This is a genomic window from Cellvibrio mixtus subsp. mixtus J3-8 (assembly GCF_000766945.1).
In the GTDB taxonomy this organism is placed as follows: Bacteria; Pseudomonadota; Gammaproteobacteria; order Pseudomonadales; family Cellvibrionaceae; genus Cellvibrio; species Cellvibrio mixtus_A.
This window is the reverse complement of the sequence record NZ_ALBT01000058.1, coordinates 1-57,671: the sequence shown is the minus strand read 5'-3', so window position 1 is coordinate 57,671 and position 57,671 is coordinate 1. Positions and strand designations below refer to the sequence as shown.

The following is a 57,671-nucleotide window of genomic DNA, read 5'->3' as shown; positions in this document are numbered from 1 at the left end:
TTGAACAAGATTTTGGAAAAAGTCGGTGAGGAGTGCACCGAAACCATACTGGCCGCCAAGGATGCCCAGGCCAGTGGCGACAATTCCGATTTGATCTACGAAACAGCAGACTTGTGGTTTCACAGCCTGGTAATGCTGTCTCACCTCGGCGAAAACGCCGATGCAGTATTGAATGAACTGGCGCGGCGCTTTAACGTATCGGGACACGATGAAAAAGCATCGCGCCCCTCATCAACATAACCACCTTAACTATTCTCCTGCGAGGGTAACATTATGGGACTTACCGGCATCAGTATTTGGCAACTGCTGATTATATTGGCCATCGTCATAGTGCTGTTTGGCACCAAGCGCCTGAAAACGTTGGGCAGCGATCTGGGCGGCATGATCAAAGGCTTCAAAAATTCAATGAACAGCCATGATGATCCTCCCAAAACAGATGAACAAAAGGCCCAGGAGCCACCGCCCCAGCAACCACAACCTATTGCGGCGCAACAAACTGCAGCACCGCAGCCAGCGACCGAAAAAGCTGACCAGAACAATAAGGTTTAAGCCGTGTTCGATATCGGATTTACCGAGTTGCTCCTGTGCCTGATAGTGGGTCTGATTGTTATTGGACCCGAACAACTACCGGGCACGGTGCGCACTGTTGCGTTATGGATAGGCCGCCTCAAGCGTAGCCTCGCCGAAACTCGCAGTGAGATTGAGCGCCAGATCGGCGCTGACGATATTCGTCGCCAGCTCCACAACGAAGAGATTTTGCGCAATATCGAAGAGACCCGCTTGCAGATTGAAGCGTCCATACGCGAGCATGGGTTACTTGAACACACACAAACTGATAATAACGATGCAAAGCCGGTCGCAGCTGATTACGGACCACCGGAAGAATTGCCGGACCATGCCCATGGCAACGATGATTCTCACCAGGCGGTAGTAAAACCAGCCGCGGCAACGCCCGTCGCCGCTACCCCTGCGCCTGTGGCTACAACGCCGCCAGCTCAAGCGAGCCCGGCGACGTCTGCCAATCAGGCAACCGCAGTGACGCCAACAGCCCCGACTGAGCCAGCAAAAGCATCGATTCCGCCCGCAACTGGCACCAGCCATTAATTTAGATTTATTGCATGAATCAGGCATCCGAAGATAAAGAACAACCCTTGGTGCAGCATTTAATCGAGCTGCGTAACCGGGTTCTGCATACCGTTTATTTCCTGTTTGGCGTGTTCGTGTGCCTGTTCCCGTTTGCAAACGAGATTTACGGATTCATCTCTGCACCGCTCCTTGCAGTGCTGCCGGAAGGCACAAGCATGATTGCGACCGATGTGGTATCACCATTTTTCACACCGATGAAGCTGACGTTTTATCTCGCTGTTTACATTTGTATTCCGTTTATCTTCTATCAAATATGGGCATTTGTATCGCCTGGTTTGTATAAGCATGAACGAGATCTGGCGGGGCCGCTGATGCTATCTACGATCCTGCTGTTTTTTGCCGGGATGGCATTTGCGTATTTCTTTGTATTGCCAATGCTGTTCAGCTTCACCATGGGCATACAGCTGGAAGGCGTAGCCGCCATGACCGACATCACCAAGTATCTGGATCTGGTGTTGCAAATGTTCCTCGCCTTTGGCCTGGCGTTTGAGATTCCGATTGCAACGGTATTACTGATATTGTCCGGCGTCGTATCACCGGAAGCCCTGGCAGAAAAGCGCCGCTACATTATTGTGGGCTGTTTTATTGTGGGGATGATCCTGACCCCGCCCGATGTATTCTCCCAAACCATGTTGGCCGTTCCGATGTGGATGCTGTTTGAAGCGGGATTATTCTTTGGCCGGTTACTGAGAAAACGTGGTGAAGATCGCCGTACGGCAGAAGAAGAAAAAGCAAACGAACATTAATTACTGTATCCAAACATTGTTCATCCAAGACAAAGGCCAGCAATTGCTGGCCTTTGTTATTTCCAGGCAGCGATACCGCTGTTAAACCCTGTTAGCAAAGGCCTCCTGTAAGGTGCCTTTATGGGCCTCAAATTTCTTCCAGCCCAATTCATGGAAGTAGAAAGCCACAGTATTGATTGCGGGTTCGATCAACGCTAACGCGCTTCCCACTACCACACTGCCTGTTAATGCATAGCCAACACTGAAGGCCACACTGAAATGGATAACCGCAAAGGTTGCTGTTTTGGCCATGATAAAATCCTCTTGTATCCAATGGGGCGGCTGATCATTTGTCAGCCCATGGATGCATCTTAGGCATGGCCATTCGATTATAAAAGAAAATTAAAATAACAACATTGATAGAAAATTACTATTTAAAGCCTATCGCTAAAAACTACCAGCGAGAGAAAGGGTGAGCAGCCAGACTGGAGTTGTAATAACGGGTATCGCTGGTAACCTCTACACCCACCCACACAGGTTTGTTAAATACCGCGTCTTCCGCCGTCAGTTCGATTTCTGCGATGACCAACCCTGTGTTCTCTCCTAAAAATTCATCCACTTCCCAAATGAAACCTTCATAAGGAATTTTGCGGCGATACTTTTCAATCAATGGTTGCTCGCACATCGCTAGCAACTCACGTGCATCCCACACAGGAATGGGATATTCAAATTCCGCGCGCGTAGCACCAGTAGAAATTCCCTTAATGGTAAGGAACGCTGCTTCACCCGCAATACGCACACGCACCGTGCGCTCTTTCGCGCGGCTCAAATACCCCTGTGAATAATAAACTGCCGGGGCATCACGCCAGGCATCGCCGTGCACTAAAAATTTGCGTTCGATTTCAATCGCCATAACTCATTTTCCTTCAGCAACACTAACAGTCGGGAAGCCAAACAATAACAGTTACAATTTTTTGTTTGGTTAGCAGCCTTTGAGACTAGCGCATAGATGGCAATTCAAGCAAATGATGATGAAAATACAGGATGAGAGAAAAGGAGAAAAAAGCGCAGCCGAAACTGCGCAATATTTATCAACAGCGACGATAAATGTAACAAAGAGGCTCGAGAGCTACATGGAGCAAAAAATTTGTCCCAGTAAACTGGGTGCATATTAGGTGTTTTGATCGAACAGCAACAAGCAACTACATACGTATTCATTTGCGATTTTTTTTGCAAAAAAAACCGCACGATTTTTTGTGCGGTAAGTGGGCATTAAAAAATGGCATTCGTCCAAAATAATAATTTATTCAATCTATGATTTTGGACGCATCAATGACACAGTTAGAAAGTGTAATTCGCACCTACGTAGAAAGTGCGACCAAACCACTGCAATGTCCGTGTCAGTTCTTCATCAAACATATAACTTCTATTTGGTTCATTGGTCAGGTTGGTAACAGAGAAAATAACATCAATACCGTTATCAAATTTGTAGGACGCCTGATAATCCAACAATGTTTCAGGCGCATAAACAATGGGTTGTAAATTCACGTTGCGCGTTTCACCCACAAACGAATCCTGATAGGTCGTTGAGAGCCGTGTTTCAAACGCGCCGTAGCTATAGAACAACGTGAAGTTCGCCGATTTTTCTACCAGACCAGGGAACGGCAAATTGTTGCTGCCCTGAACGCTTTCCACCGGATTCACAACACTGATTTTACTGTCAGTCAGTGAGTAACTGGTACTTACCCCCAAGCCGGCCCAGGGATCAGGCAGGAAGTTAAAGGTTTGGGTGTAGGAAATTTCCAGGCCGCGAATGTATCCACCTTCGCTGTTGTTAATCGATGTTGAATAGTCTCCGTTTTGAACATCTTCCTCAACAATCACTCCACCAGTATTGTTGTTTACGACTTCCCATGTATCCGGCACATCAAACCCTGCTGCACGAAAATCGAAATTTTCGTACGTAATATCCTGGATAAACGATTTGATTTCACGATGATAAACAGCCACAACAAATGCACCGTTGGTATCCGGCATGTAGTGCTCGAAAGAAATATCAACCTGGTCAGCAATAAACGGGGTAAGGAAGGGCGAAGTATTGCTACCATAATTGAAATAAGGGGTGGTTCCTTCAATAGAAATCGTACCTTCCGAATCGGGTGCCGCGAGACGATTGATTGGTGGTCGCGATAACACCCGTGCTAATGCGAGACGCAAACTGTTATCTTCCGACAACGCATAATTGAGGTTGAGCGACGGTAAGTTGTGATCGTATTTAGCACCCAATGTTTGATACGCAAAATCAGCTTTGCATTCACCTACTTCGTCGCAAATTTCGATCGCACCTTTGGATTCATCACCATTGACATTCACAATGGAGACACTTGATTGGTCGGTACGTACATGGCGTAAACCGATATTACCTATTAAATCGCGATCAAATAATGTGGTCGCCAGATTCGCTTGCAAATAAAACGACGTGATATTTTCATCGATGTCTGAACGCTGTTTCATCGACCAATCGCGGCCTTCGCCCCAACGCGCAGCCGGTTCAATTGAACGTGCGCTGGCAACCGGTTTAGGGTTAGCAGCCGTTGGCTCAGGTACTGGCCCCAACACTAAACCTTTGTCGTAAGCCTCTTTCATAATCGCATCACCATCAATGGCGATAAATGAAGGGAAATGCGAGAACTCGCCTTTCCAATTCACCACATCAGAATTTTCGGTAGTGATCGGCAACGACCAATCCGTAAAAATCGTTGTTGCAGCACCATCGCCATACACAAACACCTGGCGACGATCTTTGTGGTTGCGCTCCGAGTAGCGCACACCGGCTTCAACAGAACTGATCAGCGGCACTTCCAATTCATATTTCACATCGAATCGCGCTGCGCTAATCACATCGTCGTTAATGCGCGGATAGCGTTCGTAATTGGCGAGGCGAACATTGCTGACACCGTTGCTATCGTAACTGGTGTAATCGCGACTCATACTCACGCTGGGTACATTAATGCCGTCCAGTAAATATGTAACGGATTGATCCGGATCGCGCTCAAACGGATCAGCATTTGGAGTTGCCGCTGATTTGGGACGATACAAATACGCACGTACAACACCATCCGCTTGTTCACCGGACGCATCGGAGTGCGATAAATCCAGCGATGCCGTCAGTGCATCCTGTTGCCATTGCAAATTCAAACCGCCCGATAACAATTCATTGGTCTGGGTGACATCGTTGCTATTAATTTGCAAATTAAGTGCAGTAGGTGTTTTGTCATTGCTTTTGAATTCGCCTCCGACAACGGCTGTGTTATTCCACAACACCATGCTGGCAATTTCAGCATTGCGCAATGGCTGCACACGGAAGCCGCGCGAGTAACTATCGGATTCAAATTTGGAATAAAAAACATCGGACTGGATGGACAGGTTTTCCGTCGGTTCAAATTGGACCGCCGCCACATAACCATCGCGGGTTTCTTCACCGCCGGTCTGGAATACTTCGAAACCCTCCGCCATAAATACTGATGCAGGGCGATTTGCGGTGGACACGGCATTGAAGTCCCTATCGACAATCGCCGTCGATAAACGCTCGTCCGGTTTAACCAGCGAATAAGGCGTGGTTTCGTAATTATATTGTTCAAAACGCGTGGCAGAACGCGGTTGTACTAACCGTGCATATCCCAACGCAAGGCCGAGTTTGTCATCGAATAATTTTTTCTGGAAGGAAACAGAGAAGCGTTTGCCGTAGGGATCTGCACCGTAAATATCATCGGCTTGATCGTTAAAACTGCCGCGCACGCCGAGTACAACTTTTTGGTCATCTTCCATTTCCAGCGGGTTGGCAGTTTTCAATTCCACGGTGCCCGCCACACCACCTTCAATCAGCGATGCCTTGGGCGACATATACACTTCTACCGATTGGATCAGTTCGGATGGAAACTGGCTGAACTCCATCGCACGGGTACCGTTAGGTGATACCTGCTCGCGGCCATTCAGGGTGGAGAACACAAAGCCTTCACCCATGCCGCGCACCTGGATGGTTCCCGCCTGACCGCCGGAGCGGGTAATGGTGATGCCGGGAACGCGGCCGAGCGCATCGGCGATGGAGGCGTCGGGCAATGCGCCCAGGTCATCGGCAGAAATTGCCTGTACAACGGTGTCTGCGTTGCGCTTGATATCAATGCTGTTCTGGATCGATAAGGCGTAGCCGGTGACCACAACTTCTTCCACGCCTTCTTTCTTGTCGTCGTCTGACGCCTGGGCCAACACACTGTTTGACCAGGGCGCTACCGCCAGGGCAGCAACCATCAGGGCCAGTGGTTTTACGGGGAATTTTTTCATTTTTCGTATTCTCTTTTTCCGTTAGCTATCGCATCGGCTCCCCACCATTGACGGGGGAGCCAGCCGGTTTTAGTTGCCTGTCGCCACTACAGTGATGGTAGGTGCATTGGGGCTAGAGGTATCCACCGTGAAGCGATAGTCCCCAGTACTGGGAATAGTGATCGCCAAATTACTATTGGAACCCTGAATTAATTCAGCCGGCTCACCCAGTAAAATTGCGCCGCCACCAAGATTAGGATTGGTCCAAGTGGCTTCGGCCACTTTGAATTCATATGTGCCAGCCGCCAGTGGTAATATCAGGGAATAGAGCCCCTTCGTTTGGTACACAAGCTTGTTAGTGGCATTAGTTTCATCCCAACCGGAGGAAGACACCTGTCCGCGCAGGTAAATCGGCGTTGCGGCAAATACATCCTCGCGATACACCTTGATCACCGGCGCATCCGGATTGCGTGCATCCACTACAAAGCGATAATTGGCCTCTGCGTCGACATTGAGCCTGAGGTTATCGCCGCCTTGCGCCAGTACCAGGCTCTCACCCAATACCACCGCGCTGGCAGAACCAAGGTTAATGGTGGACCAATCGCTGGAAGCAACTTTGAACTCGTAGGAACCGGGCGCCAGATGCAAACTGGAGGCATAAATACTATTGCCCTCGTAAGCCAATTGGTTACTGGCACTGAAATTCCATCCATTAGCCGTTATCTGACCCGGTAGATAAACAGGCGTACCTTTCCAGGTTTCCGGATCGATTACCCGCAGGGTTGGTGCAGTAGTGCTGCTGGAAGCATCCAGTTCGAAGCGATACTGACCGGCAGTAGCCACGGTAATGGCGATATTGTCATTGCTGCCTTGTGTCAGCGTGATCGAGCCACCAATGCTGATTGGTTGGTTCGAGCCAAGGTTCGGGCTGCTCCAGTTAGCTTCTGCAACTTTGAAGTTATGGGTTCCGGCACTCACGTTCAGCAACACCGAATAAATACCATCGCCGTCATAGGTCATGCGATTTGCTGCGGTTGCATCCCAACCGGCAGCCGATACATCACCACGCACATAAACCGCCGTATCGCCATAAGGCACTACGGTGCTGGAGCCGATGCTGGCAGTTGCCGATAAGCCTTCCCCCTGCGCTCCCATCTGCGCTTTCACAAAAACAGCAGTGGTATAAGCGGGAACACTGAAAGTGCCGCCACCGTCTGCCGCTGTAAAGCTGGCAGTACGCACTACGGAATCGGCCGAGTTTTTCTGGATGCTATGCAGCGTAAAACCGCTCGCGGTTTTTACCGTTGGCGTTTGCGTGGACGCAGTACCGTTAATCACGACAACGATGGCATCGACAGCCGGGTCGAGATCTGCACGGGCAATACCACTATCGCCAACAGTGCCGACACCATCATCGATGCTGTACACAATCAGCCCCGCTACCTGGCTCTTGCCTCCATCGTGGAAACCGACACGATCCAACACCTCATCGGCGGTCTGCAGGCTGAATAACGGGCTGCCAGATGCGATAGACAGGAACTCGTCAAACACGGAGGAAGCTTGCGCGATATGGTTAGCCATTGGCTTGGTATTCGGATTGGCAAACAGGGTTTGCACATAAGGATCCGTCACACCATCGCGCAATTCCGGTGGCAAACCGACTGCCCAGTTATTGGTTTGTTTGGTGAAATCCACCGCATTAAACCAATCGCCCGCGTTGTAGCTGTTAGGCGACATGGATTTGGAGCGCAGCAAGTCGTTGCCCATATGGATAAACGGCACGCCCTGGCTCAGCAAGGGAATAGAACTGGTCAGGCTACTAATACGTACACGGTCAGCAATTCCCAATGACGCTGGTACCGCATCGGGGCGATGGATCCAGTCCCACAGGGTTTCGTTATCGTGCTTATCCACATAGTTAACGGCCTCTTGCGGATCGAGGTTATAGGCACCTACAGTTTCCGCATTAACAACCGCACCGGATCGGGTTTTGAGCTTGAAGTTTCTGAGGTTACCCGCAAGGCCGGCGCGCACCGCATCTACATTTTCACCACGGATCAACGCCAAACGTTGCAAGGGATTGCGGATACGATCATTGAACGTACCAATACCGGTACCTGCCAACGCATCCTGCACGGCGCGCTCGACGATACGATCCCCCGAGGTGCCGCCCGCCGGTGTCCAGGCTTCGGCGTAGAAGTAATTATCGGCATCCACCGCTTGCACGGCTTCATAAGCATCGACCAAAACGGATTTGGGCATAAAGCCGGATTGGTCAAAACGGAAGCCATCCACTTTATATTGCTGCGCCCACTGCACCACAGAGTCAGCAACGAATTTGCCCATCATGCGATGTTCCGTTGCGGTATCCGGTCCGGCAGCCGTACCTCTTTCCGGCTCGGCGGTGGCGGGATTGGTGCGATAGTAATACCCGGGAACCACTTTATCGAACACGGAATTAGCCGCCTCAAAACCGGATGAAACGGTGTGCGGATACACCACATCCATCACCACACGCAAACCCAGTTGATGCAACGCCATGTTCATTTCACGCATTTCTTTTACACGCACCGCGCCCTGCGGATTGGTGGCGTAGCTACCTTCCGGCGCATTGAAATGTTGCGGGTCATAACCCCAGTTGAAACCATCAAGATCCGCCATAGCCGCAGCCAGCGAACGCGCTTTGGCGGATTGTGGATCAAACCCTTGCAACACACTGCGAATAGTGGCGCCGTTACTCACAGAACCATCGCATACCTCCACGGAGGCCTTGTCCGCGACTTTTTGACACAACTCAAAAATATAACTGTCGAGGTTTATTTGCGCCGTGACATCTTCGTTGACGGAAGAAATATCATTACTCGGTAGCAAATGAATATGAGTAAGGCCTGATGCAACCAGTTTGCGCAAGTGCTCAACCGGTGCCGTATTGGTTTGGGCAAATGCAAGATATTTACCGCGGAACGCCGCCGGCGTGCTTTGATCACTAACACTGAAATCGCGCACATGGCCTTCATAAATTGTTGCCGCTTCCGGTGAAACAACCGTAGGCACGGCGTGATTATCCCAGCCTGCCGGTTTCAAATCCGCATCATTCAAGTTCACAAATTGTGAATGGCGACTGTTAGTCGACAGCGAGACCGAATAAGGATCAGTCACCTCCAGGCGCTGCACTTTTTTCGCCAATGGATTATAAGCAGTCACGCGGAAACGGTAATACTTGCGGTCCAGTTCCGCGGCCGAACCTTTGTAACTCCAGATACCGGTATGCGCATCCCACTGCATGGTTTTTGTATCGGCAACACGCAAAGGTTCACCGGAATAAATACGCAGTTCAACATTTTGTGCGGTGGGAGCCCACACAGAAACGCCTACACCATCGCTGTAATTCACACCGAGTTTTGCTTCATCCGCATCGGCATTTGCACCTGCGGTGTAGAGCGCATCCAACACATGGGGCAATTGGATTCGCGTAGCGCGGCCGCGTTCGATAGTGACCGTTTCATCCTTATCATTTTTTTCAACAGAATCGTAACGCCCGAGAATAATCAGTTCGTCTTTCAACGCGGATTTAATCGTGTCAATAGAAATACTGGACGGTAAGTCGTAAGCGAGGTAACTCTCCAGGTGCGGCACCAGCGCCTGCTCTTCTTCAGTCATCGGACGACCAGGATTTAGCGTTGCCAATAATTGGCCGCCTTGCACACTGCCATCTTGCGCTGCACTGATACCACCGGTAGTTGAACGATAAAGTTCAACTTTTTTATTCGCCGCAAATTCGCGATTCCACAAAATAGTACGCGGGCTAATCCAATGCGCCTCCACATCGCTAATATTTACCAACGGACGTTCAAGCGTACATTTTTCAGTAAGGCAAACCGGAATATCACTCAACCGGCTATTGCGCATGTTGCTGGTATTTATCACCACCCAGGCCATGCGATCAAAATCGCCACCGCCGCGTTTAATACTGATTTGCATGTTTTCAGTTTGCGCAGCGCCGCCGGGAGTTTTGATAATGAAATTACCGCAAGTGCCTAATTCGCTGGCAGGAATTACAAAGAACGCACCGTAGTAAGGGTCATGGCGTTCGCCGGCTGCACCGGTATTTTTGCTGCTGATACCCGGGCCAACTGGCCAGGTAGTAGGAATGGTGTAGGACTTGCCGGTACTGTCCGTTGCGGAACTTCCCCAGCCACCGCCGCAATCCTGCCACAAATGCAGGTTGTAACCGGCAAACGCACTGAAGCGCTCATCATCTGTGCCTTCCACATTTACATAAATCACAACTTCATTGGGTCCCGGTTTTCTTTCCGGTGCCGGGAAATCCGGCACGATACAATTTTCACCATCGCGCACTTGCCCTTCAGGACAAGCAGGTAATTCATAAGGAGGACGAGGATCACCACAAGTGCCGTTATCCAGCACCACTTGCGGATCACGACAGGTCGGCAAATCAACTTTTTTATTATCAGTACCACTACCGCCGCCACAACCGGTCAACGTAAAAACGACTAATAACAGGGGGAGAACTCCCTGCATTAGCCGCCTGATTTTATTTCGAGCGTTAAGGTTCATTTGCTATCTCCCACAATATTATTTTTACATTGGTATCAAACACGAACAGGTAGCCGGCAACATTGCATTAACAAGTTGCGCTCATATATTTCTGATCTTAATGAGCATTTTTTTAGTTATCGCTCGCAAATATTTGCATCCGGGCCACAAAAAAACATGCATTAAAAAATGCTGCATGGCAGACAGGATTTTTTACAAAATCAATCAATTGAATTAATAAATTAATGCTCAAAGCTTAGTCTAAGTTTGCAAATTTCCATTCGCAAACTACATACGTATGCAAAAAACCGGCAGATAAAACAACGCCTTTGCATACGTATGCAAAGGCGCAAAAGGAGAATAAAAGTAACACCAGCAGAAATAAATGCAGATAAACCCTGCGCTAGCAGAGAACCACTATTCTGCTTTGATTAATTGCTAATAAAAAAATATTGGCAAAGAAATTAATATTCAATGATTACCGGCCGGCATTAAGGGGACTTAGGCTAAATCTATACAAATATTTTTAAGCGGATTAATCCTGAGCGGATGCCTTTTATCAATGATGTGGCAAAACGATACGGTGTTAGCAAATCAATATAGTAAGTTGATGACATAAAAAATCCCGGTACAGCTACCATTTTATTCACGCAGAATACCAGCCGGATTTTGTTACCAACTCACTACATAGTAATCAACTACATACTTTAAAATTATTAATTTTTTAACTGCAAAACCAACGATTCCAACGGCGCCAGCTTGATAGTAACGCTGGCACTTTTATCGTGAACGTGCAGTAGCAATGTTCTGTTTTCGCCGAGCCTCGACTGCAATTCGTATTCAGGCTTTGTAAGCTGCCATTGCTCCACCAGATCAGGCGTCAATTGCAAATTGAATTCGCGCACCTCAGTCGCACTGAAATTACTGACCACCAACCATTGTTGATGGGAATTCCACCGCGCAAAGGCAAAAACTTTTCCATCATAGCCGCCGCCCGCGTAGCGATTCAGACTGTGTAATTCGCGATATTCGCCACTAAAACCCGACTCACGAGCAGAAAGGTTTAGCAACTGGCGATAAAATTCCCGCAAGTCTTTTTCAGCAGCGGTTGATTGCCCACCATCAAATTTTCCACCGTTCATAAAACGTTGGTGTGCAGGTACACCGGCGTAATCGAAAATTGTCGTGCGCGACGGACTACCAAAACCAGATGCTAAAGCACCTGCTTCACCCACCTCCTGTCCAAAATACAGCATGGTTGGCGAACGACTGATTAATGCAGACACCACCATTGCCGGCTTGGCTTTTTGTGCATCGCCTGCAAATTCAGGGCTGACAATACGTTGCTCATCGTGATTCTCCAGGAAATGCAGCATATGGGATTCAATATCTGCCATACCGCTTTGCACTTGCGCAATCACATCCGTTGGTGCGCGATTCTGGATGATCGCTTTCAAACTATCGTACATTTCTACTTTATCGTAGAGATAATCCATTTTTCCCAAGCGCAAATAATTACGATACTCCGCCGGGTTATAAACTTCCGCCAATAAAAATGCATCAGGATTTTTTTGTTTGATTGCAGAATTCAAGTAACTCCAGAATTCAACCGGGACCATTTCTGCCATATCAAAACGGAAACCATCGACATGTTTATCCAACCAATATTCGACAATCTGGCGGAATTTAATCCATGAATCCGGTACCGATTTCCCTCGCCAGAACTCTGCATGCTCACGCACATCTTTGTATGCATACTCTGCCGGCAGCAGTGGAAAATCTTTATAGCCATCGGCACTGACACCGTAATTAATTTTTACGGTCTCATACCAATCATCAAATTTCGGTTGCGCCAACCGGGAACCATTCCCAGTCCATTTGGCAGGAACTTCATAAAATTGTCCGTCACTTAGAAAATGCGGCTCACCACCCAACGGGCGATAATGATGCTGCGGCTCTGGCACCTTGAAAGGCTGGTTCACCACATAATAAAAATTATTATCGCGCGCATATTCAACATGGGTATTATCGCGCGCACCAAAATCATCGACACCGGCCGGTTTGCTGAGTGAATGATAAGAACGCGCAACATGGTTGGGAACTATATCGATAATTACCTTCATGCCCTGTGCATGGGTGCGTGCAATTAATGCTTCAAATTCTTGCAGGCGCTGTGCGGGATCAACCGCTAAATCAGGATTCACATTGTAATAATCTTTAACCGCATACGGCGAACCGGCGCGGCCCTTCACGACATCGGGGTCGTCATTGGTAATACCGTAAGCCGTGTAATCGCGAATCACCGCGTGATGCGGCACACCGGTATACCACACATGGGTTGTGCCTAATTCTTTAATCGATTTGAGTGCAGCCTCATCAATATCATTAAATTTCCCGACACCATTTTCCTCAATAGTGCCCCAGGGTTTATTGGTGGTGTTTTTATTGCCATAAAGACGCGTGAAAATCTGGTACACGACAGGTTTACCCTGCATCACCGCCTCCTTATTGATTGATGGATTATGGGCCGATGTTGCCTGGGCTGATGGTGCTGTTTGATCTGTAGTCGAGGAGCAAGCGGACAATGCCAACACCATAGCGCTAATAAGTATTTTTGTTTTCATATATTTTTCCAGACCACCATAGCTGTCATGATGTATATCAGCGAACAGCTACGGCAATGATGTTGGACAATTAAGTAGCAATTGAATTCATTTTTCGCCACACTCCCTTAAAGAGCAGGGAAGCGAGAATAACAAAAAATATCACCCGCTATTCCAGTTCAAGCACCAATGATGATTTGGCTGGCAACACCAGTGATTCACCCAACACAATTTTCTTATTGGCCAATACGTTTTGCGCGCCGGTTTTATCTTTCAAAAAAGAATTAAAGCGCGATAACGCCAAGGTTTTTTCCTGCGTGTTTTTGTTGAGCACGACCATCACGGTTTTATTATCGAGATAACGGAAATAAACGTAGACTCCATCAACCGGAGCAAAGTGTTGTAATTTTCCTGAGTGGATCACCGTGGATTCTTTGCGCCAGTTAAATAATTGTTTTATAAATTGCTGCGCGTCTTTTTCTTTTGCAGTCAGGCCTTTTCCAGTGAATGCATTTTTACTATCCCCCTTCCAACCACCGGGCATATCGGCGCGCACGGCACCGTCATCGCGCTCTTTAGGGCTCGTTAGTAACACTTCCGAGCCGTAATAAAATTGCGGGATCCCACGCATGGTTGCTAAATAAACCATTGCCATTTTGAACAGATCCAGATCTTCATCCAGGATTGAATAAATACGCGCAGTATCGTGATTCTCAGGAAATATCACCAGATTAAACGGATCGGGATAAATAAAATCATTGGCCAGGGTTTCATACAAACGAATCACACCCATGCCCCAACTTTCTTCTTCGCTTAACGCCAGGCGCAATGCATCGTGAATTGGAAAATCCATCATGCTGGGTATATGCGGAACATGGCCGCTCGGATTTTGCTTGCCTTTTTGCCAGTGGGCAATAATCGCCGGATTACTACTCCACTCTTCGCCGACCATATTAAAATTTGGATATTCCTCCATCACTATTTTTGCCCAACGTGACAAGAACTCAGCATCCGCATAACCGTAAGTGTCTTCGCGCACACCACTTAAGCCGGCGTATTCAATCCACCACAATGTGTTTTGAATAAGATAAGTCGCCAGGTGCGGATTGTTTTGATTTAAATCTGGCATGGTGGTGACAAACCAGCCGCCGGTAAATAATGCTTTATCATCCGGCGCGGCATAAGGGTCTTGAATAGTAGTGCGACGATGTGAGGTTTCCGTATATTTATCCGGAAAATTCAACCAGTCTTTTTCCGGCATGTCCGCCATCCACCAATGTTTGGAACCGATATGATTGAGCACTATATCCTGGATAACCCCCATGCCTTTTTGTTTTGCCTTGCGCACAAATTTTTTAAAATCGTCATTAGTGCCATAGCGCGCATCGATTAAATATAAATTGGTCGCGGCGTATCCATGATAGGAATATTCAGGCTGGTTATTTTCCGTTAATGGATTTGGCCAGATTTGCGTGAACCCCATTGTCGCGATGTAATCCAGATGTTGCGTCATACCCGCAATATCACCGCCGTGGCGACCGCCTTTAAATTTACGATCAGGTTGTTCCGTAAAACCCGGCAAGGCATCGTTAGCCGAATTGCCATCGGCAAAGCGATCCGGTGTAATCAAATAAATAGCATCACGTGAACTAAAACCAATGCGTTCGGCAGATTTTTTTTCACGTGCGAACAACGTATAAGTTGCGCTACTTTTTTCTTGTCCATCCAGCAAAAAACGAATTGGAAATTTTCCCGGCCTCGCTGTTCCTGCAATATCAATAGTGACAAATAAGTAATTAGGGTTATCTGCTTTTTCACTGTGGACAATAGTTACGCCCGGATAATCAATTGCTGGCAGCGTTGATCCAATATTCTCTCCATGTACCATCAATTCAACTTGATCGTACTTCATTCCCACCCACCAGTTAGCAGGTTCCAGATGCTGGATTTTGTAGGGTTCGGCGTTCGCACACAGCGGCAATAATGCGGCAAAATTGAATACCAGCAACCATCGCAGGAGGATAATTTTTTTCATAGGAAACCTGTTGTTATCGTTGTGCAATAAAAAATTTAAGGTGGATTTATTGTAGCCAATCAACAGCGAGATAAATCTTAAAAAAAAAACCTGCCAGCATTCACTGGCAGGTTTTGATGCATCTACACCATGGCCTGACTCAGGCTTGGCATTTAATTAGAACTTGTAATTCACGCCCAACAAATAGTTAGCACCGAAATGCTGGTAACGATTAATTTGACGTGAATCAGTTTCCTGGGTAGTAATGGTTTCTTCATCGGTCAGGTTTTGCGCTTGCAATGTCAACGTCAAACCATCCAGTGACTTAATACCTGACTCACTGAAATCGTAACCGATTTGTGCATCCCACAACTCACCACCCTGATCCACTGCCGGCACCAGGCTTAAGCTAACGCCGCGCTCTTCACTCAGGTAAGCATCACGCTTGCGACCGCTAACACGGAATTCAAAACCACCTTTTTCAAAATACACCGTCAATTGGTAGGATTCTTTTGAAAGACCGGGAATACGCTGTTTTTCACCGTCATAATCAATTTCACCATCCAGGAAGGTGGCGCTGGTGAGAATACCGAAACCATCCAGCGCATCGCTAAATACATGGAACGGCAAACTGACTTGCACTTCATTACCGGCAACATAACCACTGCCCGCTTCAAACGTTCTGGTGGTTAAACCGCTGGTGGAAACCAGTTCGGGAATTCCCGCATCGTGATAACCGGGAATAATCCAGGATGTGAAATCCGTAACAACACTTTCAGACAAATGCCAGTTTTGCAGGTCTTTATAGAAATAAGTCAATGACACAAAACCATCATCAGCAAAATAATATTCGTAAGAAAGGTCTGACTGAATTGCTTCGATAGGTTTTAAATGCGTATTACCTTCCGATGCATCCCATGCACTGAATTGCGGATCGGAACTGCTGCGACGAGCGGTATCAAAACTGAAACCAATTACGCTGTTAGGACGCATTGCATCCATGCGTGCACGCGATGCGGTTTTTGATGCGGCAAAGCGCAGGATTTGTTCATCCGTCAATTGGAAATTCATATTCAAGGATGGCAACAACTTTGTGTATTTGTCGCTATCGGACACCGGAATTGCCGCTACGAAAGTATCCGCGCCGGTGTATGCATCAAAACCTGTTCCCGATTGATCAGAAGAAACCACTTGCAAACCGATATTACCGGTAAGGATGCCGGTTTCAAATTTTGCCAAACCGTATGCAGTAGTTACTTTTTCAGTTACTTCGTAAGTATCGCCTTTGCGATTCGGCTCGGTAGTAGTTGCATCAATGGAACGATACAAACCATCTTTATAAATACCAATGCCGTCATACGCCAGAATGCTGCCAAGGCCAAGGAAACTTAAATCAGCAGTTCCGACAATATATTCGTCCGGTACTGCGACATCGCCATTGGCAATGGTCACACCATCAGCCGCATAAAAACCGGGAGCGGTGAGGAATGCACCGTAGTTAACTTTGGATTTGGTGCGATCAGAATAATTAATACCGAATTCAACGCCGTTAATTATCGAAAATTCAACATCACCTTCTGCTTGCAAACGCACAGCATCCAGTTTCTCTTCGAAATACGGGTTATTTACAAAACCATCTTGCGCATTATTTTGTCCGCCAACCAACGGCGCAATTGCACCGCCCCATGCTTGTGGGCCAGCCAGGCGAATATTTGCAGGATTAGAATAATCCGGCGTTGTTAATGTTGAATGCGGGCCAAATATTGCGCCCTTGGATGTTAATACGTAAGAGCGCGCTGCCGGTGCACCTTGAGTTGCAGTGCCAGCACGACCAACACCGGAATAGCTTTCGATATTTAATAAATCTTTTGATGATTCACCGCTGGATACATCCAGTGTTAACGACCAGTCATCGTTAATTAAATATTCTGCATTGAAACCGAATGTGGTGAGTTCACCTTCTTTCACTTCACCGTCGTTGCGAATAACGCTATGGAAACCGCTCCACTCACCAGCAGTAACCAAATTATTTTCAATGACAGAATGCACGTTGGTTACACCGCCGCCCCACACGGTTCCCTCTTCCATACCGCGAAATACTTTGGAGTCAGTGAAATCGATATAGAGCGCATCCAGTGCAAAAGTCCATTGATCATTGGGTGCAAATTGCACAACACCGGCGTATGTATCGCGCTCCATTAATGCTGAGCGTACAAACGAATCATGCCCACCCAATGCAACCACCTCACCGGGACCTTCGTTATCGAGATCGGCATAACCCCATCCACGGAATTGTTCTTCCTGGCTGGGTGATTCCATGGTGGCGATAGATAACGCAACGCCTACGGTGTCATCCGCAAATTTGTCGGAATAAATAAATGCCAGGCGATGACCGGTGTCATCATAATCCGGGTTCGCTGACGATAATTCGTTAAATTCGTAGTTCGCATTCAGGGTTACGATGCGATCACGTTCGAGCGGGCGAATGGTTTGCAAATCAACAATACCACCGAGGCCCTGGTGCACTTTGCTGGCGTCCGGCGTTTTATAAACAACAGCGCCCGATAAAATTTCAGAAGGATACAAATCGTATTCAACACCGCGGTTATCGCCGATGCCTAAAATTTCACGGCCGTTTAATGTAGTCGCTACATAGTTTTCATTAAAGCCGCGCACTGAAATGCCACTGGTGCGTCCATCGCGACGTTCACCGGTCAAGCCGGGCAAACGGGCCAGAGATTCGGCAATACTGGTATCGGGTAATTTACCGATGTCTTCAGCGGTCAATGCTTCAACAACAGAAGGCGATGCCTGCTTGGTTGCAATAGAATTTTGCAAACTGGCACGAAAGCCGGTCACTGTGACTTCTTCAACTTGTTCGTCGGCACCTTGCGCGTAAACACCTTGTGAACCAGCGACCATTGCCATAGTGGTAGCCAGAGCGAGCATGTGGTTGAACGTGGGTTTTCTCATGGTTTTTCTCTCCGCGGAGTATAGCTTTTATTGTTAGCCTGTATGGTTAGCCTAATGCTTGAACGACACTCCCTCGTACGCAATATGCGCAACCCAGAACGGCTTTGTCGTTAAAACGATGGTAGGCCCTAGCACCTGATGATCACAATAGAATGCATACGTATTCAAAAGAGCGCATACGTATGCAATCACCTGTCATTACGGAACAATTAGCGCTCTTGCATTTAATTAAAAAGCCTAGTCGATTAATTTTTTCAATCCGGAAATTAAAAAAATTAACGATTAATAAATAATTTTTACACTGTGTCGAAAATAAAAAAGAGGGCGAAATCGCCCTCAAAAAGTAAAACAAACGACAGGGACACACTAAATAGTGGCGGGGCATTAACCCACACGCGCAATCAATGCAGAGTACGCCGGGATTTCAAGGTGATTTGCCGTAGTGCTTGCTGAATAGCAACCGTGACCTTCCACTGATTGGAGCGAGTAGGTATTATCCAATTCAATCGTCGTTGCAACCGCAGCGAAATTAAATGCGCACAACAAACGCTCACCTTCATACTGGCGAACAAAAACCAAATAGTCGTCTGCATCCGCAATAAATTTAATATCGCCCAAGCGTATCGCCGGTTGCGCTTTGCGCCAGCGCATAAATGTGCGATAGGCGTTTAAAATGGAGTCACTGTTGTCATCCTGTAAACTGATCGCCATTTTTTTATGTTCCGCAGGAACCGGCAACCAGGTTTTGTTACTGGAAAAACCGGCGTGTTCATCGCAGTGATTCCACGGCATTGGCGTACGGCAACCATCGCGGCCTTTAAAGCGTGGCCAAAAGGTAATACCGTAAGGATCTTGCAATTCGTGTTGTGCAATTTCCGCTTCGGTTAACCCTAACTCTTCACCTTGATAAGAACACACGCTGCCACGCAACGATAACAACATCGCATTCAATGTTTTTGCTAACTGCGGCGATTGGTCTGCGCCACCCCAGCGCGACATAAAGCGACGCACATCGTGGTTGCCAATTGCCCAGCATGGCCACCCTTCGGTTAATTTACTTTCCAGTGTTTCTACGGTTTCACGGATGTAACTGCCGGATAATTTTTCTACCAATAATTCAAAACTGTACGCCATATGCAAGCGTGAATTACCGGTAGTGTATTCCGCCATGGTTTTCAATGAATCATCAGCAGAAATTTCACCGAGTGTGACGGTGCCGGGATAACGATCCATTAATGCGCGTAACGATTCCAGGAACGCAAGATTTTCCGGGCGCGTGTTGTCGTAAATATGCTTCTGGAATGCATAGGGATTATCGACTGAAAAACCGCGGCCTTTGCGCTCTGCTTCCGGCTTAACCGGATTGGAGCGCAATTCTTTATCGTGGTAGCAAAAATTAATCGCGTCCAGGCGCAACCCATCCACACCGCGTTTTAACCAGAATTCAACTTCATCCAGAATTTGCTGGCGCACTGCGTCGCAGTGGTAATTTAAATCCGGTTGGGTTTTTAAAAAATTATGTAAAAAATATTGGCAGCGACGAGGTTCCCATTCCCAGGCAGAACCACCAAAAATCGCGAGCCAGTTATTCGGCGGGTTACCGTCAGGTAAAGGATCAGCCCACACATACCAATCGGCTTTTGGATTGTCGCGCGACTCGCGACTTTCCTGAAACCATGCGTGCATATCTGAAGTGTGACTCAGCACCTGGTCGATAATTATTTTGATGCCGCGCGCATGGGCTTTGGCAATCAGCTCATCAAAATCAGCAAGGGTTCCGAAGATAGGATCTATATCGCGATAGTCACTGATATCGTAACCAAAATCTTTCATCGGCGATTTAAAAAACGGGGATACCCAAATCGCATCCACCCCAAGGCTGGCGATGTAATCGAGTTTGCTAATGATGCCTGGAATATCACCTATGCCGTCATTGTTGGCGTCCATCATGCTGCGTGGATATACCTGATATACCACCGCGCCGCGCCACCAGGGAGTCGTTGTCATTACGGGAATCTCTACATTTTTATGGATCTTACGAATCGCACCAGCCCATCCGGATCGATTCAAACTTCATGTTTACACCATACGCGAGCCCTTTTTTTTCGCCAAGTGACTACATACGTATGCAAATCGCCCGACCGATTTTTAACGCAAAATTTCCCATAGAATACGTATTCATAAGCCACGCACTTTTCACCGCGTGCAAATTTTTTGAACTAGGCTTGTTTGCATACGTATGCAATGTGAATACGTATGCACGCACTTGAGTTGAGTCTAGCCAAGGCCTATGGTGGCGAAATAGTCATTTCTGCTATGACGGGACGAGCTTATAGCCAAACGAAAAATGCTAAAAGTGAATACCCGGACAAAAAAATCAAATAACAGTTTTTACATGAGGTCTGGTATGAAAAAAAATCTTCTGGCATTAACGCTGGGCAGCGCGGTTTTATCCGGCGCCTGTTTATTAGTGGCATGCTCCGACAAATCAACCAGCCCCCAACAACCAGCAACAGCACCAGGCGCACCCGGCAAAAGATCACTCTGGTCTTATTCTGGCAAAACCGGTATCGGCACTTCTTTCGAACAATATTCCAATGGTACCTATAGCGATGCAGGCGCAACCGGCACAGTTTCCAAAGTATGGTTTTCAATTGCACAAGGCATATTGACAGAAACCATGTACGGCTTGATTCATGAAGCACAATTGCAAGAGCTGCAATTTTTTATTAAGGGAAATGACTCGCTCGGCGAAAAATGGCTTGATGAGGAAAAGAAAGATACAGTTTCAACGATTGAATACCTGAATACTGATCCACAAGGCCGCCCGACATCGCTTGCCTACAAAATTGTGAATAAGGATAAAGAAGGAAAATATGAAATTGAAAAACATATTTTTACCGATCCTGATTCGCAAGCATTAATGATGCGGGTGAAATTCCGTGCACTGGAAGACGGTATTACTCCTTATATTTTCGTAAATCCCTCCATTGCCAATACCGGCAGCAACGACAGTGCGACCTACGCCAATAACACCTGGACCGCCAGTGAAGGCAACGTCAGCATGAGTTTAAAAACCAATGCGCCCGTTGCACAAAGCACGGTTGGTTTTGAAGGCGTTTCCGATGGTATTACGGAAATAAAACAAACAGGTTCGCTGACAAAAACCTACGCATCTACTGGCAACGATAAAGGCAATGTCGCATTTACCTTGCAATTAAATTCATTGAAGAAAGATGAAAATGCACAATGGGATTTAGTGTTGGGCTTTGGCAAATCGCCCGCAGAAAGCCAGGCTGCCGCCGAGCAAACCCTGGCAAAAGGTTACGACAAAGTACTCGCGCATTATAACGGTGACGGTGATGCCATTGGCTGGCAGGATTTTCTCGCAAGTTTACCCGCACTGGAAAAATTGTCTGCAACAGCAACAGATGGCGGCAAATTACTTTACACCAGCGCCATGGTTTTAAAAGCGCAGGAAGATAAAACCCATGCCGGTGCATTTATCGCATCGCTTTCAAATCCCTGGGGCGATATCAAACCGGCAGAAAAATCCGCAACAGGTTACAAAGCGGTATGGCCGCGCGATTTTTATCAAGTTGCCATGGCAATGCTTGCCCTTGGCGATACAGAATCACCACGCGTCGCCTTTGAATATCTGGAAAAAGTACAAGCGGGTCCGAATGTAAAAGGCTATACCGGAACACCCGGTTGGTTTTTACAAAAAACCCACGTCGATGGCGAAGTGGAATGGGTTGGTGTGCAACTGGATCAAACTGCGATGCCGATTATGCTCGGCTGGCGCTTGTGGAAGGAAGGCGTATTGAGCGATGCGGATATCGGCAACTGGTACAACAAAATGCTCAAACCCGCCGCAAACTTTTTAGTAGATGGCGGACCGGTAAAAATTTTATGGAATGACACCACGATCAAACCACCCTATACCCAGCAAGAACGCTGGGAAGAGCAACCGGGTTATTCGCCATCGACAACCGCCGCAGTAATTGCAGGATTGGTTTCAGCAGCCGATATAGCCACGCAAGCGGGTGATGCAGAAAATGCAAAGCGTTATCTTGCCGCAGCGGATAGCTATTCAAAAAATCTCGACGCATTGTTGTTTACCACCAAAGGTTCACTTACAGGTGAATTGGGCAACGGTAAATATTTTTTACGCATGAACACTCAACAAAATCCCAATGAGATTGCACCGCTGGAAGAGCGTAACGGCCAGGTAATTCCGGATCAATCGCAAGTGATTGATGGTGGTTTTCTGGAATTGGTGCGTTACGGTGTGCGCGCGGCAACGGATAACAATATCCAGGAAACACTGCCTGAATACGACAATCAAAAATTACCGGATTTGTTGCGCGTTAAATATGAATTTACCTTCCCCGGTGTTGACGGGACTTTCCCTGGCTGGCGCCGTTACGGTATTGACGGTTATGGTGAAGATACCGTCACCGGTGCCGGTTACGCTGCGGTAAATGACACCAGCACCAAAGAGCAACGCGGTCGTGTATGGCCATTCTTTACAGGCGAACGCGGCCATTATGAATTGCAATTGGCTAAAGCGAATAAAAATCTGGACACTGAAAAATTGCGCAACACTTATGTGAAAGCAATGGAACTCTTTGCCAACGAGGGCATGATGTTACCGGAACAAGTGTGGGATGGCGTGGGCAATAATTCCGTCTATAACTTTACCCTTGGCGAAGGCACTAACTCGGCAACACCACTGGCGTGGACCCATGCGGAATATGTGAAATTATTACGCAGCCTGAGCGATGAAAAAGTGTGGGATAGAAACGCAAGTACAGAAGCGCGCTACGTAAAATAAGTACGTCAACGCACTAACATTATCACCGACCCCGTTTTCAAACGTTGATTGAAAACGGGTTTTGGTTTTTAAAGAATGCGTAAAATTAAATCGCAATTTATATCAATCAACGCATAACAATTTATCAACAACAACGTATTAATAACAACAAAGGCGATACACGATGAAACAACCATCACTCCCCTTCTGGCAAGTCTGGAATGTCAGTTTCGGTTTCCTGGGAGTCCAACTCGGATTTGCATTGCAGAATGCAAACGTTAGCCGTGTGCTCTCCGATCTCGGCGCCGACCTGCATTCACTTTCATTATTCTGGCTCGCCGCACCCATTATGGGTTTATTGGTACAACCGATTGTGGGAGCAGCATCTGATCGCACCTGGAATCGCGTTGGCCGGCGCCGGCCATTTATTTTAGGTGGCGCAATTGCTGCCGCATTGGGAATGTTATTAATGCCCAATGCGCCGCTCTTTGTATCGCTAATGGCACCAATGTTATTCGGTGGTTTGATGCTGGCGTTAATGGACGGTGCGTTCAACGTCACCATGCAACCGTTTCGCGCATTGGTGGCCGATATGGTACCGAATGAGCAACGCACCCTCGGTTATTCAATCCAGGCGCTGCTAATTAATATCGGCGCAGTGATTGGCTCTATATTGCCATTCCTGCTCACCAACGTTATTGGCCTGGATAATACCGCTGCAAAAGGTGAAGTTGCACCCACCGTCACCTGGGCGTTTTATATTGGCGCAAGCGCATTGCTCGGCGCAGTGCTCTGGACCGTGATTCGTACCAAAGAATATCCACCGGAAGAATACAATCGCTACAAAGGTTTAACCGCTACAGCACCCGTTGAAAAAAAATCGCTCGCTGTTCGTTTGGGAAATTTCTGGCAATTATTTATTAATATGCCCAAGACCATGCGCCAGCTGGCGGTAGTGCAATTCTTTTCATGGTTTTCGCTCTTTATTATGTGGGTCTACACCACCCCGGCAATTACGCAATATATCTGGGGCATAGAAGCCAAATGGTTTGATGCCGATTATTTGCATTCACTCGCGGTAATTCCGCCGGAAATTGCAGCGGCCAAAGGCGCCGCGGGCGATTGGGTAGGAATTATTTTTGCTGCCTATTCATTATTCGCCGCATTATTTTCCATTGTGCTAACACGCATCGCCAATAAGCTCGGGCGCAAACTGACTTATTCGCTCTCACTGTTGGCAGGCGGTCTCGGCTATATCAGCTTTTTATTTTTTCAAAACACCGAAATTGTGCATGTATATTTATTGATTACCGAAGTGGATATCCCGCAAGGTGCGCTCGATTTAATTATCCCGATGATTGGTGTTGGCATTGCCTGGGCCGCTATTCTCGCGATGCCCTATGCAATTCTCTCAAGCACGTTACCAGCGGATAAAACTGGCGTGTACATGGGCATTTTTAATTTCACTATCGCCGCCCCACAAATTATTTCCGGTTTGGTTGCCGGTCAAATTTTAAAATATGCTTTCAATAACGAAGCGATTTACATCATCGTGCTGGCAGGTGTTTGTATGATACTTGGGGCTATTTCGGTGATGTTTGTGAGGGATTCGGAAGATTAATCCCTCCCTTGGCTACGCTCCCCGTTTCAAAGGGGAGGCCGGGAGGGGATTACCGCTTCACCGCCCCACAAGACCCCCGTACCATTAATTTCGCCGGCAGCAACATCGATTCCGGTTTTTCACCTGCAACCAGTTTTAATAAATTCTCTACCAGTAATTCGCCGGCAAGCAACGTATCCTGCTGCACAGTGGAAAGCGGTGGATGGGTGTAGGAGGCCATTGGAATATCATCAAAGCCCATCACCGCGACTTCTTGTGGTACGCGCAATTCTGCTTCTTCCAGCGCTTTCATAGCGCCGATAGCAATTAAATCACTCGCGCCAAAAATTGCATCAAAGGGAGTGCGTCGCTGCAACAATTTCAGCGTCGCTTTGTAACCTTCTTCTTCGGACGTTTCGGCAGCAACTTGTAGCAACAGATTGGGTTCTATCCCTGCTTCTTGCAACGCTTTACAGAAGCCGTGATAGCGATCCGCAAATTCGGGACTGTGCTCGGAAACATCGCCGAGAAATGCAATATTTTTTCGGCCCAGCGCCAATAAATGTTTTGCGGCCATGTAGGCGCTATTGAAATTATCGCAACCGATGGAAACGCCTGGCTGGCCTTCAAGTACCGGGCCCCAGGTAATAAAGTGCGCACCGACTTCAGTGAGATAGGTGAGTTTTTTTACGAAGCTTTCGTAATCGCCATATCCCAAAAAAATAATGCCGTCAGCGCGATTGGCATCTTCATAATCCGCATGCCAGTCTTCGCTGAATTGCTGGAAGGAAATTAATAAATCAAACCCGCGATTGGCGGTTGCACGCGTAATGCTGCCAAGCATCGAGAGAAAAAACGGGTTGATCAGGGAATTGCCTGTGCCTTGATCCTCGCACAATAACAGCGCAATAGTTTTGGTTTGCTGGGAGCGCAGGCTGCTCGCGTTTTTATCCACCTTGTAATTCAATTCGCGGGCGATTTGCTGCACTTTAAGGCGGGTTTCTTCATTCACTAACGGGCTATTGCGCAGCGCGCGCGATACGGTGGATTGGGACACGCCGGCGCGATAGGCAATATCAAAGGATGTGGGTTTATCGTCTTTCACTTGCTGACCCTCGCTGTAACAGTATTTTTTGTTGTAATTGTTGTTTTGTAATAGGATGTGATACTACATGACCCCCTTTGTCAGGTACAGCGAGGAAATAAACAGCGTTATGCCTTCAAATGGCGACGAGCAGCCAACCCCAGTAACCCTGCAAGCATCAACACCAGGGTCGAGGGTTCGGGAATATTGGCTTTCATTTTGGAATCAATCCAGTCAATAAAACTGCTAACCCGGGTAGAACCATAGGCATCTCCATAACCCCATATACCATCCTCATTAAAATCCCCACCAAATGAGTGGACACCCGCTAAATAGACTTGCCCGTCCTCTTCAATAAAAACACCGCCCCCGGAATCACCCGGCGCCGCCATTATTTCCAGGACCGTCGCGAGGTCATCAAAACTGAATTCAGGATAATCAAACAAGTTAAAGGATGGGTCGGTTGGATGATCGAAATCAGCCCAGATTATTTGGTCGCCATTGCCCTCAAGGGACCAGAGGTCATCAACGATATTGGTGCCGCCACGACGTTCATAATCCGACGTCAGCGGTCCTGTAAGACCATCACCGGTTCGGCCAAAGCCAACGCTGGCAATTGCGCTAAACCACTCACTGCCGCCGCGATACAATTGTGCCGGAGCCACATCGAAATCGGATTCAAAACGCATCAAGCCAATATCCCAACCGGCAACTAATCCAGTCTCCGAAAAATTTTCATGTGCAACCCAGGATTTGGCTTCATAAAAGCGCCAGCTGTCGCCATCGGGCAAATAAAATGACATCGCCGTAGCATCATCCACGCAGTGGCCAGCGGTTAATACCCAATTTTTATGGATTACCGTACCGCTGCAGGTGTAAGAGGCCTCTGCGGTATCAAATGCGATTAAACCTACACCGCTAAATGCTGCTTCATTGCCGAACCCGGTATACCAGGAGTCTGGTGTATCGTGGCGAATCAAACCTGCCGATGCCGGTAAAGCCAATGCAGCGATTAAAAACCCTGACATAAATTTCATAACATACTCCTTATTACTGAATTGATTATCCGTAGATCCTGATTCTTCCATGAGTGCGTCGAATCATCCTACCTGAGAAATATAACCAAGCTATTTTCGCCTGGATAGAAACATTCTGCTCATCGCATTATTTTTTATGGCCATTAAACAGTCATCTACCGATTAAAAACTTTGGGTGCCAAAAAATAAAAAACCGCTGCATTGCAGCGGTTTTTTTATAACAGAAAATCGATCAGTCAGACTTCACGTAGCGCTGTCGCCACCGGCAAGCGTGCTGCACGGATAGCAGGAAAAAATCCGCCAATAAAACCGATCACAGTCGCAAAAATGACACCTTGCACTAATAAATCCGGTGTCACTGCGAAATCAAAAACGACCTGGCTAAAACTGGCAAAGTTCAGTGTCGATACGGTGTAACCATTAAAAATGAAATACACAATAACCGAGCCAATTATTCCGCCAATAATAGCTAACACCAACGACTCCACCAGCGTAGAAATAGCAACCGGGGTTGCACCAAAACCCAATGCACGCAAGGTTGCAATTTCACGGGTGCGATTGGCTACCGACGTGTACATGGTATTAACCGCACCAAAAATTGCGCCGAGCGCCATCAATATCGCTAATGGATAACCAATGACTTTAATAAATTTGCTCAGAGGCTCGGATTGCTGAGAGAGATAATCCGTTTCGCGCTTCACATCCAGATTTAATTTTGGATCTGCCGCAACAGCCGCTTTAAATGCGTCCAGGCCGTTTTTATCATCGAGTTTCACGCGCGTAATTTGATAACTGTTGCCACGGCGATAGGCATTTTGCAAAATTTTTGCATCGCACCAGATTTCTGATTCTGCCAAACCACCACCCGCTTCAAACACCCCCACAACATTCCATTCTGTTTGACCGAGTTTTATGGTGGAGCCCACATTCAAATTCGCAAACTGGGTTTTCGCTCCACGGCCAACAATCAATTCATTTTTTCCCGGCTCAAAATTTCTGCCTTCGATTATGTTGAATTGTTTGCGCACCGAAAATGCCAACGGCTCAACACCCCGCAAGGGCGCATTCGCGCTGGCGTCTTTGTTGCGCATGGGGATATCGACAATCACAAATAATTCCGGCGAGCTCTGTGGTACGCCATCTTTTTTTGCAATGCCCGGCAGATTTGCAATGAGCTGGGTTTGATCATAACCGAGGCCGCTATTCATTTCAGTAGTGGCACCGGCACGCATCAACATCAACACATCATCGGAACCGGCATTCACCATAGTGCGCTGGAAACCGCTCGCCATAGAGAGCACACCAATAAATACGCCCACCACGCACGCCACACCAAATACCGCGACGGAAGATGTTCCCACACGCTGCGGCAAATTGCGCAAATTCATAACAGTAATGATGACGATTTGAGTAATTCCATTAAACATAATTAGCGTCTCCGTAATGCAGCGACAATGTTTAACTGCAACCCTTGCAGCGCTGGAATAATGCCGGTGAGCACACCGAATAAAAACATCAGCCCCACACCAAACAGCATCATGGTGGTGGATAAATGCAGTCCCGGTAATGTAGACGCCATGGATGCCGCCGCGCCGCCCAGAATTATTTTGGCGAGGAACAAACCGGCAAGCCCACCGATCAGCGAAATAACAATGGCTTCAACCAATACCAGTAACATCACCGCCACATCAGAAAATCCGAGGGTTTTGAGAATCGCCAATTCAGGAATACGTTCGCGAAAGGATTGCGCCATGGTATTACCCGCAACCAATAACATGGTGAAAAATACAGCGCCTAAAATTAATGTGGTGATCAATCCTATATCGCCAAATTGTTTGGCAAACGATTTGGCAAACTCTTTTTCACTGCTGGTTTTTGTTTCTGCCGGAGAATTGGCAAACATCGCGTCAACGGCGGCAGCAACCTGTGCCGCTTGCTTGGGATCTTTAACGCGAATAATTAACCAGCCCAACGTCCCTTTGGCATATTGGCGCGCCTCATCAAAATAATCGTAATGGATCAACATGGTATTTACGTCGGCACTTTTGCTTTTGGTTTCGTAAACACCTTCGATTACAAATTCCCAGGTTGTGCTGCCATTTTCTTGCGGGAACAATCCAATCAATGGAATGCGATCACCAATTTTCCATTTGAAGCGATCAATCAATCCTTTACCCACAACAACACCAACGCGATTTTTTTTCCAGGCTTGCAGCTGTTCTTCCGGCAAGCTGATCATGTCCTTATAGATTTCAAAATACTCATCGGCGATGACCGGGAATTGCGGGAACTGGTTTTTTGCATCCTGATAATAACCGCCAAACCAATTCGCCGAAGTGGCTTTATCTACACCCTCAATGCCTTGCACTTTGCCGAGATATGCCTCCGGTAGCGGCTGGATCAATGAAATTTTATTGATGCTGATAAGGCGATCTTCGCCCGCGATTTCTGCGCCCTGATCAAACGCTGCCGCTAAACTGCGCAACAATCCAAATAACAAAAACGCAATCATGATCGACAGCAACGTCAAAATTGTGCGCGCTTTTTTACGCCCCAGATTGCTTAATAAAAATTGCAGGTAATACATGATTAGTGACCTCCGGCATTGCCATTAGTCACTAACGAGCCTTTGTCCATATGCAATATATGGCGTGCATGGTCTGCCGCACGCGGGTCATGGGTTACCATGATGATGGTTTTTTTCTGCTGCTGGTTTAACGTTTGCAGCAGCGACAAAATTTCATCGGCGGTGGCGCGGTCCAGGTCACCCGTGGGTTCGTCACACAGCAGCAAATCCGGGTCACTCACTAACGCCCGCGCAATCGCTACACGCTGTTCCTGACCACCAGATAATTCGCTTGGATAATGTTTGGCGCGATTGGAAAGCCCCACCAATTCCAATGCAGCGGCAACATGATGTTTGCGCTGCTTGCTACTGAGGTTTGTCAGTAACAGCGGCAACTCCACATTTTTTTCAGCGGTAAGCACCGGCATCAAATTATAAAATTGAAAAATAAAACCGACATGGCGGGCGCGCCATTTGGTAAGTTGTGATGAGGACATTTTATCCAGGCGCTGGCCACCAATAATCAATTCACCGGAAGTAGGTGAATCCAATCCACCCAATAAATTTAATAAGGTCGTTTTTCCCGAACCCGAAGGCCCCATCAGCGCGAGGAAATCACCGCGATGGATATCCAGATCCAGCTCAGAAAGCACTTTGACTTGCTCTTTACCCTTTTTATAGGCTTTGCTGACACCTTTGAGTTGTACGAGTAATTCGTCGTTGACGACTTGGGATTCGAGCGCAGTCATAGATCCTCCAGGAAGTTAGACCAGCATGGACATTGGGAACGTACGGAATTGAAAACATAAAACATTGAAAAAAAGAAACGTTTTTATTCAACAAACAGAAACATCAAACTGTAAGACGAAAGATTTTTTATTCTTATCCAACCCCCTGCCAACGGGTGGCTGGGGGTTTCAATATTGACTGCGATACAATTTCTAATGCGTTAACTTTTTCAGCAACGCGCTGCTAATTTTTACACTTCAAACAATTAAGGCACGATTTTTTTTGCAATAACTTACTGCTCAATTCTGGCGCCGTCTTTTAATTCCGGCGTAATTTCCACCACAAAATCTTCACCTGGACGCAAACCGCTACCGATATAAATATCATTGCCATAACTGGCTTTGATGGTGACTTTGCGCAATTCCGCTACACCGTCTTTTACTACAAAAATAAATTTATCTTCGCCTTCATTGCGCACTGCGCTGATCGGCACGCGCACACCTAAGGGCTCTTTGGGTTTTTCTTCCGCAACCGGCTCAGCATTCAGGAAAGCAACTTTCACCCCCATGTCCGGCAAGATGCGTGGATCGCTAACCTGGAAGCCAATGCGCACTTTTACTGTAGCCTTCTGGCGATCTGCCGCGGGAATAATGGCTATTACTTTCGCGGGGATTTTCCAATCCGGATAAGCTTCCAACACCGCCTGTACAAATTGCTCGTCGCGTACGCGCTGGATGTAGGATTCATTCACATCCACTTCAATTTCCAGCGATGACATATCCACCAGCGTACAAATACCGGTGCGGGTAAAGCCGCCGCCTGCAGAAATCGGGGAAATCATTTCACCCGGCTGGGAATCCTTGCTGATAACCACACCAGTGAAGGGCGCGCGCAAGGTCAGGTCATCCAGGTTTTGTTGCTGTAATGCGAGACGTTTTTGGCTGACCTCGACATCCGCATTACGCGATTCCAATTGCGCGCGCAGGGATTCGAAATCCGCACGCGCTTTATCCAGCGCAGCCGCACTCACCAACTGCTGGCGCGCCAATTCAGTATTGCGCTCCAGGGTTAATTTCGCTTCGGTTAAACGCGCCTGGGTTTCTGTCACCAGGGTTTTGGCAGAGCGAAGTTCAGCCCGACTTAGCGCCACCGATTTCGCGGTATTGGAATCATCCAGGCGCGCAACAACCTGGTCTTTTTCAACGCGCTGGCCTTCTTCAACGAAAATTTCGGCCACACGGCCCGTCACCTTGGACGATACCGTGGAAATGCGACGCGCCACGACATAACCAGTGGCATCCAGCACAGTGGCGGATGATGAATCCGGCACGGCCATGCGCGCCATTTCAATCTGGACCTTTACCGGGTCCGGCTCGTACAGAAAACTGATGCCGAAGGCTATCGCCAGAATCGCAATACCACCACCGATCCAGAGGTGCGTTTTGCTTTCGCCCGCATAAGGCTGGTCGCGATCAATACGGAGTTGCGATAAAAGTTCGTCTTTATTAGTCACAGTGCACTTGCCCTTGTCTTGTGGTTTTTATCTGGAACTTTGGTCCAGGCGTGCGCATTATCACGCAAGTCCGGAGCGCGAGCCTAGCAGTTTCACAGCGGGAGAGACACTAATTTAAGGGCATTTTGCTGCTGCGGTATCGTCCCGGCCTATTGATCCTTATCCTGCAACGAAAGACAGGATAAAGACCTATAGGCACCAGGTAAAACCACGATTGTCATTCGGTTCGCATGACAATTATCAGGAAGGTTTACTAGATGGCCGGTTTAAAGCCCGCCATTTCTTTTGGCAGTATGGGATTTTCAAGGGTGATACGTGTACGCTCGGCCAGATGCAATTGGCCGAGCAGATCGCCGTAGAAACGGTTAAATATTTTATCCAACTCACCGTTCGCACCAATGGTTTGCAGGCCATGGGTTATACGATCCGCCAACGCCGGTTGCTGCGGATTCACATAAAACACCAATGGAAACGGGTAATACACCAGCAGCGAGGGTTCGATGATCAACTTGCCGGATTTCGCCGCACGCCCGGTAAATACGCTGGTCACTTCATTTGCGCCAAAGGTTACATAATCAAATTCGTTAGCTTCCAAACGCTGGAATAAATCATCAAAGCTACCCTTTTCAACTACCGGATAACCGTTGTGACGAAACAATCCGGCATCGGCCCAGGTATCGGGAATTCCCATGCGCAACTTTTTCAAATCAGCAGCCGATTTAATCGCGGCAAACTTTGCGGCGTCAGCGTTGCGGATAATCAAAATCCGGTAGCCCAAAATACCTTTCATCAACGGCAGGGGAATCAGGATTTTTTGTTCGCGGGCTAATTTTTGATTGCCCGCTACAGTGCCAAAAATATCGAAGCCCTTGCTGCGAAATACACTGGCCTCATCTTCGGCGAGCGGATAATCCTCGCGGCTCTCCACGATGGTGTATGGGCCTTTTGTGGCTTCGGTTGCGCCCAGCGTCGCATCGAGGATTTCTCGCTCGTATTGCTGGCGCGACGCGGTTTTATTGCCATTCCAGAATTTAATTGTTGTTGCCGGTTTTAATTCGGTAGAGGCAGGTTTATCCGCAGCGAAGGACATTGCGGTAAAGGTTATCGATGCAGCACAACAGCTAGCGAGGAACAATGCCTGCTGTATAACTTTTCTGCACGAATGAAAAAAAACTGTCGATGACATGAACGGACCTCTCATAGTAATTGTAATTTTATTGTCGTTATTTAACGCATTGCCCGCTGCCGGCAGCGCATCATAATCAATCATCCCCAGCCTTACACCCACGGTCACAATTAATCACGCCCGTCAACAACAGCAAACGCTTTACGAAGTTTAGCCGTTAACAAATGCAATACTGCAAAAAATCGGCTCTATACTATAAATCCCTACTTACCGCGATGTGCATTCGCCTGCCTGAACGGTACGGATACCGCAGACACCACACGACTCGATCCATGCTAAATATCTTTATCGACAACGATACTCCCGCGCTATTACTCCATGGCAGCCACAATCCGTGGCTGGTGTTTGTTTCCATTGCCGTCGCTATTATTTCCTCGATGATGGGACTGCAAATTGCCGGTATGGCCGGCTCGGCCAAAGGTCGCCTGTTGCATCAGGTAGCGCTGGTTTCCGGCTCACTCGCACTGGGTGGCGGCATCTGGTCGATGCATTTTATCGGCATGCTGGCGTTTGAACTGGGCACCCATGTGCACTACAACCCCACAATTACCGTACTATCCATGGCACCCTCGGTGTTTGCATCCTGGGTCACATTGCAGATGCTGTCTAATGAACATATCACCCGCCGCCAATTGGTTATTGGTGGTGTGCTGGTGGGATCGGGCATCGGCACCATGCATTACAGCGGCATGGCCGCTATGCATATGGACGCGATTTTGCGCTACGACCTCGCCTGGTTTATTACCTCCATTGTCGTTGCCGTTGTGCTGGCGATGCTCGCGCTCTGGATTCGTTTTGGTTTGCGCAATCGCGCCCGCTTCAGTTCGACACAAGCCACGCTGCTCGCCGGTGTCATCATGGGCCTGGCGATTGCGGGTATGCACTACACCGGTATGGCCGCCGCACGCTTTATCGGCACACCGGACAATGATTTCACCACTGACAGCAACCGCAACTTTCTCGCGATTACCATCGGTGTAACCACTGTTGCGATTAGTTTGCTGGTGCTCGCCGGCAATCTCATCCTGCGCTATCGCCAGCTATATGCGCAGATGCAGGAAAGCGAATCGCGATTGCGCGCGATTGTGGATACCGCAGTAGATGGCATCATCACTATCGATGGTAATGGCAGCATCATCGCCATGAACCATGCGGCAGAAAAATTATTCGGTTGGACCATCGGTGAACTGAAAGGCAAAAACATTAACCAGTTAATGCCTGAGCCTTACCACTCCGAACATGATCAATATTTAACAAATTATCACACCACCCACCAGGCAAAAATTATTGGCGTGGGCCGTGAAGTCACAGCGCTGCGTAAAGACGGCAAACATGTTCCCGTACGCCTGGCGGTGGGCAAAGCAGAAATTCCCGGGCAAAAATTATTTGTCGGCTTTGTAAGCGACTTGACCGAACGCATTGCGATGGAACGCGAATTGTCATCACGCGAACAGCAATACCGAACGTTGATTGACAACATTCCCGGCGTTGCATTTCGCTCGCAGGCCAATCCGCCCTGGGCCGTGATTTTTATCAGCGATGCTATAAGCGCGCTCAGCGGTTGGGAAACCGAAAAATTTTTTTCCGGTGAAATTAACCTGGGCGATATTGTCCATCCGGACGATGTAGACAGGGTTGCCCGCGAGCTTGAACCCGCCCTCGAAAATAAAAAATCCTATGTTGTTGAATACCGGGTTATCTGCCGTGATAAAACTGAACGCTGGGTTTCAGAAAGCGCCAGTGGTGTTTACGATGAGCACGGCAATCTGAACTGGATTGATGGAGTAATTATCGACATCACCGAATCCAAATTGCGCACGGCCGAATTTGAAGGCGTGGTGCATGCTATTAGCCACGCGATGGCTGTGGCCGAATTTGATATGGATGGCAACATCATCAATGCCAATGAAAATTTCCTGGCGCTCACCGGTTATGAATTAAAAGAATTGTTTGGCCAGCATCACAGCATGTTGTGTTTGCCCGAAGAACTTGACAGCGCCGAAGACGGCAGCTTTTGGGATAGCTTGCGCGAGGGAAATTTTCAAAGCGGCGAATTTTTGCGGTTGGGGAAAAATGGCAAAAGAATCTGGATTCAAGCGGCCTACAACCCCATTTTCGATGCGGATGGCAAGCCGTGGAAGGTGGTTAAGCTAGTTACGGATTTATCCGAGCGCAAAACCATGGAAACCGATTTAATGATCGCCAAGGATCGCGCTGAAAAAGCGTCGTCGGCAAAAGGCATGTTCCTCGCCAATATGAGCCACGAAATTCGCACCCCCATGAATGCAATTATTGGTTTTACTGAAGTACTTATTAATTCGCCACTGCAACCGGAACAACTAAAACATTTGCAAACAGTGCGTCGTTCGGCGGGCTCATTATTGAGTTTACTAAACGACATTCTGGATACCGCAAAACTAGAACGCGGCGCGCTGGAATTAGACCTTGAAGTGTTCTCGCTGAAAGAATTGTGCAATCAAATTTTACAGGAATTGCATATTCAGGCAGATAAAAAATCGCTCGCATTAATTTTCGATTTTTTACCGGGCACCCGCGATCATGTACTTGGTGATCCATTACGCCTGCGCCAGGTGTTAATTAATTTAGTAGGCAATGCTGTTAAATTTACCGAACAAGGTGATGTCACCTTGCGCGTTGCGGAAGATGGGCCGAATGTTGTTTTCAAAGTCATTGATACCGGCATCGGAATTGCAGAAGATCGCATCCAGCATATCTTTACACCCTTCACCCAGGCAGATGCCTCTATGGCGCGTCGCTTTGGAGGAACCGGCTTGGGCACCACCATCGCAAGGCAACTCACGGAACTGATGGGCGGCACCATCAACGCGACCAGCGTGCCCGGCAAAGGCAGTTGCTTTGAAGTCTCACTACCACTACCCGCTGCAAACGCAGAAAAAAAAGTCGCACCCACACAAAAAATTTCATTACCGATTTTAAATATATTGATCGCCGACGATGTGCCGCAAAATATTGAAGTGCTGCAATTAATGCTCACGCGCGAAGGCCATCGCACGGTGACAGCCAGCAACGGACTGGAAGCGTGCCAACGATTCCAGCAACAAGCATTTGATATTGTTTTGATGGATATCCAGATGCCTGAAGTAGACGGACTGCAAGCCTGCAAAATGATCCGCCAGTGGGAACTTGCACACGCCAAACTACCAACACCCATTATTGCACTCACAGCCAGTGTACTTGAGCAGGACCGCAAAGATGCTAAAGCCGCAGGTATGAACGGCTTTGCTTCCAAGCCAATTAATTTAATCGAGCTGCATAATGAAATCGGGCGTTGCCTCGGCTTGGGCGCCGCTATTGAAACGCACCCGTCAACATCGACCAATATCCCGATCATTATTGATTGGGACAATGCCCTGCAGCGCTGGGGTGACCATGTTGTATTAGTGAAAGCCATCAAACAATTCTGCACGGATAACAAATATTTTCTATCGCTTGCCAATAATGCAGACCACCAGAATGTAAAACAGGAAGCCCATCGGATCAAAGGCGCCGCAGCAAACCTCGGCTTATTATTTCTCGCCAGTGTTGCAAACCGTATTGAAATAGAAGAGCCCATGTCACCGAATGCATTTAGCGATATCGCAACAGCATTCTCACAAATTGACACTGAAATTAATGCGCATCCAAACAACACACAACATTCTGCCGCGCAGTTGATTGGCAACGTAGAAGTGAAATTACTGGAACAATTAGCGCAGGCTTACCAACACGGCACCTTTGACGATGACAGTTATCGCCAACTCGCAAAAATAATTCCACGCGCGATGTTAGCGCCACTGGATGAAGCTCTGGAGCAATTTGATTTTGACGCGGCTGCCGCCGTGCTACGCAAGTGGATTGAAACTGCAAACTGGGTTGCGAGGTAACTATGACTGAAACAAATTCTATTTTTGCGCAGCAAGATATCCGCCCGAAATTACTGCTCGTGGATGATGAACCCGTTAACCTGCAAGTATTGAAACAAATCTTGCAGCAGGATTATCGTTTACTCTTTGCGCGCGATGGCGAAAAAGCATTAAGCCTCGCCATCAATGAAAAACCGGATTTGATTTTGCTGGATATTATGATGCCGGGCATTACCGGGTTGGAAACCTGCAAGCAACTTAAAAGCAATTCAACTACCCAGCATATTCCAGTGATATTTGTTACCGCCCTCGCAGAAACACGTGATGAAGCCGAAGGTTTTCATGCGGGCTGTGTGGATTACATTACCAAACCCGTAAGTCCACCTATTGTGTTGGCCCGCGTTAAAACACAACTTTCGCTGGTGAGCATCGACACACTGCGTGAGACGCGTTTGCAAGTTATCCATCGTCTTGGCCGCGCCGCCGAATACAAAGATAACGAAACTGGCTTGCATGTTATTCGCATGAGCCATTACTCAAAGGAAATAGCACTCGCTGCCGGAATGAACGCCGTCGATGCGGAAGAATTATTAAATGCAGCGCCGATGCACGACATCGGAAAAATTGGAATCCCCGATGCCATTTTGCAAAAGCCCGGCAAGCTCACACCGGACGAATGGGAAATCATGAAAAGTCATACGGAAATTGGCGCAACTATTATTGGTGACGACAATTCCAATCTCTTAAAAATCGCGCGCATTATCGCGCTTAACCATCACGAAAAATGGGATGGTTCCGGTTACCCCAAAGGCCTTGTTGGTGAAACAATTCCCATCGAAGCACGCATAGTCGCCATCGCCGATGTATTTGATGCACTCACCAGTGTTCGCCCCTATAAAACGGCGTGGACGATTGAAGAGGCAACGCGTTATATCGAGCAGGAAGCCGGCAAACATTTTGACCCCGCCCTGGTAAAAGCATTTAGTGAAGCACTGCCTAAAATAATAGCGATTCGCGCAACATTATTGGATTAGCGTGATGGTTGGTGAATGTATTAACCAACCAGTGTTCGAAACCATTTATCATGCGCAAAATTCCTACCCCAAAAATGAAAAAACCACGCAATGCGTGGCTTTAAATAATTTTTCTGTTGCAAAAATCAGAACGGAATATCGTCATCAAATGAATCAAAACCACCTGCCGGGGGCGCATTGTGTTGTTGTGCCGGTGGTTGGTTATATTGCGGTTTTGGCGCCTGGTTGAAATTGCGGTTCGCTTGTGCCGGTTGTTGTGCGTAACCACCCTGGGCAGGCTGATTATATCCACCCCCCCCCTGGCCGTAACCGCCGTTGTCAGGGCCATTGTTGTATTGCGGAGTTTGGTCAAAAGCACCCATCGCAGCAGCAGCCCCCATACCCTGGCCTGCACCGGTGTTATCTCCACGACCATCAAGCATTTGCATTTCGCTGGCGACAATCTCGGTGGTGTAACGATCCGAACCATCTTGTGCTTGCCACTTGCGCGTGCGCAATGAACCTTCGATATAAACCTTGCTACCCTTACGCAAATACTCGCCGGCGATTTCGCCCAGGCGATTGAAGAACACCACGCGGTGCCATTCAGTGCGCTCTTGTGGCTGGCCGGTATTTTTGTCCTTCCATGTCTCCGAGGTTGCGACGCTAACATTGGTCACTGCGCCACCAGAGGGCATATATTTCACTTCAGGGTCCTGCCCGATATTGCCGATCAAAATTACTTTGTTAATACCGCGAGCCATAATAAATTCCTCTTGAGTTACCGTGTATCCGCCGTCTGTTTTTTGCATGCCGGCGGCATTCAGATTAATCGATGATCCCCTTGCAGGGGCTTGCACTTTACACCTGGTCGACTATCGCCGCCAGCGTTTTGCGATCCACCCGCCGCTGGTCCACCTTCAGGTAAGCAGTGTCTTCCGAGGTTACGATAACCACTTCGGCTACGCCGTCTACCGCGCGCAATTTTGCGGCGATTTGCTGGTGATCGCGCCCGCGCAATGGAATCAATACGCTGGCCAGGAAGTGCGGTGGTTTCATCGACCAGGCCACTGCCAGCCAGATCACTACCAATACACTGTTGAGCAAGAACACGGCGTTAATGCCATGATGCTGTAACAGCCAACCACCCAAAGCCCCACCGCCAAACACTCCCAGCACCTGGCAGGTTGAATAGATTCCTGTTGCAGTGCCTTTGGCACCTGCCGGTGCGATTTTGCTGACCATGGAAGGCTGGGTAGCTTCCAGCACATTGAAGGCGATAAAGAATACAAACAACACCAGCAGTGCCAATATCAAATGCGTGGATACCAGCATCAGCGCCAATTCGGAAATCAATAACAAACCAACAGCCAACAAAAATACGCTTTTAATTTTGCGGCGTTTTTCGGCGATGATGACAAACGGCAGCATCAACATAAATGCGAACGCGAGCAGCGGGAAATAAATCAAACCGTGGTATTCACGCGCGATTTTCAGTTGATCTTGCAATACTAATGGCAGCACAACAAAGCTGGACATGAGCACAAAATGCAGGACGAAAATCCCCACATTCAAACGCAATAATTGTGGATGCTTAAGCGTGCCCCACAGCAGATTGGGAACGGCGACGGCCTCCCGCTTGGGAACGGATGTTTTAGCCACGTCGGGAACCAGCTTCAGCAAAATATAAACCCCGACCAATCCCAATATGGCGGTTAACCAGAAAATCGCACCCACCCCACCCCAGCTCGCCAACAGCGGACCAACCGTCATCGCCACCGAAAAAGAAACACCAATAGACGCACCAATGGTTGCCATGGCTTTAGTGCGGTTTTCGTCAGAGGTTAGGTCGGTCAGCAATGCCATCACTACCGCAGAAATCGCACCGCCACCTTGCAAGAAGCGACCAATGATCAACCCATAAACGGAATCCGCAAGCGCGGCTACCACACTACCGAGCGTAAATATAATTAGCCCGATCAAAATTAATGGCTTACGCCCGATGCGATCCGACAAGACGCCAAAAGGGATTTGTAACAGGGCCTGGCTAAATCCATAAGCACCTAACGCAACTCCCAGTAAAAACGGGCTGTGATGGGCATATTCAGTGCCGTAAACCGCCAATACCGGCAACAGCATAAAGAGGCCAAGCATGCGAAAGGTGTAAAGCGCAGCGAGGGAATAAACGACTTTGCGCTCAAATGGCAGAGGAGCAGAAACGGAATCAGGTTGTTGCATGGCCGGGAATCTTGGGAACTTATTATCAAAAGGGCGGACAGTGTACCAATAGGGGCTATCACCTCACCAGAAATCCCGAAGAAGATTGCGAAAATTGCGGCAATTGTTTTTATCAGCAGGCATAAGAATCTGGACTACTGACATCTGCTGGCAAATGCATTCACGTATAATCGCCCCTCTTTGACCAAACAGCCTTGGTGGAACGCAGTAGATGGACAAAATTATTGTCAGGGGTGCACGCACCCACAACCTCAAAAATATTGACCTGGATATTCCGCGCGACAAACTTGTGGTAATTACCGGCCCTTCCGGTTCGGGCAAATCCTCACTCGCGTTCGACACCCTATACGCTGAAGGCCAGCGTCGCTATGTGGAATCATTATCCACCTACGCGCGCCAGTTTTTATCAATGATGGAAAAGCCGGATGTCGATCACGTGGAAGGCTTGAGCCCCGCGATTTCGATTGAGCAGAAATCTACCTCGCATAACCCTCGCTCCACAGTCGGCACCATCACCGAAATTTACGATTACTTGCGTTTGCTTTACGCCCGTGTAGGCGAGCCACGCTGCCCCGAGCATGGGGCACCACTCACTGCGCAGACTATTAGCGAGATGGTAGATACGGTATTAGCGATGCCGGAAGGCACCAAGCTGATGTTGCTCGCGCCGATCATTCGCGACCGCAAAGGCGAACATTTGCATGTATTTGAGCAACTGAAGCGCGATGGTTTTATCCGCGCACGTATCGACGGCATCCTTTGCGACCTGGACGATACACCAAAGCTCGATAAGAAAAAGAAACACACCGTTGAAGTGGTTATCGACCGCTTTAAAGTGCGCGAGGATTTAAAACTGCGCCTGGCAGAATCATTTGAAACAGCACTGAACTTATCCGAAGGTATCGCATGCATTAATTACATGGATGGCGAAGGACCAGATCGCCTTTTTTCTTCCAAACACGCCTGCCCGATTTGCGATTATAGCCTGAGCGAATTGGAGCCACGTCTCTTCTCGTTTAACAACCCTGCCGGCGCCTGTCCTACTTGCGATGGTTTGGGCGTACATCAATTTTTTGATGAAGATAAAGTTATCCAGGACCCGACGCTTAGCCTGTCCGACGGGGCTATCCGAGGCTGGGATAAACGCAATGTTTATTACTTCCACATGCTGGCATCGCTTGCCAAGCATTATGGCTTCAATGTCGATACCGCCTGGTCGAAACTAAAAGCAAAACAGCGTGAGGCCGTACTTTATGGTTCAGGCGATGAAACGATTGAATTTAATTACATCAATGATCGCGGTGATGTGTACAAACGCAGCCATACATTCGAAGGCGTTTTGCCGAACATGGAGCGACGTTATCGCGATACAGAATCCAATTCAGTGCGCGAAGACCTGATTAAATTCCTATCGACCCAACCTTGCCCGGAATGTGATGGCACTCGTTTGCGCATTGAAGCACGCAATGTGTTTATCGATGAACGCCCGCTACCCAAGATCACTGAAATGCCCGTAGCGGATGCGTATGCTTACTACATGAAACTCAGTTTCACTGGTCGCAAGGCAGGTATTGCCGATAAGATTCTTAAAGAACTGCGGGATCGCTTTCGCTTTTTGGTCGATGTTGGCCTGAATTACCTGACATTGAATCGTAGTGCTGAAACTTTATCTGGTGGTGAAGCGCAGCGAATTCGTCTTGCCAGCCAAATTGGTGCTGGCCTTGTTGGTGTTATGTATATCCTTGATGAGCCCTCTATCGGCTTGCATCAACGCGATAATGAACGATTACTGAAGACACTCACCCATTTGCGCGATATCGGCAATACGGTGATTGTGGTCGAACACGATGAGGATGCTATCCGCCTTGCCGACCATGTAATCGATATTGGTCCGGGTGCTGGCGTGCACGGCGGCCAGGTAATCGCACAAGGAAATGTAAAAGCAATTATGGCCAACAAGAATTCGATCACAGGCCAATACCTCAGTGGTACCAAAGAAATCGCAGTACCAGCCAAACGCAACCCGGTAGACCCGAAACAAATGTTGCGATTGATCGGAGCCAAAGGCAATAACTTGCAAAACGTTACGCTGGAAATTCCTGTTGGATTGATGACCTGCGTAACCGGTGTGTCTGGCTCGGGGAAATCCACGCTTATCAATGCGACCCTGCATCCATTGGCAGCCACTGAGCTCAATGGCGCAACCACACTTGATCCAGCTGAATATGAAGAAATTCAGGGACTGGATTTATTTGATAAATGTGTGGATATCGACCAAAGCCCGATCGGTCGCACGCCGCGCTCAAACCCGGCAACGTACACCGGTATATTCACACCAATCCGGGAATTATTTGCAGCCACGCAGGAATCCCGCTCACGCGGCTATCAACCTGGCCGCTTCAGCTTCAACGTAAAAGGCGGACGCTGTGAAGCCTGCCAGGGTGATGGCGTCACAAAAGTAGAAATGCACTTCTTGCCCGATGTTTATGTTCCGTGCGACGTGTGCAAAGGCAAACGTTACAATCGCGAAACACTGGATGTGAAATATAAAAATAAAAACATCAATGAGGTGTTGGATATGACAGTGGAAGACGCACGCGAATTTTTTGATCCGGTTACATCCATCGCCAATAAATTGCAAACATTGATGGACGTAGGCTTGTCCTATATTCGACTGGGGCAATCAGCAACAACACTATCTGGCGGTGAAGCGCAGAGGGTGAAACTTGCGAAAGAATTATCCAAACGCGACACTGGTAAAACACTTTATATTCTCGATGAACCCACCACCGGTTTGCACTTTTACGACATCCAGCAATTGCTAAATGTACTGCACAGGTTACGCGATCATGGAAACACTGTAGTTGTCATTGAGCACAATCTTGATGTAATTAAAACTGCGGACTGGATTGTAGACCTGGGACCGGAAGGAGGCAGCGGCGGAGGGCAGATTATTGCAACCGGAACACCGGAGGAAATCGCTCAACTTGAGCACTCGCACACCGGAAGATTCCTTAAACCAATGCTGAAAATTACCAATACCAAAAAGAAACCTGCAACAAAAACTGCAAAAGCAAAATCGTAATTTAACTCGCCAATCATCCGGCAAATTAAATCACGATTAAAATAAAAAAGGGGCATTGCATCCGCAAGCCCCGTTGCATCCTGCGGCGGGTCAACGATCATCTTGACCGCATCGGCATCCAGCCTAAATCCCATTTTCCATTTGTGACTACATCCGTAAGTCCTTATCCATTCATCAATACTTCCTGTATCGATCAACGTCCTGTGCTGACCATTCTATCAATTTCATAATCAACGGATAGCAGACAAAATCCGAATTATGTGTGAGACATTGACTACAATCATCTCAAATAAAGCGTGATGCGATACCGTAAGCAACAATAAAACTATTTAGTACCGCAAAGAAAAAGGCCAGGCATTTCTGCCTGGCCTTTTTAAAACTGAATATTTTAAAATTATTCAGCGTCTACAGCAGCCTCAAGAGCTTTTGCCGGACGATCAACCAATTCAACATAAGCCATTGGTGCTTTATCGCCAGCACGGAAACCGCATTTCAAAATTCGAACATAACCACCTGGACGAGTGTTATAACGCGGACCAAGCTGGCTGAACAATTTACCTACAGCTTCTTTGCTGTTCAAACGAGCAAACGCCAAACGACGATTCGCAACGCTATCCACTTTTGCCAAAGTAATCAAAGGCTCTGCAAAACGACGCAGCTCTTTTGCTTTTGGCAAAGTAGTTTTAATTAATTCATGCTCAACCAGAGAAATTACCATGTTACGAAACATAGCTTTACGGTGAGAAGCATTACGGCCTAATTGGCGACCAGTAAGACGATGACGCATATTCAAATTCCTTCAAAATGGATTGTTTACACAATCTCGTTAATCACCCGCACCGAAGTGAGTTACGGGCGAACTAATAATAAAACCCTGAATGACTATTGAAAAATTAATAGTCATTCAGGGTTTCGTTGCTTTTTAGTCGTTTCTCAAACTGGCTGGAGGCCAATTTTCCAAACGCATACCCAGAGACAAACCACGCGAAGCGAGAACATCTTTAATCTCGGTCAGCGATTTTTTACCCAGGTTCGGAGTTTTCAACAGCTCAACTTCAGTGCGCTGGATCAAATCACCGATGTAATAAATATTTTCTGCTTTCAAACAGTTTGCTGAACGAACAGTAAGCTCCAGATCATCAACCGGACGCAACAGAATCGGGTCAATAGCCTCTTCTTTTTGCTCTGGTGCAGATTGCTTCTCACCTTCAAGGTCAACAAACACTGCTAATTGTTGTTGCAGAATGGTAGCAGCGCGACGGATAGCTTCCTCAGGATCAATGGTACCGTTGGTTTCCAAATCCAGAATCAATTTATCCAAATCAGTACGCTGCTCAACACGTGCACTTTCAACACTGTAAGCCAAGCGCTTGACAGGGCTGAAAGAAGCATCCAATTGCAAGCGACCGATTGCGCGGCTCTCATCATCATCGCGACGACGGCTGTCAGCAGGCTGATAACCACGGCCACGAGCGATAGTTAAACGCATTTTCAATTCGGTGTTACTAGTGATATTGGCAATCACATGATCCGGATTTTTAATCTCCACATCATGATCAACCTGAATATCGGCAGCAGTTACAACACCAGGACCTTTCTTGCTCAGAGTAAGAACCGCATGATCCTTACCGTGCATAATCACAGCAACACCTTTTAGGTTCAGCAGGATCTCAATAACATCCTCACGAACACCTTCGATTGCACTGTACTCATGCAGCACGCCTTCGATTTCCGCTTCAACAATGGCACAACCGGCCATTGAAGAAAGCAGAATACGACGCAATGCATTGCCTAAAGTATGTCCGAAACCACGCTCCAATGGCTCCAATACAACGCGTGCGCGAGTTGGACCATTTTCTGTTACATCGATATGACGCGGAGTTAAAAATTCGTTTACTGCAGTCTGCATAGCCACACCTGTTAGCGGATCGTCCCTTACTTGGAGTAAAGCTCGACGATGAGGTTCTCGTTGATGTCAGCAGGTAAATCAATGCGATCAGGAACGCGCTTGAATACGCCTTCTTTCTTCTCGCTGTTTACATCAACCCACTCGACGTTGCTGCGCTGACCAGCCAAGTTCAATGCATTTTGTACACGCAATTGCTTTTTAGCTTTTTCACGTACAGCAACTACATCACCAGCACCAACTTGAAAAGACGCAACGTTTACGGTTTTACCGTTAACACTGATAGCTTTATGAGATACCAATTGACGAGATTCTGCGCGAGTAGAACCAAAACCCATGCGATAAACTACGTTATCCAGACGAGCTTCGAGCAACTTCAACAAGTTCTCACCAGTAGCACCTTTACGGCGGGCAGCTTCTTTGTAATAGCCGCGGAATTGCTTTTCAAGGATGCCGTAAATACGACGGACTTTTTGCTTTTCACGCAATTGCACACCGTAGTCAGATAAACGACCACGACGTTGGCCATGCTGGCCAGGAGCAGTTTCAATTTTGCACTTTGAATCCAGTGCACGCGCACCACTTTTCAGGAACAGGTCAGTTCCTTCGCGGCGAGACAGTTTACAAGTTGGTCCAATATAACGAGCCATTTTCTATGCTCCCCCTTATACGCGACGTTTTTTCGGCGGACGGCAGCCGTTGTGAGGAATCGGCGTAACGTCAGTGATGTTGGTAATTTTATAGCCAACATTGTTCAGTGCACGAACCGCTGATTCGCGGCCTGGGCCTGGGCCTTTAACTTCTACGTCAAGGTTTTTCAAACCATATTCTTTTGCCGCTTCACCAGCGCGCTCTGCAGCGACCTGAGCAGCAAAAGGAGTACTCTTACGTGAACCACGGAAACCCGAACCACCAGAAGTTGCCCACGCCAATGCATTGCCCTGGCGATCAGTAATGGTAACGATGGTGTTGTTAAAAGAAGCATGGATGTGCGCAACGCCATCAATTACCGTCTTTTTAACTTTTTTCTTGGCTGTGGTTTTATTACCTGGCTTAGCCATAGCAATTCTTCCTACTAATTTTTACCGTATGTGAATGAGATTCGCGATCAAGGCTTATTTCTTGATTGGTTTACGCGGGCCTTTACGAGTACGAGCGTTAGTTTTTGTACGCTGGCCACGCAATGGCAAACCACGACGATGACGCAGGCCGCGGTAGCAACCCAAGTCCATCAAGCGCTTGATGTTCATGTTAATTTCACGACGCAAATCACCTTCTACGGTGTGTTTGCCTACTTCAGCACGGATTGCATCCATCTGCTCTTCAGACAGAGTGCCAATCTTGGTCTCTTCAGCAATACCGGTAGCAGCACAGATCTGCTTGGCAGTGGTACGGCCAATACCATAGACATAAGTCAACGAGATAACGGCATGTTTGTTATCTGGTATGTTTACACCAGCTATACGAGCCATTCAATTTACTCCAATAACACCTGAATTGTAGCGTTGACAGCATATGAGCCACCCCGCCCCGAACAAAAGGCGCGCAGGATAACTTCAAATACACCTTAAATCAATAGCTGGGCAATTTCTCACCCAACGACAGTCAACGCCCCCTTGCGGCAATACTGCTAATATGAATCATAAAAATTCAGGCAGGTCGCTGATTAGCTGACCTGCCTGAATTTGCTGAAACAATTGAACAGCTATTAGCCTTGACGCTGCTTGTGGCGCGGCTCAACGTTGCAAATCACACGCAAAACACCGTTGCGACGAACCATTTTACAATTGCGACAAATCTTTTTTACGGAAGCACGAACTTTCATGATTCAACCTCTATAACTTGGATTAGCGTGCGTTTCCGCTGCCATATCCTTTTAAATTTGATTTCTTCATCAGTGACTCATACTGATGGGACATCAAGTGCGCTTGTACCTGGGACATAAAATCCATAACTACTACCACTACGATAAGTAATGAGGTTCCACCCAGATAAAAAGGTACACCAGTAGCCACTACAAGAAACTCTGGCAGCAAACAAACAGCCGACATATAGATAGCGCCAACAACAGTCAAACGAGTCAAAACACTATCAATATATTTTGCTGAATGCTCACCCGGGCGAATTCCAGGAATATATGCTCCAGACTTCTTCAGGTTATCTGCCACTTCTTTCGGGTTGAACATCAAAGCCGTATAGAAGAAGCAGAAGAAAGTAATGAGGGCAGCAAAAAGAATGATATACAAAGGCTGACCAGGGCCGATTGCCAAAGCCAGTTCTTGCAACACTTCATTTACAACACCATCACCACCCTGGCCAAACCACTGCGCGATCGATGCAGGGAATAACAAAATACTGCTGGCAAAAATAGCTGGGATTACACCGGCCATATTAATTTTCAGCGGTAAATGGCTGCTCTGTGCAGCGTATCCCTGGCGGCCTTGCTGACGCTTGGCATAATTAACTGTAATGCGACGCTGACCACGCTCAATCCGTACAACAAACCAGATAACAGCAATGGCAAGAATACTTACCACTAACAACGCCAGGATATGCAAATCGCCTTGCCTTGCACTTTCAAATGCCTGACCTATCGCACTCGGCATTCCCGCCACAATACCGGCAAATATCAGCATGGATATACCGTTACCGATACCACGTTCAGTTACCTGCTCACCCAACCACATCATAAACACTGCACCGGTCACCAACGACACAACCGCAATGAAATAGTAGGAAAAGGTTGGCTCACCACCGAACGCATAAGCAGAAAAGCTTACTGCCATGGCTAGCGCCTGAACGGTCGCCAAAACTACGGTGAAATAACGAGTGTACTGGTTGATCTTGCGACGCCCAGCATCACCTTCTTTCTTTAACTGCTCTAAAGAAGGAGTAACCGCCGTAAGCAACTGCATAATAATCGATGCAGAGATATAGGGCATGATACCCAAAGCAAGAATACTCATCCGCTCCAAGGCACCACCGGAAAACATGTTAAACATGCCCAGAATGGTTCCCTGATTTTGATTAAACAGATTTGCAATACGCTCTGGATCTAAACCTGGCACTGGTATGTGAGTACCAATACGATAAATCACTATTGCCAGAAACAAAAAGCGCAGGCGAGCCCAAAGCTCGCCCAAGCCTCTTTGATTTGCTAATGGCAGATTACCTGGAGTTGCCATTCGCGCCTCGTTACTCTTCTACTGTTCCGCCAGCGGCTTCAATCGCTGCTTTAGCACCTTTAGTTACAGCCAGGCCCTTAACAGTGACAGCTTTTTTCACTTCACCAGAAGCGAAAATTTTTGCACGCTTGATAACAGAACTGATCAAACCTGCTTGCTTCAGGGTTTCGATATCAACTACCGAACCTTCCACAGCGTTCAACTCTGACAAACGAATTTCCGCAGTTACCAAACCAATACGTGAAGTAAAACCGTATTTTGGCAAACGGATTTGCAAAGGCATTTGACCGCCTTCGAAACCGGGTCTTACGGAACCGCCTGAGCGAGATTTCAAACCTTTGTGACCACGACCTGCGGTTTTACCCAAGCCGCTACCGATACCACGACCAACACGCTTTTTAGCGTGTACACGGCCTGGTGCCGGGCTCAAAGTATTCAGACGCATCTTATTCCCCTTCTACCTTAACCAGATAGTTGACAACATTGATCATGCCGCGAACTGAAGGAGTATCTTCAACTTCCACAGAGTGACCGATGCGACGTAAACCCAAGCCGCGTACGCAAGCTTTGTGGTTCGCCAGACGATGAGCAGTACTCTTGATCTGGGTCACTTTAATCATTTTCTTAGACATGGTGAATTCCGCCATCTAATAATCGAACTAATCGATTAGTTCAGAATATCTTCAACAGTCTTACCGCGTTTTGCAGCAACTGCTTCAGGTGAAGTCATCTCTTTCAGCGCATTAAACGTTGCACGAACTACGTTTACCGGATTGGTTGAACCGTAGCACTTGGAAAGAACGTTCTGGATACCTGCGATTTCGAGTACGGCACGCATAGCACCGCCAGCGATTACGCCAGTACCTTGTGACGCTGGTTGCATGTAAACTTTTGACGCGCCATGAACACCTTTGGTTGGGTACTGAATGGTATCGCCATTCAGGTCAACAGTAATCATGTTGCGACGTGCAGCTTCCATTGCCTTTTGAATAGCAATAGGAACTTCACGAGCCTTACCGCGGCCAAAACCTACTTTTCCGTTACCATCACCAACAACAGTCAATGCGGTAAATTGGAAGATACGACCACCCTTTACAGTTTTAGCAACACGATTAACTTGAACTAATTTTTCCTGCAAGCCTTCGTTGTTGTCTTCTTCTTTCTTAGCGTATGCCATATCTCACCTTTAGAATTCCAATCCGCCTTCACGCGCTGCATCAGCAAGAGCCTTAACACGGCCGTGGTATTTGAAACCACTGCGGTCGAAAGCTACCTGGGTGATGCCTGCCGCTTTTGCACGCTCTGCTATCAGAGCACCAACAGCTTTTGCAGCTTCAGCGTTACCAGTTTTACCACTGCGCAAATCTTTATCCAGGGTTGAAGCACTCGCGAGTACGCAAGCACCATCACCTGAAATCAGTTGAGCATAGATATGGCGTGGAGAACGGTGAATAGTCAGGCGGGTTGCGCCCAATTCACGAATCTTTGCGCGAGCACGGCGTGCACGGCGAAGACGAGTTTGCTTCTTATCGCTCATATCTTAGCCCTACTTCTTCTTAGCTTCTTTACGCAGTACATTTTCGTCCGAATAACGAACACCTTTACCTTTGTAAGGCTCTGGCTCGCGGAATGAACGAAGTTCAGCAGCAACTTGACCAAGCAATTGCTTGTCACTGCCTTTCAGTACTATCTCGGTCTGACTTGGGGTCTCTACAGTTACACCCTGTGGCAGGGTGTAAACAACTGGATGAGAAAGACCCACAGACAGGTTTACAGTATTGCCTTCTGCTTTAACACGGTAACCAACGCCAACCAGAGTCAATTTTCTTTCGAAACCCTGGCTCACACCTTTAACCATGTTATTGACTAGCGCACGGGTAGTGCCTGCTAGCGCATCTGACTGCTTGGCACCATCACGTGGAGCAAAAGTCAGCACGTTGTTTTCGTGTTTAACTTCTACGTTCGCGTGAATTTGCAGCGCCAATGTACCTTTGCTGCCTTTAACGGACAGAGACTGTCCGTTAAGAGTGACAGTCACTGCAGCAGGTACTTCAACCGGACTTTTTGCAACTCGTGACATGACGATTTCCCAATTAGAATACTGTGCAGAGGACTTCGCCACCTACGCCAGCGGCGCGAGCAGCACGATCAGTCATAACACCTTTACTGGTAGAAACAATAGCGATACCCAAACCACCGCGAACGGTAGGCAGCGCTGTTTTACCAGCATAATTACGCAAACCTGGACGGCTTACGCGGTCAAGCTCAACAATTACTGGCTTGCCTTCAAAATATTTTAATTCAACAGTCAGCTCTTGCTTGGGGCCTTCGCTCACTGAAAAACCAGTTACATAACCCTCATCAGAGAGTACTTTTGCCACGCTTACTTTCAATTTGGAAGAAGGCATGGTTACAGATGCTTTACCTACACTTTGCGCGTTGCGAATGCGGGTCAGCATATCTGCCATAGGATCTTGCATGCTCATCAGATTCTGCTCCTAAAATTAAGCCGAGGCTTACCAGCTGGCCTTAACCAAGCCGGGGACATCGCCACGCATAGCGGCTTCACGCAACTTGTGACGGCACAGGCCGAATTTGCGATAAACACCGTGCGGACGACCAGTTACACGGCAGCGATTACGCTGGCGTGAAGCACTGGCATCACGAGGCATTTTTTGCAGTTTGATTTGCGCTTCCCAAACCTGCTCTTCAGAAGACGCAGGGCTTTGGATAAGTGCTTTCAATTCTGCACGCTTGGCAGCAAATTTTTTAACGGTTTCTGCACGTTTAGCTTCGCGTGCAATCATAGATTTTTTAGCCATGACGCTACCTTAGCCTTTGAAAGGGAAGTTAAACGCTTTCAACAACGCACGACCTTCTTCGTCAGTGCGAGCTGTTGTGGTGATACAAATATCAAGACCACGCAAACGATCTACTTTGTCGTAGTCGATTTCCGGGAAAATAATTTGTTCAGTCACACCCATTGAAAAGTTACCACGACCATCAAATTGCTTTGGACTAATACCGCGGAAATCGCGAATACGAGGAATAGCAATAGTGATCAAACGATCCAGGAATTCGTACATACGATCCGAGCGCAGAGTTACTTTGCAACCAATCGGCCAACCATCACGGATCTTGAAGCCCGCAATTGATTTACGCGCATTGGTAACAACCACTTTCTGACCAGCAATTTTTGTCAGATCATTTACGGCGTTTTCCAGGATTTTCTTGTCGCCAACAGCCTCACCAACACCCATATTAATAGTGATTTTGGTGATCTTTGGCACTTCCATTACGTTCGCCAAACCCAATTCTTCTTTGAGTTTTGGAGCGAGTTCTTTCACGTAAAGTTGTTTTAACCTAGCCATGTTTCATTACGCTCCCAGGGTTTCGCCATTGGATTTGAAAACACGAACTTTGTCGCCATTCTCAAGCACTTTGAAACCAACGCGGTCAGCTTTCTTGGTTGCCGGATTATAAATAGCAACATTGGAAGCGTGAATCGCAGCTTCTTTTTCAACGATTCCACCAGCAACACCCAATTGTGGGTTTGGTTTTTGGTGTTTCTTAATGATATTAACGCCGCTAACAATCAAACGATCTTCAGCCAACACGCGTACCACTTTACCGCGCTTGCCTTTGTCACGTCCGGCGATAACAATCACTTCGTCATCACGTTTAATTTTACGCATTTATCTGCCCTCGACTCTTTGACTTGACTGAGTGCCTTACAGCACTTCTGGAGCCAAAGAAATGATTTTCATAAATTTCTCGCCGCGCAACTCACGAGTTACCGGTCCGAAAATACGGGTACCAATCGGAGCATCTTGGTTGTTCAGCAGTACGGCAGCATTATCGTCAAACTTGATTAATGAACCGTCTTGACGACGCACGCCTTTTTTGGTGCGTACAACAACTGCCTTCATTACTTGGCCCTTCTTCACCTTACCGCGAGGAATTGCTTCCTTAACGGTTACTTTGATGATGTCACCCACGGCTGCATAGCGACGGTGGGAGCCGCCAAGAACCTTGATGCACATGACACGGCGAGCACCGCTGTTGTCAGCAACATCTAAGTAGCTTTCTGTTTGAATCATCGTCCGTCTCCGAAACTGACTTACAAAAGCGCGGAAGTCTTAGACTTCTGAAGCGCGCTCTTCAATTTTCACTAAAGACCAGGTCTTGGTTTTGGATAGGGGACGCGACTCAGAAACAGTCACAAGATCACCTATCTTGCACTCATTATTTTCATCATGAGCGTGAAGCTTGGATGATTTAGTAGTGTATTTGCCATAAAGCTCGTGCTTGACACGACGCTCAATCAACACGGTGATGGTTTTATCCATCTTGTCGCTGACAACTTTGCCAGTCAGTGTACGTGCCACTTTAGTTTCTTGAGTCATCGTTACTTACCTGCCTTTTGACTAAGCGCCGTTTTGATGCGAGCGATGTCTTTACGAACTTGCGACAGCAAGTGCGATTGGTTCAATTGGCCAGTAGAAGCTTGCATACGCAATTTGAACTGCTCTTTCAATTGTTCCAACAAGACGCCATTCAGCTCTTCGACGGATTTTTCGCGGAGTTCTGAAGCTTTCATCACATCACCGAACGTTTAACAAATGTTGTTGTAATTGGCAATTTAGCCGCGGCAAGAGCGAAGGCTTCACGAGCTAATTCCTCGCTTACACCATCCATTTCATAAAGAACTTTGCCAGGACGAATTTGCGCTACCCAGTATTCAACGCCACCTTTACCGCTACCCATACGAACTTCGAGTGGTTTAGCTGTAATCGGCTTATCGGGGAACACACGGATCCAGATTTTACCGCCACGCTTAACGTGACGAGTCATCGCACGACGTGCTGCTTCGATTTGACGCGCAGTAATGCGACCGCGACCAGTTGCTTTCAAGCCAAAATCACCAAAGCTAACTTTGGAGCCACGCTGGGCCAGACCGCGGTTGCGGCCTTTCATCTGCTTGCGAAACTTTGTACGCTTAGGTTGTAACATGATGCGTACCCCTTACTTGGACTTAGCGGCTTTTTTCTTGGACGCAGCTTCGGTTTCAACAACATCACCGATCACTTCGCCTTTGAAAATCCACACTTTCACACCAATGATACCGTAGGTGGTGCTCGCTTCTGCAGTTGCATAATCGATGTCTGCACGCAGAGTGTGCAGAGGCACACGACCTTCGCGATACCATTCACTACGAGCGATCTCGGCACCACCCAAGCGGCCACCCACTTGAATCTTGATGCCTTCAGCGCCTTGACGCATTGCGTTTTGTACCGCGCGCTTCATCGCACGGCGGAACATTACACGACGCTCAAGTTGCTGAGCCACGCCTTGTGCCACTAAAGCTGCATCCAAATCGGGCTTGCGAATCTCTTCAATATTAATATGAACAGGCACGCCCATTTGCTTGCTAACTTCAGCGCGCAACTTATCAACATCTTCACCTTTTTTACCAATCACAATACCTGGACGGGCGGTGTGGATGGTAATGCGCGCAGTATTAGCGGGGCGTTCAATATCAACGCGGCTAACTGACGCACTAGCAAGTTTGTCCTGAATGTACGCACGTACTTTCAAGTCGATGTTGAGTTTGTCTGCGTACTCGGTGCCATCGGCATACCATACAGAAGTATGTTTTTTGATGATCCCAAGACGAATACCGTTTGGATGTACTTTCTGACCCATAACGCGCTCTCTTACTTATCGGCTACTTTAACGGTGATGTGACAAGTACGCTTGGTAATACGATCAGCACGGCCTTTGGCACGTGGCTTAATGCGCTTCAGGCTTACACCCTCATCCACAAAAATCGTTTTTACTTTCAACTCATCAACATCAGCGCCTTCGTTATGCTCAGCATTTGCAATTGCAGATTCGAGCACTTTCTTGATAATCGCTGCACCCTTTTTGGTACTGAATGCAAGGATATCAAGCGCGTCTTCAACGCCTTTACCGCGAATTTGATCAGCAACCAAACGCGCTTTTTGCGCCGACAGACGAGCACCGCTTAATTTTGCTGCTACTTCCATCGTATACCTCGATTAGCGTTTTTTCGCTTTCTTATCAGCGGCATGGCCACGATAAGTGCGGGTTGCGGCAAATTCGCCAAGCTTATGGCCAACCATTTCTTCGTTAACCAAAACCGGAACATGTTGACGACCGTTGTGCACAGCCAATGTCAAACCCACCATTTCCGGCATAATCATGGAACGGCGAGACCAAGTTTTGATTGGACGACGATCATTGCTCGCGATCGCGGCCTCGACCTTCTTAATCAGGTGAAGGTCGATGAAAGGACCTTTTTTCAGTGAACGTGGCACTGTCTCTTCCTCTATTCAGCTGTTAAGTCGGCGCTTATTTCTTGTCGCGACGACGAACAATCATGTTATCGGTGCGCTTGTTACTGCGCGTTTTGTAACCCTTGGTTGGAACACCCCACGGTGATACCGGGTGACGACCACCAGAAGTACGACCCTCACCACCACCCATAGGGTGATCGACCGGGTTCATTGCAACACCGCGAACAGTAGGACGAATGCCTAACCAGCGCTTGGCACCAGCTTTACCCAATGAACGCAAATTGTGTTCATTGTTTGAAACCTCACCAAGCGTTGCACGACAATCACTCAAGACCTTGCGCATTTCACCGCTGCGCAAACGCAAAGTTGCGTAAGCACCATCGCGCGCTACCAACTGGACAGAAGCACCAGCAGAACGAGCAACTTGAGCACCTTTACCAGGCTTTAACTCAACACAGTGAATGACACTACCCAACGGGATGTTACGGATTGGCAGGGTATTGCCTACCTTAATAGCAGCAGCATTGCCCGACTCAATTTTGTCACCAGCGCTCAAACCTTTGGGCGCAATAATGTAGCGACGCTCTCCATCTGCATAACAAACAAGAGCAATATAAGCGGTACGATTTGGATCGTATTCAATACGCTCTACAGTTGCAGGGATACCGTCTTTGTTACGACGGAAATCGACTACACGGTAATGTTGCTTATGACCGCCGCCAACATGGCGAGTAGTAATACGACCGGTATTGTTGCGACCACCTGACTTGGATTTTTTATCCAACAAAGGTGCGTAGGGTTCACCCTTATGCAAATCCGGATTAACAACTTTTACTACAAAGCGACGACCAGGAGAGGTTGGCTTAGTTTTTACAAGTGGCATATCAACGTTCCCCTTACTCAGCTACCGCAAAGTCGATTTCTTGACCTTGCTCAAGACGTACATACGCTTTTTTCCAATCGGATCTTTTTCCGATTCCATGGCGAGTACGCTTGGTTTTGCCTTTAACGTTCAATACACGCACAGACTCAACTTTAGCGTTGAACAGTGCCTGAACTGCGGCTTTAATTTCCAATTTATTGGCATCACCCAACACTTTGAAAACCACTTGGTTACTAGTTTCGCCAGCTGCTGCAGTCTTCTCAGACACCACTGGACCTAACAACACTTTATAAATGCGTTCTTGGTTCATCCCAGGATCTCCTCGATTTTCTTCAGCGCAGGAACGGTAACGATAACCTTGTCGAAACCGATCAAACTCACCGGATCAACACCCTGAACATCAATCACGCCAACCTTGTACAAGTTGCGTGAAGCCAGGAACAGGTTTTCGCTCAATTCTTCGGTAACAATCAAGGCTTCAGTTAGATTGAACTGAGCTAATTTTTGTACCAGAGCTTTAGTTTTTGGCGCATCAACATCAAAGCTTTCAACAACAATCAAACGGTCCTGACGATTAAGTTCGGACAAGATGCACTGCAGAGCAGCACGATACATTTTCTTGTTAAGCTTTTGCTCGAAGTTGCGAGGCTTGGCAGCAAAAGTAGCACCGCCGCCACGCCAGATTGGACTACGAATAGTACCAGCACGAGCACGGCCAGTACCTTTTTGACGCCAAGGCTTTTTACCACCACCAGATACTTCTGCACGAGTTTTTTGCGCTTTAGTACCTTGACGAGCACCTGCCAAATAGGCAACAACTGTCTGATGAACCAAATCTTGGTTGAACTCTCTACCGAAGGCCACTTCAGATACCGTAACAGTACCCTGTGTGCCACCGGGATTAACAATTTTTAATTCCATGGTCATTTCCCCTCGGACACTTAAGCGTTAGAGCGCGCTTTAACAGCAGGACGCACAATAACGTCACCACCAGGAGCACCAGGAATAGCACCCTTAACAAGAATCAGGTTACGCTCAACATCAATGCGAACGATCTCAAGATTCTGAACGGTTACGCGCTCAGCACCCAAGTGACCAGACATTTTCTTGTTTTTGAATACGCGACCAGGAGATTGACACTGACCGTTAGAACCGGGAACACGATGTGAACGCGAGTTGCCGTGAGTGGCATCTTGCATATTGAAGTTCCAACGCTTAACAGTACCAGCGAAACCTTTACCCTTTGAAGTGCCAGTAACATCAATGATTTGACCTGCAGCGAATGCTTCTACAGTAATTGATGCACCAACTTCGAATGCTTCTTGAGCATCGTTGCGCAATTCCCAAACACCGCGACCTGCTTCAACATTAGCTTTAGCGAAGTGACCGGCTTCGGACTTGGCAACACGGGAGGCACGACGAGAACCAATGGTTACTTGCACAGCAGCATAACCATCATTTTCGACGCTCTTAACCTGAGTAATGCGATTAGGTTCAACCTCAATCACAGAAACAGGGATGGAAACACCATCATCGGTAAATACACGAGTCATACCGCTTTTGCGGCCGACAATACCAATCGTCATTTTACTAACCTCTTAGTGTACGGGGCTTTTACCCGCTATGGCCGCCCATTTCAGAGCGTTACACAGTCCGGAACACACATGCGTCCGAACCTTAAACATTTACTTAGCCGAGACTAATTTGAACTTCAACACCAGCAGCCAGATCCAGCTTCATAAGTGCATCAACAGTTTTTTCAGTAGGCTCAACAATATCCAGCAAACGCTTATGTGTACGGATCTCGTATTGATCACGCGCGTCTTTATTAACGTGCGGGGAAATCAATACAGTGAAGCGCTCTTTACGAGTCGGCAGCGGAATCGGACCGCGCACTTGAGCACCTGTACGCTTTGCTGTTTCAACAATCTCTTGGGTAGAGGCGTCGATAAGCTTGTGATCAAAAGCCTTCAGGCGAATTCTAATGCGTTGATTCTGCATGTGAACCAAACTCCAGTTGTTTGTTTAAAGAACTTCCAGTAAGCCAGAGTAAAACCACCCCGGCGAAAGGAGGCGCAATTCTAAGGGCGGTTTATTGACCTGTCAACAAATAAACAGAAGAACTGCAATTATTTTGATCAAATCAAAAAGCGCTCGCTTTATAAAATAAAAGGCGGGCATATTGCCCGCCTTTCTATCATCCGGATTAATTACTGGATGATTTTGGCAACAACGCCAGCACCAACAGTACGACCACCTTCACGAATAGCGAAGCGCAAACCTTCTTC

Annotated in this window: 55 protein-coding genes (1 of these 55 running past the window's edge); 9 read left to right on the top strand and 46 right to left on the bottom strand. The window is 47.7% G+C overall.

The annotated features are described in order from the left end of the window. The 4 genes in view from A596_RS03100 to tatC are tightly spaced (at most 33 nt apart) and all read left to right on the top strand, a layout consistent with a single transcriptional unit that may run on beyond the window. A protein-coding gene (locus A596_RS03100; protein ID WP_039912617.1) for a phosphoribosyl-ATP diphosphatase crosses the window boundary here: on the top strand, nt 1-240 show its 3' portion. It extends 102 nt beyond the left edge of the window; only the last 240 of its 342 coding nucleotides appear in the window; the start codon falls outside the window, past its left edge; its stop codon occupies nt 238-240. A 33-nt stretch (nt 241-273) separates the two neighbouring features. Next, nucleotides 274-549: a twin-arginine translocase TatA/TatE family subunit gene (gene tatA, locus A596_RS03095; RefSeq protein ID WP_039912616.1), complete on the top strand. Its 276-nt coding sequence runs from the start codon at nt 274-276 to the stop codon at nt 547-549. Between the two features lie 3 nt (nt 550-552). Next, nucleotides 553-1,104: a Sec-independent protein translocase protein TatB gene (gene tatB / locus A596_RS23420; RefSeq protein WP_084127980.1), complete on the top strand. Its 552-nt coding sequence runs from the start codon at nt 553-555 to the stop codon at nt 1,102-1,104. A gap of 14 nt (nt 1,105-1,118) precedes the next feature. After that, nucleotides 1,119-1,892: a twin-arginine translocase subunit TatC gene (gene tatC / locus A596_RS03085; protein WP_039912614.1), complete on the top strand. Its 774-nt coding sequence runs from the start codon at nt 1,119-1,121 to the stop codon at nt 1,890-1,892. Nucleotides 1,893-1,973: 81 nt separating this feature from the next. On the opposite strand, the gene A596_RS03080 is transcribed toward tatC, so the two are convergent. From A596_RS03080 to A596_RS03045, 8 genes are all read right to left on the bottom strand, one after another. After that, nucleotides 1,974-2,183 carry a DUF2061 domain-containing protein gene (locus tag A596_RS03080; RefSeq protein WP_039912613.1) on the bottom strand — a complete coding sequence of 70 codons (210 nt, stop codon included), beginning with the start codon at nt 2,181-2,183 and terminating at the stop codon, nt 1,974-1,976. A 142-nt stretch (nt 2,184-2,325) separates the two neighbouring features. Next, on the bottom strand, nt 2,326-2,784 hold the full coding sequence (locus A596_RS03075) for a CYTH domain-containing protein (protein ID WP_039912612.1): 459 nt from the start codon (nt 2,782-2,784) through the stop codon (nt 2,326-2,328). 428 nt (nt 2,785-3,212) lie between these two features. Then, nucleotides 3,213-6,212, bottom strand: a complete 3,000-nt coding sequence (locus A596_RS03070; RefSeq protein ID WP_039912611.1) for a TonB-dependent receptor — start codon at nt 6,210-6,212, stop codon at nt 3,213-3,215. A gap of 69 nt (nt 6,213-6,281) precedes the next feature. Continuing rightward, nucleotides 6,282-10,733: an alpha-1,6-glucosidase domain-containing protein gene (locus tag A596_RS03065; RefSeq protein WP_039912609.1), complete on the bottom strand. Its 4,452-nt coding sequence runs from the start codon at nt 10,731-10,733 to the stop codon at nt 6,282-6,284. 731 nt (nt 10,734-11,464) lie between these two features. Further along, entirely contained in the window at nt 11,465-13,372 is a 1,908-nt protein-coding gene (locus A596_RS03060; protein WP_039912608.1) for an alpha-amylase family glycosyl hydrolase, read from the bottom strand. A gap of 148 nt (nt 13,373-13,520) precedes the next feature. Beyond that, nucleotides 13,521-15,386, bottom strand: coding sequence for a glycoside hydrolase family 13 protein (locus tag A596_RS03055; RefSeq protein ID WP_039912607.1), 1,866 nt, complete (start codon nt 15,384-15,386; stop codon nt 13,521-13,523). A 156-nt stretch (nt 15,387-15,542) separates the two neighbouring features. Then, complete coding sequence (locus A596_RS03050) at nt 15,543-18,338, bottom strand: TonB-dependent receptor (RefSeq protein ID WP_039912606.1); 2,796 nt, start codon at nt 18,336-18,338, stop codon at nt 15,543-15,545. Between the two features lie 384 nt (nt 18,339-18,722). After that, entirely contained in the window at nt 18,723-20,408 is a 1,686-nt protein-coding gene (locus A596_RS03045; protein WP_235425604.1) for an alpha-glucosidase family protein, read from the bottom strand. A 337-nt stretch (nt 20,409-20,745) separates the two neighbouring features. Between A596_RS03045 and A596_RS03040 the strand changes: the two genes are divergently transcribed. Beyond that, nucleotides 20,746-23,175, top strand: a complete 2,430-nt coding sequence (locus tag A596_RS03040; protein WP_039912603.1) for a glucan 1,4-alpha-glucosidase — start codon at nt 20,746-20,748, stop codon at nt 23,173-23,175. Nucleotides 23,176-23,338: 163 nt separating this feature from the next. Then, complete coding sequence (locus A596_RS03035) at nt 23,339-24,775, top strand: MFS transporter (protein WP_039912602.1); 1,437 nt, start codon at nt 23,339-23,341, stop codon at nt 24,773-24,775. Between the two features lie 49 nt (nt 24,776-24,824). Here A596_RS03035 and A596_RS03030 read toward each other — a convergent pair whose 3' ends face one another. From A596_RS03030 to A596_RS03000, 7 genes are all read right to left on the bottom strand, one after another. Then, nucleotides 24,825-25,859 carry a LacI family DNA-binding transcriptional regulator gene (locus A596_RS03030; protein ID WP_039912601.1) on the bottom strand — a complete coding sequence of 345 codons (1,035 nt, stop codon included), beginning with the start codon at nt 25,857-25,859 and terminating at the stop codon, nt 24,825-24,827. 107 nt (nt 25,860-25,966) lie between these two features. After that, on the bottom strand, nt 25,967-26,875 hold the full coding sequence (locus tag A596_RS03025) for a S1 family peptidase (RefSeq protein WP_039912600.1): 909 nt from the start codon (nt 26,873-26,875) through the stop codon (nt 25,967-25,969). Nucleotides 26,876-27,111: 236 nt separating this feature from the next. Further along, a complete protein-coding gene (locus A596_RS03020) occupies nt 27,112-28,302 on the bottom strand; it encodes an ABC transporter permease (RefSeq protein WP_039912599.1) in 1,191 nt (396 codons plus the stop codon). Between the two features lie 2 nt (nt 28,303-28,304). Next, nucleotides 28,305-29,462 carry an ABC transporter permease gene (locus A596_RS03015; RefSeq protein ID WP_039912598.1) on the bottom strand — a complete coding sequence of 386 codons (1,158 nt, stop codon included), beginning with the start codon at nt 29,460-29,462 and terminating at the stop codon, nt 28,305-28,307. 2 nt (nt 29,463-29,464) lie between these two features. Beyond that, nucleotides 29,465-30,190: an ABC transporter ATP-binding protein gene (locus A596_RS03010; RefSeq protein ID WP_039912597.1), complete on the bottom strand. Its 726-nt coding sequence runs from the start codon at nt 30,188-30,190 to the stop codon at nt 29,465-29,467. Nucleotides 30,191-30,462: 272 nt separating this feature from the next. Beyond that, nucleotides 30,463-31,683 (bottom strand): efflux RND transporter periplasmic adaptor subunit, encoded by a 1,221-nt coding sequence (locus A596_RS03005; protein ID WP_039912596.1) that lies wholly within the window; start codon nt 31,681-31,683, stop codon nt 30,463-30,465. A 253-nt stretch (nt 31,684-31,936) separates the two neighbouring features. Beyond that, entirely contained in the window at nt 31,937-32,869 is a 933-nt protein-coding gene (locus A596_RS03000) for a substrate-binding periplasmic protein (RefSeq protein WP_160280067.1), read from the bottom strand. A gap of 272 nt (nt 32,870-33,141) precedes the next feature. Between A596_RS03000 and A596_RS02995 the strand changes: the two genes are divergently transcribed. Continuing rightward, the gene (locus A596_RS02995; RefSeq protein WP_039912595.1) at nt 33,142-36,774 is read left to right on the top strand and encodes a PAS domain S-box protein; all 3,633 of its coding nucleotides are present in this window, start codon (nt 33,142-33,144) and stop codon (nt 36,772-36,774) included. A 2-nt stretch (nt 36,775-36,776) separates the two neighbouring features. Then, nucleotides 36,777-37,787 (top strand): response regulator, encoded by a 1,011-nt coding sequence (locus tag A596_RS02990; protein ID WP_039912594.1) that lies wholly within the window; start codon nt 36,777-36,779, stop codon nt 37,785-37,787. A 125-nt stretch (nt 37,788-37,912) separates the two neighbouring features. Here the strand turns inward: A596_RS02990 and ssb are convergent, their stop codons facing one another. Continuing rightward, the gene (gene ssb / locus A596_RS02985) at nt 37,913-38,530 is read right to left on the bottom strand and encodes a single-stranded DNA-binding protein (RefSeq protein WP_039912694.1); all 618 of its coding nucleotides are present in this window, start codon (nt 38,528-38,530) and stop codon (nt 37,913-37,915) included. A 97-nt stretch (nt 38,531-38,627) separates the two neighbouring features. Next, the gene (locus A596_RS02980) at nt 38,628-40,004 is read right to left on the bottom strand and encodes an MFS transporter (RefSeq protein WP_052417182.1); all 1,377 of its coding nucleotides are present in this window, start codon (nt 40,002-40,004) and stop codon (nt 38,628-38,630) included. Between the two features lie 211 nt (nt 40,005-40,215). Between A596_RS02980 and uvrA the strand changes: the two genes are divergently transcribed. Then, nucleotides 40,216-43,089, top strand: a complete 2,874-nt coding sequence (gene uvrA, locus A596_RS02975; RefSeq protein ID WP_039912593.1) for an excinuclease ABC subunit UvrA — start codon at nt 40,216-40,218, stop codon at nt 43,087-43,089. Nucleotides 43,090-43,483: 394 nt separating this feature from the next. On the opposite strand, the gene rplQ is transcribed toward uvrA, so the two are convergent. The 29 genes from rplQ to A596_RS22540 all read right to left on the bottom strand — a co-directional run. After that, on the bottom strand, nt 43,484-43,876 hold the full coding sequence (rplQ, locus tag A596_RS02970) for a 50S ribosomal protein L17 (RefSeq protein WP_039912592.1): 393 nt from the start codon (nt 43,874-43,876) through the stop codon (nt 43,484-43,486). A 135-nt stretch (nt 43,877-44,011) separates the two neighbouring features. Continuing rightward, on the bottom strand, nt 44,012-44,998 hold the full coding sequence (locus tag A596_RS02965) for a DNA-directed RNA polymerase subunit alpha (RefSeq protein ID WP_039912591.1): 987 nt from the start codon (nt 44,996-44,998) through the stop codon (nt 44,012-44,014). Nucleotides 44,999-45,024: 26 nt separating this feature from the next. Continuing rightward, nucleotides 45,025-45,645 carry a 30S ribosomal protein S4 gene (gene rpsD / locus A596_RS02960; protein ID WP_039912589.1) on the bottom strand — a complete coding sequence of 207 codons (621 nt, stop codon included), beginning with the start codon at nt 45,643-45,645 and terminating at the stop codon, nt 45,025-45,027. A gap of 15 nt (nt 45,646-45,660) precedes the next feature. Further along, nucleotides 45,661-46,056, bottom strand: a complete 396-nt coding sequence (gene rpsK, locus A596_RS02955; protein WP_039912588.1) for a 30S ribosomal protein S11 — start codon at nt 46,054-46,056, stop codon at nt 45,661-45,663. Nucleotides 46,057-46,110: 54 nt separating this feature from the next. Beyond that, entirely contained in the window at nt 46,111-46,467 is a 357-nt protein-coding gene (gene rpsM / locus A596_RS02950; protein ID WP_039912587.1) for a 30S ribosomal protein S13, read from the bottom strand. A gap of 236 nt (nt 46,468-46,703) precedes the next feature. Then, nucleotides 46,704-46,820, bottom strand: a complete 117-nt coding sequence (gene rpmJ / locus A596_RS02945) for a 50S ribosomal protein L36 (protein WP_039912586.1) — start codon at nt 46,818-46,820, stop codon at nt 46,704-46,706. A 22-nt stretch (nt 46,821-46,842) separates the two neighbouring features. Beyond that, nucleotides 46,843-48,180: a preprotein translocase subunit SecY gene (secY, locus tag A596_RS02940; RefSeq protein WP_039912585.1), complete on the bottom strand. Its 1,338-nt coding sequence runs from the start codon at nt 48,178-48,180 to the stop codon at nt 46,843-46,845. 10 nt (nt 48,181-48,190) lie between these two features. Then, complete coding sequence (rplO, locus tag A596_RS02935; RefSeq protein ID WP_039912584.1) at nt 48,191-48,625, bottom strand: 50S ribosomal protein L15; 435 nt, start codon at nt 48,623-48,625, stop codon at nt 48,191-48,193. A 1-nt stretch (nt 48,626) separates the two neighbouring features. After that, on the bottom strand, nt 48,627-48,812 hold the full coding sequence (gene rpmD / locus A596_RS02930) for a 50S ribosomal protein L30 (protein ID WP_039912583.1): 186 nt from the start codon (nt 48,810-48,812) through the stop codon (nt 48,627-48,629). A gap of 35 nt (nt 48,813-48,847) precedes the next feature. Next, the gene (gene rpsE, locus A596_RS02925) at nt 48,848-49,357 is read right to left on the bottom strand and encodes a 30S ribosomal protein S5 (protein WP_039912582.1); all 510 of its coding nucleotides are present in this window, start codon (nt 49,355-49,357) and stop codon (nt 48,848-48,850) included. A gap of 9 nt (nt 49,358-49,366) precedes the next feature. Then, the gene (rplR, locus tag A596_RS02920; protein WP_039912581.1) at nt 49,367-49,717 is read right to left on the bottom strand and encodes a 50S ribosomal protein L18; all 351 of its coding nucleotides are present in this window, start codon (nt 49,715-49,717) and stop codon (nt 49,367-49,369) included. Between the two features lie 9 nt (nt 49,718-49,726). Further along, nucleotides 49,727-50,260: a 50S ribosomal protein L6 gene (rplF, locus tag A596_RS02915; protein WP_039912580.1), complete on the bottom strand. Its 534-nt coding sequence runs from the start codon at nt 50,258-50,260 to the stop codon at nt 49,727-49,729. A 13-nt stretch (nt 50,261-50,273) separates the two neighbouring features. Further along, the gene (rpsH, locus tag A596_RS02910; RefSeq protein ID WP_039912578.1) at nt 50,274-50,666 is read right to left on the bottom strand and encodes a 30S ribosomal protein S8; all 393 of its coding nucleotides are present in this window, start codon (nt 50,664-50,666) and stop codon (nt 50,274-50,276) included. Nucleotides 50,667-50,696: 30 nt separating this feature from the next. Continuing rightward, nucleotides 50,697-51,002, bottom strand: a complete 306-nt coding sequence (rpsN, locus tag A596_RS02905) for a 30S ribosomal protein S14 (RefSeq protein ID WP_039912577.1) — start codon at nt 51,000-51,002, stop codon at nt 50,697-50,699. 9 nt (nt 51,003-51,011) lie between these two features. Continuing rightward, the gene (gene rplE / locus A596_RS02900; protein ID WP_039912576.1) at nt 51,012-51,551 is read right to left on the bottom strand and encodes a 50S ribosomal protein L5; all 540 of its coding nucleotides are present in this window, start codon (nt 51,549-51,551) and stop codon (nt 51,012-51,014) included. Between the two features lie 6 nt (nt 51,552-51,557). Beyond that, nucleotides 51,558-51,875: a 50S ribosomal protein L24 gene (rplX, locus tag A596_RS02895; RefSeq protein ID WP_039912575.1), complete on the bottom strand. Its 318-nt coding sequence runs from the start codon at nt 51,873-51,875 to the stop codon at nt 51,558-51,560. 36 nt (nt 51,876-51,911) lie between these two features. Beyond that, nucleotides 51,912-52,280 (bottom strand): 50S ribosomal protein L14, encoded by a 369-nt coding sequence (gene rplN / locus A596_RS02890; protein WP_007644480.1) that lies wholly within the window; start codon nt 52,278-52,280, stop codon nt 51,912-51,914. A gap of 39 nt (nt 52,281-52,319) precedes the next feature. Then, nucleotides 52,320-52,586 (bottom strand): 30S ribosomal protein S17, encoded by a 267-nt coding sequence (rpsQ, locus tag A596_RS02885; RefSeq protein WP_039912573.1) that lies wholly within the window; start codon nt 52,584-52,586, stop codon nt 52,320-52,322. A gap of 2 nt (nt 52,587-52,588) precedes the next feature. Further along, complete coding sequence (gene rpmC / locus A596_RS02880; protein WP_039912572.1) at nt 52,589-52,780, bottom strand: 50S ribosomal protein L29; 192 nt, start codon at nt 52,778-52,780, stop codon at nt 52,589-52,591. Next, nucleotides 52,780-53,193, bottom strand: a complete 414-nt coding sequence (gene rplP / locus A596_RS02875) for a 50S ribosomal protein L16 (RefSeq protein WP_039912571.1) — start codon at nt 53,191-53,193, stop codon at nt 52,780-52,782. Before rplP ends, rpmC begins: the two co-directional genes overlap by 1 nt. Nucleotides 53,194-53,205: 12 nt before the next feature. Beyond that, nucleotides 53,206-53,886 carry a 30S ribosomal protein S3 gene (gene rpsC, locus A596_RS02870; protein ID WP_039912570.1) on the bottom strand — a complete coding sequence of 227 codons (681 nt, stop codon included), beginning with the start codon at nt 53,884-53,886 and terminating at the stop codon, nt 53,206-53,208. Between the two features lie 11 nt (nt 53,887-53,897). Next, entirely contained in the window at nt 53,898-54,230 is a 333-nt protein-coding gene (gene rplV / locus A596_RS02865) for a 50S ribosomal protein L22 (protein WP_039912569.1), read from the bottom strand. Nucleotides 54,231-54,242: 12 nt separating this feature from the next. Beyond that, nucleotides 54,243-54,521 (bottom strand): 30S ribosomal protein S19, encoded by a 279-nt coding sequence (gene rpsS, locus A596_RS02860; protein ID WP_039912567.1) that lies wholly within the window; start codon nt 54,519-54,521, stop codon nt 54,243-54,245. Between the two features lie 34 nt (nt 54,522-54,555). Beyond that, nucleotides 54,556-55,383, bottom strand: coding sequence for a 50S ribosomal protein L2 (gene rplB, locus A596_RS02855; RefSeq protein ID WP_039912566.1), 828 nt, complete (start codon nt 55,381-55,383; stop codon nt 54,556-54,558). Nucleotides 55,384-55,396: 13 nt separating this feature from the next. Then, complete coding sequence (rplW, locus tag A596_RS02850) at nt 55,397-55,693, bottom strand: 50S ribosomal protein L23 (RefSeq protein ID WP_039912565.1); 297 nt, start codon at nt 55,691-55,693, stop codon at nt 55,397-55,399. Beyond that, nucleotides 55,690-56,304, bottom strand: coding sequence for a 50S ribosomal protein L4 (gene rplD, locus A596_RS02845; protein ID WP_039912564.1), 615 nt, complete (start codon nt 56,302-56,304; stop codon nt 55,690-55,692). The genes rplW and rplD overlap by 4 nt, the downstream gene beginning before the upstream one ends. Nucleotides 56,305-56,324: 20 nt before the next feature. Next, on the bottom strand, nt 56,325-56,969 hold the full coding sequence (gene rplC, locus A596_RS02840) for a 50S ribosomal protein L3 (RefSeq protein WP_039912563.1): 645 nt from the start codon (nt 56,967-56,969) through the stop codon (nt 56,325-56,327). Nucleotides 56,970-57,072: 103 nt separating this feature from the next. Further along, nucleotides 57,073-57,384 carry a 30S ribosomal protein S10 gene (gene rpsJ, locus A596_RS02835; protein ID WP_007644456.1) on the bottom strand — a complete coding sequence of 104 codons (312 nt, stop codon included), beginning with the start codon at nt 57,382-57,384 and terminating at the stop codon, nt 57,073-57,075. 209 nt (nt 57,385-57,593) lie between these two features. Further along, nucleotides 57,594-57,671, bottom strand: a 78-nt coding sequence (locus tag A596_RS22540) for an EF-Tu C-terminal domain-related protein (RefSeq protein ID WP_084127974.1), incomplete at its 5' end; no start/stop codon positions are given.

Excerpts from the sequence above, each read along its gene's own strand:
- A596_RS03060 (WP_039912608.1), bottom strand. The coding sequence starts at position 13,372 with ATGAAAACAAAAATACTTATTAGCGCTATGGTGTTGGCATTGTCCGCT.
- A596_RS02990 (WP_039912594.1), top strand. The coding sequence starts at position 36,777 with ATGACTGAAACAAATTCTATTTTTGCGCAGCAAGATATCCGCCCGAAA.
- A596_RS03020 (WP_039912599.1), bottom strand. The coding sequence starts at position 28,302 with ATGTTTAATGGAATTACTCAAATCGTCATCATTACTGTTATGAATTTG.
- rpsQ (WP_039912573.1), bottom strand. The coding sequence starts at position 52,586 with ATGACTCAAGAAACTAAAGTGGCACGTACACTGACTGGCAAAGTTGTC.
- rpmD (WP_039912583.1), bottom strand. The coding sequence starts at position 48,812 with ATGTCTAAGAAAATGATTAAAGTGACCCAGATCAAGAGTACTGCTCAT.
- rplV (WP_039912569.1), bottom strand. The coding sequence starts at position 54,230 with ATGGAAGTAGCAGCAAAATTAAGCGGTGCTCGTCTGTCGGCGCAAAAA.
- A596_RS03065 (WP_039912609.1), bottom strand. The coding sequence starts at position 10,733 with ATGCAGGGAGTTCTCCCCCTGTTATTAGTCGTTTTTACGTTGACCGGT.
- rplD (WP_039912564.1), bottom strand. The coding sequence starts at position 56,304 with ATGGAATTAAAAATTGTTAATCCCGGTGGCACACAGGGTACTGTTACG.
- A596_RS02995 (WP_039912595.1), top strand. The coding sequence starts at position 33,142 with ATGCTAAATATCTTTATCGACAACGATACTCCCGCGCTATTACTCCAT.
- rplB (WP_039912566.1), bottom strand. The coding sequence starts at position 55,383 with ATGCCACTTGTAAAAACTAAGCCAACCTCTCCTGGTCGTCGCTTTGTA.
- rplR (WP_039912581.1), bottom strand. The coding sequence starts at position 49,717 with ATGAGCGATAAGAAGCAAACTCGTCTTCGCCGTGCACGCCGTGCTCGC.
- rplP (WP_039912571.1), bottom strand. The coding sequence starts at position 53,193 with ATGTTACAACCTAAGCGTACAAAGTTTCGCAAGCAGATGAAAGGCCGC.
- rplE (WP_039912576.1), bottom strand. The coding sequence starts at position 51,551 with ATGGCTAGGTTAAAACAACTTTACGTGAAAGAACTCGCTCCAAAACTC.
- rpsJ (WP_007644456.1), bottom strand. The coding sequence starts at position 57,384 with ATGCAGAATCAACGCATTAGAATTCGCCTGAAGGCTTTTGATCACAAG.
- rpsC (WP_039912570.1), bottom strand. The coding sequence starts at position 53,886 with ATGGGTCAGAAAGTACATCCAAACGGTATTCGTCTTGGGATCATCAAA.
- ssb (WP_039912694.1), bottom strand. The coding sequence starts at position 38,530 with ATGGCTCGCGGTATTAACAAAGTAATTTTGATCGGCAATATCGGGCAG.
- A596_RS03040 (WP_039912603.1), top strand. The coding sequence starts at position 20,746 with ATGAAAAAAAATCTTCTGGCATTAACGCTGGGCAGCGCGGTTTTATCC.
- A596_RS03025 (WP_039912600.1), bottom strand. The coding sequence starts at position 26,875 with ATGAAATTTATGTCAGGGTTTTTAATCGCTGCATTGGCTTTACCGGCA.
- A596_RS03010 (WP_039912597.1), bottom strand. The coding sequence starts at position 30,190 with ATGACTGCGCTCGAATCCCAAGTCGTCAACGACGAATTACTCGTACAA.
- tatA (WP_039912616.1), top strand. The coding sequence starts at position 274 with ATGGGACTTACCGGCATCAGTATTTGGCAACTGCTGATTATATTGGCC.
- rpsK (WP_039912588.1), bottom strand. The coding sequence starts at position 46,056 with ATGGCTAAGCCAGGTAATAAAACCACAGCCAAGAAAAAAGTTAAAAAG.
- rplO (WP_039912584.1), bottom strand. The coding sequence starts at position 48,625 with ATGCGTCTGAATACTTTGAGCCCGGCACCAGGCCGTGTACACGCTAAA.
- A596_RS03035 (WP_039912602.1), top strand. The coding sequence starts at position 23,339 with ATGAAACAACCATCACTCCCCTTCTGGCAAGTCTGGAATGTCAGTTTC.
- A596_RS03055 (WP_039912607.1), bottom strand. The coding sequence starts at position 15,386 with ATGAAAAAAATTATCCTCCTGCGATGGTTGCTGGTATTCAATTTTGCC.
- rplC (WP_039912563.1), bottom strand. The coding sequence starts at position 56,969 with ATGACGATTGGTATTGTCGGCCGCAAAAGCGGTATGACTCGTGTATTT.
- A596_RS03000 (WP_160280067.1), bottom strand. The coding sequence starts at position 32,869 with ATGTCATCGACAGTTTTTTTTCATTCGTGCAGAAAAGTTATACAGCAG.
- rpsE (WP_039912582.1), bottom strand. The coding sequence starts at position 49,357 with ATGGCATACGCTAAGAAAGAAGAAGACAACAACGAAGGCTTGCAGGAA.
- A596_RS03075 (WP_039912612.1), bottom strand. The coding sequence starts at position 2,784 with ATGGCGATTGAAATCGAACGCAAATTTTTAGTGCACGGCGATGCCTGG.
- rpmJ (WP_039912586.1), bottom strand. The coding sequence starts at position 46,820 with ATGAAAGTTCGTGCTTCCGTAAAAAAGATTTGTCGCAATTGTAAAATG.
- rpmC (WP_039912572.1), bottom strand. The coding sequence starts at position 52,780 with ATGAAAGCTTCAGAACTCCGCGAAAAATCCGTCGAAGAGCTGAATGGC.
- rpsN (WP_039912577.1), bottom strand. The coding sequence starts at position 51,002 with ATGGCTAAAAAATCTATGATTGCACGCGAAGCTAAACGTGCAGAAACC.
- A596_RS03080 (WP_039912613.1), bottom strand. The coding sequence starts at position 2,183 with ATGGCCAAAACAGCAACCTTTGCGGTTATCCATTTCAGTGTGGCCTTC.
- rpsM (WP_039912587.1), bottom strand. The coding sequence starts at position 46,467 with ATGGCTCGTATAGCTGGTGTAAACATACCAGATAACAAACATGCCGTT.
- rplX (WP_039912575.1), bottom strand. The coding sequence starts at position 51,875 with ATGCGTAAAATTAAACGTGATGACGAAGTGATTGTTATCGCCGGACGT.
- rpsH (WP_039912578.1), bottom strand. The coding sequence starts at position 50,666 with ATGAGCATGCAAGATCCTATGGCAGATATGCTGACCCGCATTCGCAAC.
- A596_RS02965 (WP_039912591.1), bottom strand. The coding sequence starts at position 44,998 with ATGCAGACTGCAGTAAACGAATTTTTAACTCCGCGTCATATCGATGTA.
- rplQ (WP_039912592.1), bottom strand. The coding sequence starts at position 43,876 with ATGCGTCATCGTCTTACTGGTCGCCAATTAGGCCGTAATGCTTCTCAC.
- secY (WP_039912585.1), bottom strand. The coding sequence starts at position 48,180 with ATGGCAACTCCAGGTAATCTGCCATTAGCAAATCAAAGAGGCTTGGGC.
- uvrA (WP_039912593.1), top strand. The coding sequence starts at position 40,216 with ATGGACAAAATTATTGTCAGGGGTGCACGCACCCACAACCTCAAAAAT.
- A596_RS03070 (WP_039912611.1), bottom strand. The coding sequence starts at position 6,212 with ATGAAAAAATTCCCCGTAAAACCACTGGCCCTGATGGTTGCTGCCCTG.
- rplF (WP_039912580.1), bottom strand. The coding sequence starts at position 50,260 with ATGTCACGAGTTGCAAAAAGTCCGGTTGAAGTACCTGCTGCAGTGACT.
- A596_RS03050 (WP_039912606.1), bottom strand. The coding sequence starts at position 18,338 with ATGAGAAAACCCACGTTCAACCACATGCTCGCTCTGGCTACCACTATG.
- tatC (WP_039912614.1), top strand. The coding sequence starts at position 1,119 with ATGAATCAGGCATCCGAAGATAAAGAACAACCCTTGGTGCAGCATTTA.
- A596_RS02980 (WP_052417182.1), bottom strand. The coding sequence starts at position 40,004 with ATGCAACAACCTGATTCCGTTTCTGCTCCTCTGCCATTTGAGCGCAAA.
- A596_RS03015 (WP_039912598.1), bottom strand. The coding sequence starts at position 29,462 with ATGTATTACCTGCAATTTTTATTAAGCAATCTGGGGCGTAAAAAAGCG.
- rplW (WP_039912565.1), bottom strand. The coding sequence starts at position 55,693 with ATGAACCAAGAACGCATTTATAAAGTGTTGTTAGGTCCAGTGGTGTCT.
- rplN (WP_007644480.1), bottom strand. The coding sequence starts at position 52,280 with ATGATTCAAACAGAAAGCTACTTAGATGTTGCTGACAACAGCGGTGCT.
- rpsD (WP_039912589.1), bottom strand. The coding sequence starts at position 45,645 with ATGGCTCGTTATATTGGACCAACTTGTAAACTGTCTCGCCGCGAAGGA.